Origin of the sequence: Brevundimonas aurifodinae (genome assembly GCF_040195595.1) — a bacterium.
GTDB classification, from domain to species: Bacteria; Pseudomonadota; Alphaproteobacteria; order Caulobacterales; family Caulobacteraceae; genus Brevundimonas; species Brevundimonas aurifodinae.
This window is the reverse complement of sequence record NZ_JBEGDD010000009.1, coordinates 1-57,046: the sequence shown is the minus strand read 5'-3', so window position 1 is coordinate 57,046 and position 57,046 is coordinate 1. Positions and strand designations below refer to the sequence as shown.

The window sequence follows — 57,046 nt, the reverse complement described above, 5'->3', positions numbered from 1 at the left end:
GGCTCCTCGTCATACTGGCCCATGGCGTTGGGCAGGCCGGCGTTGGGATAGGCGGCGACCAAGGTGTCGGCGACCCGGCTCAGTTCGGCGATGAAAGGCCGCATCAGATCGGCGCCCAGGGCGCAGTTGAAGCCGACGGCGAACGGTTTGGCGTGGCGCACGCTGTTCCAGAACGCCTCGGCGGTCTGGCCCGACAGGGTCCGCCCCGAACGGTCGGTGATGGTGCCCGAAATCCAGATCGGCAGGGGCTCCAGCCCCTCGTCCTCCAGGTCCTTGATCGCCTTGATCGCGGCCTTGGCGTTCAGCGTGTCGGTGATGGTCTCGATCAGATAAAGGTGCACGCCGCCTTCGTTCAGCGCCTTCACCTGATGGCGATAGGCCTCATAGACCTGGTCGAAGGTCACCAGCCGCGCGCCCGGATCGTTCACGTCCGACGACATCGACAGCATCTTGTTCAGCGGCCCGATCGACCCGGCGGCGAAGCGCGGCTTGCCGGGCTCCTTCTCGGTCCAGCGGTCGGCGGCGGCGCGGGCCAGTTTGGCCCCCTCCAGATTGATGTCCCGGACCGCGTCAGCGTCCAGGTGATAGTCGTCCTGGGCGATCGTCGTGGCCGAGAAGGTGTTGGTTTCGGAGATGTCCGCTCCGGCCGCGAAATACTGGTCGTGGAGATCGGCGATGACGTCCGGCCGGGTGATGCAGAGGATGTCGTTGTTCCCCTTCATCTGGCCATTGTGGCTTGTGAAGCGATCGCCCCGAAAATCCTCCTCCGACAGCTCGCGCCGCTGGATCATCACGCCCCACGACCCGTCGAGCACGAGGATGCGGTCCTTCGCGGCGGCGTGAAGCTGGGTGATGCGTTCTGCGCGGCTCATGCGGCGGCCGTTTGTTCGCGCACACCCAGCACCCGGCAGATGGCATAGACCAGGTCCGCCCGGTTCAGCGTGTAGAAATGGAAGTCCGAAAAGCCTTCTTCCTGCAGTCGCGCGCAGGTCTCAGCCGCGACCGAGGCGGCCAGCAGTTTCCGCGTCTCCGGATCGTCGTCCAGCCCCTCGAAATGGGCCGCCAGCCAGGCCGGCACCGACGCCCCGCACGACGCGCTCATCCGCTGCAGTCCTGCGAAGTTCGACACCGGCATGATCCCGGGGATCAAGGGGATGGTCACGCCGGCCGCCCGCACCCGGTCGCGGAACCGCAGGAAGGCGTCGATGTCGAAGAAGAACTGGCTCAGCGCCCGCGTCGCGCCCGCATCGACCTTGGCCTTCAGCACATCGATGTCGTGTTCGATCGAGGGGCTCTCCGGATGCTTCTCCGGATAGACCCCGACGCTGGTCTGGAAGCCCCCGACGCGCTGGATCGCCTGGGCCAGTTCGGTCGCGTTGGCGTATCCGTCCGCGCGCGGCTCATAGACCCCGCCGATGCCCGATCCACCGCTGACCGCCGACCCGGGCGGGTCGCCGCGCAGGGCCACGATGTGATCCACGCCGATTGCCTTGTATTCGCCGATGACCTGATCGACCTCGTCGCGGCTGGCCTCGACGCAGGTCAGGTGAGCGGCCGGCTTCATCGTCGTCTCGGTCAGGATGCGCTGGACCGTCCGGTGCGTCCGCTCGCGCGTCGATCCGCCCGCGCCGTAGGTCACCGAGACGAAGGCGGGGTTCAGGGGCTCCAGCCGGCGTACGGCCTTCCACAGATTGGCCTCGGCCTCGTCCGACTTGGGCGGAAAGAACTCGAACGACACACGGACCGGGTTCGCATTCCCGCCCGCTCGTGCGACGGGGCCCAGCGGCGACAGCAGCAGCGCGCGGGCCTGGGCCAGGGTGGGGGCGAGGGATGTGGCGGCCATCAGGCGACCTGCCTTTCAGAGTTGGGCCGGTTGGCGATGGTGGGCCGCTCGGCGGTCCAGATGGTGACGGTCAGGCCCGCCGTGTCAGGCGGCAGGGCGATGGTCGCCGACGCAGTCAGCCCCGCCTCGCCGAGCCAGCGCCCGATCTCTTCGTCGGCGAAGCCCAGGCGGCGATGCTGGTGCTCGTCCCTCAGTCGCTCCAGCTCATGGGGAGCGAAATCAACGATCAGCAGTTTTCCACCTGGCATGACCAGCCGCGCGGCCTCGGCCACGGCCGATGCCGGATCGGCCAGGTAATGCAGCACCTGATGCACCAGAACCAGGTCCGCCGACTGCGCCGGCAGGCGGGTGGCGAAGATGTCGCCGTGCCTCAGCTCGACCTTGTCCAGCCCGGCCTTGGTGACATTCGCCCGTGCGATGTTCAGCATGTTCTGGCTCAGATCGAGCCCGATCGACATCCGCGCCTTCTTGCCCAACAGGGTCAGCATCCGACCCGACCCGGTGCCCAGATCGACGACCCGCTCGAACGGCCCGGGTCCCGCCGCCCGCTCGATGGCGCTCTCGACCGCCGTCTCGGAGACATAGAGCGAGCGGATGCGGTCCCAGCTGGGGGCCACCTGTTCGAAATAGGCCGCCGCCGCCGTCGCCCGCTCGTCGCGCACCTCGTCCAGCCGCCGGTGGTCGGCCAGGCCCTCGCCGTCGTCCAGCAGATCCAGCACGGTGTCGATCAGCCGGCGCACGTCAGGCTCGTGGCTGATGCGGTAGAAAACGCGGGCCCCGTCCGGAAACCGCTCGATCAGTCCGGCGTCCGCCATCAGCTTCAGGTGACGCGAGACCCGCGGCTGGCTTTGGTCCAGCACGCGGCTGAGTTCCATCACCGACAGCTCCTCGCCGGCCAGCAGCGACAGCACGCGCAGCCGCGTCGGCTCTCCGGCGGCGCGCAGCGCATCCACGATCTGGTCGGCGGTCAGGGCCATGACATAATCATATAAGGATATCCTTATATGATGTGAAGACGGAAAACAGCGACGGCACGGCGCGCGAGCGGTGTTACAGTCAGGCTTGCGTCCCATGGAGTCGTCGATGCGTGTCGCCCTCAGCCTGCTCTCGATCGTCATCCTGTCTCTCGCCGCCTGTTCAAGGGACGAGGACGCCGCCGCCGAGACAGTGGATCCCGCGGCCATCGCCGAGCCCGCGGATGCGCCGGAAGAGACCTTGCTCCAGGAGGCGGCCCTGGCGGTTGAGGCCCTGCCGCCCCGGCCCTATCGGCCCCCCGCCGGACAGCGGCGTCAAACCGAGACGGGCCCCATGACGCTGGACCAGATGCTGGCCCGGGCCGAGCGCGGCTTCGATCGCGCCGACACCGATTCGGACGACGTCGTCACCACGGCCGAACTGGAGATCGTGGCCCAGACCCTGCCGGGGGCCCGGAACTGGACGCGGGCCGACCGCGACGCCGACGGTCGCCTGACCCGGGACGAGTTCCGCTCGGTCGTCGCCTGGCGGTTCCAGCGCATGGACGCAGACGGAGATGGCGTGGTCAGTGTCGCCGAGCGTCAGGCCACCCGGGGCGGCGACGCGGGCTAGGTCTTGTCCCTGTCGAACGCGCCCTTGGCGGCGCCCTGGGCCGACCAGGTGGTGAAACCGACGTGAGCGCGCGCAGGCGCCGCGGGCTCAGGCGCGTCGGGCAGGGGGCTCATCCGCCGCTTGTTGACGTGGGTGTCCGGGGCCTGGGCGATGCGGTCGGGGAACTCGCCCCGGAAATAGAACTTCTGCCATGCCTCCTTGACCGCCTCGGGGTCGCCCGCCGCCATGCGGGTGTTGAAGTCCGTGCGGACTTCGGACCACTTCCGATACTGCCGGGCCAGGTCGCCGTCGTCGTCGATCGACCGCCGCACGGGCTGGAACCGCTCGATCCGGTGATGCGGGATCGGTTGCAGGAAGCAGAACGGCTCGTCCTTCTCGAACCGGATCACCCCGGGCGCGGTGAAGCGCCAATTCATGGTGAAAGGGTAGGGCAGCCAGTCGGTCTCCGTCACGCCCTCCAGCGGCGCGATCCCGTGCTTGGCCCGGTTCGGTGGCCCAGACGCCCGCATGCCCCATCCCTCGGGCGTCCGGAACATCCAGCCGGTGTGGAAGGTCAGCACCCCCTCGGTGAAGTGCGACTGGGCGAAATGGTCGAAATGCAGGGCGTCCGCGTCGGGCCGGAGCTGGATGGCGTCGGCGCCCAGCCGCCCGTCCCATTCGGCTTCGAACCCGAACGGGCACAACAACTCCCATCCCGTGGTGTTGGCCATGGTCAGCGGCAGGCAGCGATAGGGATGTCGCCCCGCGAAATCGTCCATCCAGTCCCGCTCGGGCCGCCCCGACACCATGCGCGGCGGCGACGGCGTCATCGGAAAGCATTCCAGCGTCAGCGGCGCTTGGGTCTCGGCGGAATCGGTCACGGGCCAACTCAGGGAATGGGTGTCACGGGTGGATCGCCCGCCGCGACAGCCTGAAGGTTCTGGATCAGAAGCGCCAGCATGCCCTGGACCGCAGCCATTGTGGCCCCGGCCGTGTGCGGGGTCAGCACCACGTTCGGCACCTCGGCCCAGCGATCCGCCGGCGTCGGCTCGGTCTCGAACACGTCCAGCGCGGCCCCGCCCAGCCGTCCGGCCTTCAGCGCGGCGATCAGGGCGTCCTCGTCGATCAGCGACCCGCGCGCCACATTGACCAGCAGGCCGCCTGGCCCCAGCGCCTCGATCACCTCGGCCGACACCAGGCCCCGGTTCGTCTCGTCCGCGCGGCACGCCACGACCAGGATGTCAGAACCGGCAGCCATCTCGACCAGAGACCCCGCGCGGGGCCAGGCCGCGCCCGGCTTGTCCCTCGGCCCCCACCACTCGACGACACAGCCCATGGCCTCGACCCGCAGGGCCAACGCCTCGCCGATCGCCCCCAGCCCGACGATGCCCACGCGGCATCCGCGCATGGCGGGGGTGATCAGCCGCTGCTCGATGACCCACTGGCCCGCGCGGACCATCCGGTCGCCGTCCACGATCCGGCGCCGCGCCGCCAGGATCAGACCCAGGGCATGATCGGCCACGTCCTCGTGGTTCACCGCTGGCGCATGGGTGACGATCAGCCCGCGCGCCCGGCACCAGTCCAGGTCCAGCCCGTCGTAGCCCGAGGTGAAGCAGGCGACGTGGCGCAAGTTCGGCAGGTGCTCCAGCACGCCCATGTCCAGGACGTCCTCACCGGCCACGACCACGGCGGTGATGTCATCGGTGGCATCTCCCGGCGGCCCCTCCCACAGACGAAACACCCGGTAGGCGGACTCCAGGAACGGTGCGACGGGCCCGAGCGCGCGCGAGGCGATCAGAAGGGCTGGGCGGGTCATGCCCTGATTTCGACCAGACGTTCGCCGGCCTGAAGGCGAGCCGTCACCATCGGCCAGGTGCGTCGAACAATGGCGAAGAGCTGATCGTTCGACAGGTTGCCAACATCCAGATGAACGAACCCCGTGGACGTCTCTCTCCGAACCAGGCTCAGAAAATCTCGGTCCTTGCTGATGACCACGGCGGGAAGGGAGGCCGCCAAAGTCCAGATGTGCCCGTCGCTCGCCATGTCGAGCTTCAACAGCTTGACGTGGTCCGCGTCGTGGCCGAGCTCATGCAGGACGCCGATCAGACGGGTCGGCAAGTTCTGATCGATCAGGAACCTCAAGCCGCGACGACCACCGGATGGTCGATCTCTCGTGCGGCATAGGTCAAGGCGGCGCGGATGTCCGCCTCCTCCAGCTCATCGTAATCGCTCAGGATTTCCGCTTCAGTCATGCCCGCCGCCAGCCAGCCCAGCACGTCGTGCACCGCGATCCGCATGCCCCGAATGCAGGGCCGGCCGCTGCGCTTGTCGTTTTCGATGGTGATGCGGGCCAGGAGTTCGTCGCTCATGGCCCGCACCCTACATCACCGCCCGAACTTCTGGAACTTGATCCGGTGCGGGATCAGGGCGTCCGTGCCCAGGCGCCGCTTCTTGTCCTCTTCATAGGCTTCGAAGTTGCCCTCGAACCATTCGACGTGGCTGTCGCCCTCGAAGGCCAGGATGTGGGTCGCCAGGCGGTCCAGGAACCAGCGGTCGTGGGAGATGACCACGGCGCAGCCCGCGAACTCCTCCAGCGCCTCCTCCAGGTTCTGCAGGGTCTCGATGTCCAGGTCGTTGGTCGGTTCGTCCAGCAGGATCAGGTTGCCGCCCGTCGCCAGGGTCTTGGCCAGGTGGACGCGGTTGCGCTCACCGCCCGACAGCTGTCCGACCTTCTTCTGCTGGTCGCCGCCCTTGAAGTTGAAGCTGCCGACATAGGCCCGCGTGTTGATCTCGCGCTTGCCCACCATCATCACGTCGGTGCCGCCGCTGATCTCTTCCCAGATGGTCTTGTTGGGATCGAGCGCATCGCGCGACTGGTCGACATAGGCCAGCTTCACCGTCTCGCCGACCTTGATGGTGCCGCCGTCCGGCGTCTCCTGGCCGGTGATCAGCTTGAACATGGTCGACTTGCCCGCGCCGTTCGGTCCGATCACGCCGACGATGCCGTTGGGCGGCAGCTTGAAGGTCAGGTTGTCGAACAGCAGCTTGTCGCCATACGACTTCTGCAGCCCCTCGACCTCCAGCACCACATTGCCCAGGCGCGGCCCGGGCGGGATCTGGATGTGGGCGTGGGTCTGGGCGCCGCGCATGCTTTCCTGCTCGGCGACCATCTTCTCATAGGCGGCCAGACGGGCCTTGGACTTGGCCTGGCGGGCCTTGGCACCGGACCGCACCCATTCCAGTTCGCGGGTCAGGGCGCGCTGACGGGCCTCGGATTCCGAGTTCTCCTGCACGACCCGCTTCTGTTTCTGCTCCAGCCACCCGGAGTAGTTGCCCTCGTAGGGGATGCCCTTGCCGCGATCCAGCTCCAGCGTCCACTTGGTCACGAGGTCCAGGAAGTAGCGGTCGTGGGTCACCAGGATGACGCAGCCCGGAAACGCCTCCAGGTGATGCTGCAGCCAGGCCACGCTCTCGGCGTCCAGGTGGTTGGTCGGTTCGTCCAGCAGCAGCATGTCGGGCTTGGACAGCAGCAGCCGCGCCAGCGCCACGCGACGCTTCTCGCCGCCGGACAGGTTGGTCGTCATCCAGTCGTCGGGCGGACAGCGCAGGGCGTCCATCGCCATCTCGATGCGGCTGTCGATGTCCCAGACGTCGCCCGCGTCGATCTTCTCCTGAAGGGCGGTCATCTCCTCCATCAGTTCGTCGGTGTAGTTTTCGCCGAGTTCGCCGGCCACCTCGTTGAAGCGGTTGACCCACTGCTTTTCCTCGCACCAGGCCTCGACGTTCTCGCGGACGTTCAGGGTTTCATCCAGGTGCGGTTCCTGCTCCAGGTATCCGCGCTTGATGCCGTCGGCGGCCTTGGCCTCGCCGGAGAACTCGGGGTCGATGCCGGCCATGATCTTGAGCAGTGTCGACTTGCCGGAGCCGTTGACGCCGACCACGCCGATCTTGGCGTCGTTGTAGAAGCTCAGCCAGATGTTCTCGAAGATCTTCTTGCCGCCTGGGAAGGTCTTGGTCAGACCCTGCATCTGGAAGATGTATTGCTGCGCCATGGAGTGCGTCGCGCCCTTGTCGTTCTGGTTTGTCGGAGGTTGGGGCGGGATGTAGCGATTGGGGGCGGGAAGGGCAAACGCTCTGCCGTTTCTCCCTGCCGCTCATCCCCGCGAAAGCGGGGACCCAGTGCTTTCATGAGGCCCAGCGGCCTGGACCAGAGTCTTCGTGTTATGGACAAAGCCATCGCCCAAAGAACTGGGTCCCCGCTTTCGCGGGGATGAGCGGCAATTCAGGTCACCAACGAAACAGCACCCGCCCGATCACCGCGCCCGCCGCCGCCGCCAGTCCGATCCCCAGCGAATACCAGACCATGACGAAGCTGGCCGTCTGCTCGGGGCAGTGCAGGCCATAGAGGGTCGTCGCCAGGCCCGCCGTCAGCAGGCCCGCGGCCGCCCCCGCCGCGCCCGGCCGCATCGGCGCGAACCCCCGGGCCGCGCCGAACACGAACGGCGCCGCGATCAGGCTGAGGATCAGGATCAGGGGCGCGCATTCGCGGGCGCTCTCGCCCATGACGGCGGGCATGCGCTCGGCCTCGGCCATGGTCAGGAACTCCCAGGCGGTGAAGCCGGCAGCGGCGACGAGAATCAGCGCCAAGGCCACCAAGGGCGCCCGGATGGCGGACCCGGGCCGCCCCAGCCGATCCAGCAGCCAGAAGCCGATCACCCCCAGGGTCCCGGTATAGGCCGCCTTGATCCAGAAGGTCGGCCCCATCATCGCCGACCCCAGATCCTCGCGGAAGCCGAGCCACAGCCCGACGCCGAGCAGCACCAGGAGGCCCCCGGCGACCAGCGCCAGCAGCAGACGCCGCTCCACCTGGCGCGCCCCGGACGCGGGCAGGTCGGCGGCCAAGGCCTCGATCAGGTCATCCGTCTTCATCTTCGGCTCCCTCGGACGCGGGCGCGAAGCGGGCGTTCAATGATTTCATACTGCGGTGGATGGACACCTTTGCGGCCGTCAGGGTGTAGCCGTGGTTGGCGGCGGCCTCGGCGACCGTCAGGCCCTTCAACCGCACGTCCTCGATCAGCCGACGCTGGCGAGCCGGCAGCAGGGCCAGGATGCGGGTCAGGTCGGCCCGCGTCGCCCCGTCCTCGACGGTGTGGTCGGCGAACAGTTCGGCGGCTTCGTCCAGCGGATGGGTCGGCCGCCGGCCCTGGCGGCGCAGATGATCGATCAGCTTGTGCCGCGCGATGGCGAAGGCCCAGGCGGTGAAGGGCTGGGCGCGGTCCCAGGTGGCCCGCTTGGCGTGGATGGCGATCAGGGTTTCCTGCACCAGGTCCTCCGCGTCCTCCCCGCCATTGAACAGTCGCCGGCGGAAGAAGGGACGCAGGTGCGCCCCCAGATCGGACAGCAGCAGGCGCCAGGCGGCGGCATCGCCATCCAGACCACGGAGCATCAAGGCTTTCAGTTGGGCTTCGCGGTCGGTCACTTGGGCCCGGTTACGGTGGGGGACGGGGAAGGTTACACGACCGACCTAAAGCGTATAGCCGCCGTCCACGACCAGGCTCGCGCCGGTCATCGTCCGGGCCCCGGGCGACAGCAGGAAGGCGATCTGCCCCGCGATCTCCTCGGCCTTGGCATAGTGGCCCAACGGCGTCGCGAACCCGGCCATCCGGTCGAAGGCGGCCTGCTCCGAGCCTGTCTCGGCGACCAGATCGTCGAAGAAGGCCATACCCCGCCAGATCGGCGTCTCGACGCCGCCGGGCAGGATGGCGTTGACTCTCACCCCCCGTGCCGCGCCTTCCCGAGCCGCGACCTTCGCCAGTTGAAGCACCGCCGCCTTGGAGGCTCCATACGCCCCGACGCCGGGCTCGGCCTTGACGGCGGATGCCGAGGATACGACCACGGCTGCGCCCCCGTCCCGCAGCAGTCGCATTCCGGTCCGCAGCGTCAGGAAGGTCCCGTCCAGATTGACCGACAGCACCCGCCGCCATGCCTCGAACGACAGATCGGCGATGGTCCCGCTCTCGGAAATCCCGGCGTTGACCACGACACCGTCCAGCCCTCCGAACCGCTCGCGCAGAGCGCTTTCGGTGTCGGCCCAGGCGGCATCGTCGGAAACGTCCTGCGCGAAGGCGACGGCCTCTGCGGTGGTCAGTGTTCGCGCCAGAGCATCGAGCGCCGCCGCATTCCGATCCACCAGAGCAAGGGCCCACCCTTCTCTGGACAGCAGCCGGCTCACCGCACGACCGATGCCTGAGGCCGCTCCCGTTACGAGGGCGACGCGACGTGCGGATGTCTCAGGCATAGTTGAAGCTCACCGAAATCCGCTCGGCCTTCGCCGCGTTCACCGGCACCTCGTGCCGCAGCCAGCTTTCCCACATCAGGACCGTGCCGGAGCGGGGTGCCAGATAGACGAAAGGCCGCTCCGCCTCGGGCGCGTCCACGCTCACCGACGGTCGCGCCATCATCATCGCCAGGCGTGGATCTTCCAGCTTCAGGGCCGAGGCCCCGTCCGGCACCTCGACATACACCGTGCCCGACAGGAAGGCGTGGGGGTGGATGTGGCCGCTGTGCGAGCCGCCGGGCTTGAGTATATTGACCCACATGGTGTCCAGCCGGGGCTTCCTCGCCAGATCGAAGTTCAGCGCCCTGGCATAGGCCGTGGCGTGACGGTCCAGATGCCGCTTCAGCTCCGCGAACTCCGGCAGCCGCTGCGGCAGGTCGTTCAGCGAGCCATAGGAGGTATAGCCGCGATAGCCGTGCTCGCGGCACCAGGCCCGCCCAGCCCCGTCCTCGACCGCCAGCATTCGGCAGGCCTCGGCCAGGCCGTCGTTGAAGCCGGAGAACCCGGGGGCATCGGCCAGGCTGGCCTCATAGACCTGGGTGACGAACAGGGGGCGCAGGGACATGGGTGTCTCCATACGCTCTCCCTCCCCCTCGGGGGAGGGCAGATCGCGAAGCGATCGGGTGGGGAGGGCAGGGCGATTCAGACCCGGACCTGTGCGACCTCACCTTGCCGCCCCCACCCGGTCTCCGCTCCGTTTCGACCACCTCCCGAAAGGAGAGAGAGAAAGCCAATGTTATCAGAACTTAATGTTGTTACTCTTCACAAGATTTATTAGCTTTTGCACTCGTTGGACTCGGTGTCTCACGAGTCCAGTCCCGCCTCACCCGTCAGGATCGCCTCGGCCTCGGCGGTATGCTTGGCCCCCGACCGGTCGTGCAGGATCAGGGCGGGCAGCAGCCTCAGCGGCGCCCGACCGCCCCGGACCGCCTGGACCAGCACCCGCTTGGCCGGTTCGTCGGCGAAGGGCTGGACCGGCCGGATGGCGAAGGACCCGCAGCGTCCTCCGAACAGCGCCAGCAGGTCGGCCAGCCGGTCCGCCCGGTGGATCACGACGACCCGCCCCCCGTCCTTGACCCCGTCCGTCAGGAACCCGACCCAGGCCGCCAGCCCGTCGTCGGCGATCCACGCCCCGCGCCTGGCCGGGGAGGGGGCCCGAAGCGCCCCTGCGTCATCGAAATAGGGCGGGTTGGACACCCCCCAGTCGGCGCGCGGCAGGCCCAGCGCCTTGAAGCCGCGCCCCACGTCCCCCTCGATCACCGTCATCCGCTCGGCCCAGCCGTTCAGGACGGCGTTGCGGCGCGCCAGTTCGGCGGCGACGGCGTCCCGCTCGATCCCGGTCAGGGCCACCCCCGCCCGCCGTGCTGCGATCTGGGTCAGGACCGCGCCGGCCCCGCAGCCCGCTTCCAGCACCGTCTCGCCGGGCTTTGCGGCGACCGTGGCCGCCAGCAGGGCCGCGTCCATCCCCGCGCGATAGCCCCGCGCGGGTTGCAGCAGACGGACCCTTCCGCCCAGCAGGGCGTTCTCGGTCGGTTCGGTCTTCGGCTCGGCCCCTTCCGGGGGTGGGGATGCGACGGTCACGCGGCTTGACCCTTCATGGCGGGGTCACCATTGTCCGGCGTGTCGCCGCGCCGCAAGGGACGGACGATCGGGCGACGCGAACTCCCCTCGCGCCGCGAGGTTTGAAAGAGCATTCATTGGACGCCGCCGTTCTCACCGCAGCCCGCCCGAGAGGCGACGTCGAGACCCTGGCCCGGCTGGCCAAGGGCGATATGGCGGCGGTCGACGCCCTGATCCTGGACCGGATGCAGTCCCAGGTGCCGGTCATTCCCCTGCTGGCCGAACACATCGTCTCGGCGGGCGGCAAGCGACTGCGTCCCCTCCTGACCATCGCCGCGGCCCGCGCCGTCGGCGCGACCGAGGTCGAGAACGCGCTCAAGCTCGCCGCGTCTGTGGAGTTCATCCACACCGCCACCCTCTTGCACGACGACGTCGTCGACGGGTCCGAGCGCCGCCGGGGCAAGGTCGCGGCCCATCTGATCTGGGGTTCGGCCACCAGCGTGCTGGTCGGCGATTTCCTGTTCGCCCGCGCCTTTGAGCTGATGGTCGAGACCGGCGCGATCCGCGCCCTCGGCATCCTGGCCCAGGCGTCGGGGGTGATCGCGCAGGGCGAGGTGCTGCAACTGACCCGCGCTCACGACCTGAACCTGGATCAGGAAACCTATCTGCGGATCATCTCGGCCAAGACCGCCGAACTGTTCGCCGCCGCCGCCGAGGCCGGCGCCGTGGGCGTCGGCGCCGACGAGCGGACCACCGCGGCCCTGCGCTCCTATGGCCTCAACCTGGGCCTGGCTTTCCAGCTTGCCGACGACGCCCTCGACTACGGCGGTTCCTCCGAGGCCCTCGGCAAGAACGCCGGCGACGACTTCCGCGAAGGCAAGGTCACCCTGCCGCTGCTGCTGGCCGTCGCCCGCACGCGCGGCCGCGAGGACGCCTTCTGGGACCGCACCATCAACGGCAACCAGCGGACCGAGGACGACTTCCGCCGCGCCCGCGAACTGATCATCGGCACCGGCGCGGTCTCCGCCACCCTCGACGCCGCCGGCGACTACGCCGACGCGGCCAAGGCGGCGCTCAAGGTTCTGCCGCGCGGCGACTGGCGCTCGGCCCTGGAAAGCCTCGCCGACTTCGCCGTCAGCCGGGCGAGCTAGCGCAAGGACGCAGCGAACCGCTGGATGCGCGCGCAGGCGTCCTCCAGAACGGCTTCCGACGTCGCATAGCTGATGCGGAAATAGGGGCTCAGCCCGAACGCGGCTCCATGGACCACCGACACGCCTTCGGCTTCCAGCAGGGCGGTCGCGAAGGCCTCGTCGCCGTCGATGACGGTCCCGTCCGGCGCGGTCTTGCCGATCAGGCCGTGGATGGACGGATAGACGTAGAACGCCCCCTCCGGCGTCGGACAGCGGATGCCCGTCGCCTGGTTCAGCATCGACACCACCAGGTCACGCCGCCGCTCGAAGGCTGCGCCCCGCTCGGGCAGGAAGTCCTGCGGTCCGTTCAGAGCCTCGACCGCCGCCCACTGGCTGATCGACGCGGGGTTGGAGGTGGTCTGGCTGGCGACCTTGCGCATCAGGTCGATCAGGGGCTTCGGGCCCCCTGCATAGCCGATGCGCCAGCCCGTCATCGCATAGGCCTTGGACACGCCGTTCACGGTCAGGGTGCGGTCGTACAGATCCGGCGCGACCTGGGCGATCGTCGTATACTGGAAGTCGCCGTAGATCAGGTGCTCGTACATGTCGTCGGTCAGCACCCAGACATGGGGATGCCGCCGCAGCACCTCGGCCAGGGCCTCCAGCTCGGCCCGCGTATAGGCCGCGCCGGTCGGGTTGGACGGACTGTTCAGGATCAGCCACTTGGTCCGGGGCGTGATCGCGGCCTCCAGCACCTCTGGCCGCAGCTTGAACCCATCGGCTTCCTCGCCCGTCACGAACACCGGATCGCCGCCGGCCAGCAGCACCATGTCCGGATAGCTGACCCAGTAGGGGGCCGGCACGATGACCTCGTCACCCGCGTTCAGCGTCGCCACCAGGGCGTTGTAGATCACCGGCTTGCCGCCCGGCGCGACGTGGATCTGCGCCGCCGTATAGCTCAGTCCATTCTCGCGCGCGAACTTGGCCACAATGGCCGCCTTCAGTTCCGGCAGGCCGTCCACGTCCGTGTACTTGGTCTCGCCGCGCTGGATCGCCGCGATGGCGGCGGCCTTGATGGTCTCCGGCGTGTCGAAGTCCGGCTCTCCGGCGCCCAGGCTTATGATGTTCCGTCCCTCAGCCTTCAGCGCGCGGGCCTTGGCGGTTGCGGCGAGGGTCGCGGACGGCGCCACGCGGGCGAGGGCGGAGGACTGCAGGTCGGACATCGTCGATTCCCCGGGAAGGTCACCGTCTTTACGCAGATGCGAAAGTCGGATCAAACGCCTCGCCATGAGGCGCATCCTCGATTTCATCCTGAACATGGAAGGCCGCCGCTGGCGCACGGCCCTGGCGGCCGTTCTGCTGATCGGGGCCACGCTCGGCCTGCTCGCGCTCGGCAAGACCCAGTTCGCCCTCAACGCCGAAGAAAATCTGGAGGGCTGGCTCCAGGGCTATCGCGGAAGCCCGTGGGCCTTCGCCGCCACGGTGGCTCTGTTCGTGGCGGCCGCCTTCATTGGCGCGCCCCAGTTCATCCTGATCGCGGCCTGCGTGGTCGCCTTCGGCCCGTCGCTGGGTTTCTTCTACAGCTGGGCGGCGACGGTGGTGTCGGCGGGCGTGACCTACTGGCTGGGCCGTGGCCCAACCGCGCGTCTCATCGACCGGCTGGACAGCCGCACTCTGGCGCGGCTCAAGCGGTTCGTCGGCAAGAACGCCTTCTACGCCAGCTTCATGATCCGGAATGTTCCGTCCGCGCCCTTCATCGTCGTCAACATGGCGTTCGGCGCGACTCGGGCGTCCTATCCGGCCTTCCTGCTGGGCTGCGCGCTGGGCGTCCTGCCCAAGACCGCCCTGGTCGCCTTCTTCGGCGGAGCGGTCGTGTCCGCCGTCAGCGGAGACGGCGTCTGGACCTCCCTGATCCTGGTCGCGGTCGCCGTCGTCTGGCTGGCCGCCATGCTGGGCGTGCGCGAACTCGTCCGGAGGCGGGAGATCGACGCGGGCACGAGCAAGGTCTCCGAGTAGGTACTTCAACGTAGGGTGACGTTAGCACCTCGTTACCGGGCGCGAAGTAAAGCTGTCATAGTCAGGAGACTGTGATGGCCACGCGCAAACTTCGCTCGGAACACGATCGTATTCTGCGACAGGCGAGCACCCTTGCCGGACTCGCCAGAACCCGCATGACGCGTGATGTGGCCACAGTTGCCAGGGCTGCGATCAGCGGCCTGGATCGCCTTCTGGTTGAGCACCTGGAGGCGGAGGACGGGTGGATGTACCCGCTGCTGATTTCCTCTGCCGACGAGGGTGTCCGACGGATCGCATCGGAGTGCTTTGCGGATATGGGCGGCATCCTCGGGGCGTGGGTCGCCTACCGCGATCAGTGGTCGATCGAAGCCATACTTGTCTCTCCGGCCGTTTTCGCCCGGGCGACGGACGGCATCATCGGGGCCCTCGCGCTCCGGGTCGAGCGCGAGAACACCGAGCTCTATCCTCTGGTGGACCAGATGGTGCCGATCGCCCTCGACGCAGGGCGCGCTGCCTGACCGCGAGGCGAAGCGGAGCCGTAACTACCTCGTGATCGCGGCCTGCGACACGGGTGGGATCAGGGCTTGTAATCGCCTGTAGCAGCGGGCAAACGGGCGCTCAGTCCGTCAGGCGAGGACGATCAGGAGGCCGAGCGCGTATGGGGATGCGCCTCGGTCTGGGCATCGCCGAAACGGGCTGGATCAGCATCGCCTCAGACGGCCCCAACCCGAACGGTAACCGACCCCCATGAGCTTCTCCCTCTTCGGCGCGATCTCCAACGACATCGCGATGGACCTGGGCACCGCCAACACCCTGATCTACATGAAGGGCAAGGGCATCGTCCTGAACGAACCGTCCGTCGTGGCGCTGCGGAACGTCGGTGGACGGAAGATCGTCCATGCCGTGGGCATCGAGGCCAAGCAGATGTTGGGCCGCACGCCGGGCCACATGGAGGCCATCCGTCCGATGCGCGACGGGGTTATCGCCGACTTCGAAGTCGCTGAAGAAATGATCAAGCACTTCATCCGCAAGGTTCACAATCGCAAGGGCTTCGTGAACCCCAAGATCATCGTCTGCGTGCCCTCGGGCGCCACGGCGGTCGAGCGTCGCGCCATCAACGACTCCTGCCTGAACGCCTCGGCCCGCCGTGTGGGCCTGATCGACGAGCCGATGGCCGCCGCGATCGGTGCGGGCCTGCCCATCCATGAACCGACCGGCTCCATGGTCGTCGATATCGGCGGCGGCACCACCGAGGTGGCCGTGCTGTCGCTGTCGGGCATCGTCTATTCGCGCTCCGTCCGGGTCGGCGGCGACAAGATGGACGACTCGATCATCAGCTACATGCGTCGAAACCATAACCTGCTGATCGGCGAGACCACCGCCGAGCGCATCAAGAAGGACATCGGTACCGCCCGCATCCCCGCCGACGGCGAAGGCCTGTCGATCGAGGTCAAGGGCCGCGACCTGATGCAGGGCGTGCCGCGCGAGGTCCGTATTTCGGAACGCCAGGCCGCCGAGGCCCTGGCCGAGCCCGTCAGCCAGATCATCGACGCCGTGAAGGTGGCGCTGGAAGCCACCCCGCCGGAGCTGGCCGCCGACATCGCCGACAAGGGCATCATGCTGACGGGCGGCGGCGCCCTGCTGCGCGGCCTGGACGCCGAGATTCGCGATCACACCGGCCTGCCGGTCTCGGTGGCGGACGATCCGCTGTCTTGCGTGGCCATCGGCTGCGGCCGTGTGCTGGAGCATCCGCGCTGGATGAAGGGCGTCCTCGACTCGGCGCTCTAAATCCTCACCCGTAGGGGGAGGGGGACCGCGAAGCGGTGGAGGGGGACAGCCGCGAATGCGTTCGCTAGGACTTGCCCCCTCCGTCTCATCGCTGGTCGCGATGATCCACCTCCCCCAAGGGGGGAGGATTACTGCAAATCCCCGTGATTGCAGCGAATTCGCCGGTTCCAATCTGGCCTGCTTTTTGCGATAGGCTGCGCATAGCGGCGGGGGGCGTCCCGCCGATTCTGACCTCTTTTGGAAGGCAAGGCCGTGGCGTTCCGCGACGGACCGTTCGATCAGTTGAAGGTGCCGCTGGCCTGGACGGCCGCGGTCGCGGTCGTGGTCGCCCTGATCGCTTCGATCCTGATGATCCTGGCCGACCGCCGCATCGACGGCGAGGGGCACTCCTATGGTCCTGTGCGGGCCGGCTTCGATGCTGTCGTCGCGCCCGCCAGCGGCGTGCTGGCCGCACCTGTCCGCTGGACCGGCGGGGCGACGGACTACATCAAGGGATATTTCTTCGCCGTGTCCGAGAACCGGCGTTTGCGAGCGCAGGTCGCCGAGCTGGAGCCTTGGCGCGACCAGGCGATCGCGCTGAAGAACGTCAACGCCCGATACGAGTCTCTGCTGGGGCTTCGCACCGAGCCGCCGGTCGCGATGGCCACGGCGCGTTCGGTGTCGGAATCGCGAGGGCCCTTCGTTCACGCCCGCCTGCTGGACGCGGGCACCGGCAAGGGTATCCGGATCGGTAATCCTGTCATCAACGAGCACGGTCTGGTTGGCCGCGTGGTCGGCGTCACCGGCGGGGTCAGCCGGATGCTGCTGGTCACCGACGTCGCCAGCCGCATTCCCGTGCTGGTCGACCGGACCGACGCGCGGGCCCTGCTGACCGGCGACGGCTCGGGCAATCCCCGGCTGGAGTTCGTTCGGGGTGCCGGAGCCGTTCAGGCCGGCGACCGCGTCCTGACCTCCGGCGATGGCGGGGGCCTGCCGCGCGGCGTGCCGATCGGCGTCGTGGCCCGAGGGATCGACGGCAGCTGGCGGGTCAAGCTGTTCAGTGACCGGGGTGCCATCGACTATGTCCGCGTCATGCTGTTCGAGGACTTCGGGCAGCTGGCGGAGCCGGCCGCGTTGGACGCGCCGCCTCTGGCGGGGCTCTCGACGGCCCCGGCCCCGGACGCGACCCAGGCCGCGTCCATTCGCGACGCCGCCGCCCGGCGCGCCGGCGCGACCGCCACGCCTGCGCCCGGGGCGACGCAATGAGACGGCCCGTGGCGGTCAGGGTCGTCGGCTCGTTCGAGCTGGTGTTCCGGCCGGCGCTGATCGCCATCGCCCTGACCATCGTGCTGGCCACGCCGGTCGAACTGTTCGGCCTGACCTTGCCCGAGCCGGTCCTGCCGCTGGTGCTGGCCTTTGCCTGGCCGCTGATCCGGCCGTCGATGCTGGCCCCCGGGGTGCTGTTCGCCCTGGGCCTGTTCCTGGATATCTTCTGGGGCGGAACCTTGGGGACCTGGCCGCTGGCGCTGATCGCGGTCTATGCGGTGGTCCTGGGATCCCGCAATCTGCTGGCGGGGCAGGAGACCCAGGTGCTGTTCGTCTGGTACGCCATCTGCTGCGCCATCGCCTTTTTCCTCGTCTATCTGGTGGTCAGCCTGGACGCGGGCCAGGCCCCCAGCCTGATCGCGCTCCTGCTGCAGATCGTGCCGACCCTTCTGTTCTTTCCTGCGGCCGACTGGATGGTCCAGCGGTTCGATGACGGCGATGTGCGGTTCCGATGATCCTACTCCGCCAAGGCTTCCTGCTCCGCCAAGGCTTCGCAGGACACATCTCCTGCAGGACCCCGTCCTGCGGAGCTCCTGAAGGGAGCGAAGCAGGATGAGCGAACCTTCGATCTTCTTCTCCGATGTCAACGAGCGGCAGGGATCGTTCCTGCGGCGAACCTTCGTGGTGGGCGGTCTGACGGCCCTGGGCGTCACGGCCCTGACGGTGCGTCTGGCGCAGCTGCAGGTCGTCCAGGCCCAGGAATACGCGACCCTCGCCAGCCAGAACCAGTTCAACTTTCGCCTCGTGCCCCCGCCGCGCGGGCGTATCCTGGACCGGAACGGCGTGGTCATCGCGGGCAACCGGCCCAGCTTCCGGGTCCTGGTCGTGCGCGACGAGACCAAGGATCTGGACCAGACGCTGGACCTGCTCGGACAGCTGCTGCCTGACACCGTGGACCGGCGTCGCGCCATCATCCGCGATGTCAACGCGGCCCCGCGCTTCGCCCCCGTTCCGGTCAAGAGCGACCTGACCTGGGAAGAGTTCGCCAAGGTCAACATCTACGCCAACGAACTGCCGGGCGTGATGGCGGACATGAACGAGGCGCGCTTCTATCCCTATGGCGGATCGTTCGCCCACGTCATCGGCTATGTCGCCAAGGTGTCTGACCGGGACATCGCGGCGGTCCGGGATCGCGGGGAAGAGGTCCCCCAGCTGCTTTACAATCCCGGTTTCCGCATCGGCCGCTCCGGCGTCGAAAGGGCGTTGGACGAAGATCTGCGCGGGGTGGAGGGCGGCAACCGTGTCGAGGTGGACGCGCGCGGGCGGGTCGTGGCCGAGGACGTCGGTGGCTCGCGCCCGGCGACGCCCGGAAAGGACGTCGTCCTGACGCTGGACGCCGACATCCAGAACCGGGCGCTGGAGGTGTTCGGCGAGGAAGCCGGCAGCTGCGTGGTCATGGACGTTCGGAACGGCGACATCCTGGCCATGGTGTCTGCCCCGTCGTTCGATCCGAATCTGTTCGTCTCCGGGGTGCCGGGACCGATCTATCGCGCCTGGGCCGATTACGAGCGGCGCCCGCTGACCGACAAGGCGATCAACGGCGTGTTCGCGCCGGGCTCCACATTCAAGCCGGTCACAGGTCTGGCGGCCTTGATCCGGGGCGCGAACCCGGACCGACGCATTCATTGCGGGGGGGCCTTCTATCTCGGCCGCCGCTTCGCCTGTCACGCCACCCACGGCTCCCAGGACATGCGCGAGGCCATCAAGAACTCGTGCAACGTCTACTTCATGACCCTGGCGGTCGAGGTCGGGCCCGACGCGATCGCCGATGTCGCGCGCACCATGGGGTTCGGTCAGACGTTCGATCTGGGCATCGGAAACCAGAACGCGGGCCTGGTGCCGGATCGGGAGTGGCGTCGCCAAAATCCCGTTCGGGGCGACGGACGCTGGTACCCGGGCGAGACTCCCAGCTACGGCATCGGTCAGGGGGCGCTGACGGTGAACGCGCTTCAGCTGGCGGTCTACACCTCGCGCCTCGCCAACGGGCGAAAGGCGGTTCAACCCCGGCTGATCAAATCGATCGGCGGCGAGGAGCAATCGGTTCCCGGCGGTGATCGGGACCTGCCTTATTCCCCCGAGATGCTGGCCGTCCTGCGCGACGGCATGAACCGCGTGACCGACGTGGGCGGAACCGGCTTCCGTAACAGTCAGCTGGGCCTCGGCGCTGTGCGCATGGCCGGCAAAACCGGGACGGCCCAGACGCGCAACTATGGGTCGGGCGCCCGGCGCTCCAACGTCTGGTCCCAGAAGGACCATAACCTGTTCATCGCCTACGCACCGATCGACAATCCTCGCTACGCGGTGTCGGTGATCGTGCAGCATGGGGGCTTGGGCGGCGGCACGGCCGGTGCTCCGCGCGCTCGCGAGGTGATGCGTGTGGCCCTGCTGAAGGATCCGGAAATCCGGCAGCGGATCGAGCAGTCGGGTTTCGCGGAGACGGAAGATCCCGGCTCTCACGAAGCCAACGCCCTCGGGGCAGCCGAGCCTGCGCAGGTGGACGCTCGACCTGCTCCCGCCGCGTCCACGGGACCGCGCCCCTATCTGTCGGAGCCGCCTGAATGACCGCGTCCGCCCTGACCCGTCCCGGCGAGCGCGACCGCCTGTCGACCAAGATCACCGAGCTGGACTGGCGTCTCGTCGCCCTGCTGTGCGTCGTCGCCTTCACCGGCACGGCCATGCTGTATTCGATCGCGGGCGGCGAATGGCAGCCCTGGGCGATGGATCACCTGACGCGCTTCGGGGCCATGCTGGTGGTCATGCTGGGCCTGGCCATGCTGCACCCCAAGTGGTGGTTCAGGGCGGCCTATCCTCTTTACGCCGTGCTGTTGTTGCTGGTCCTGATGATCGAGTTCACGCCGCTGGGCTATGTGGCCGGGGGCGCCCGGAACTGGCTGAACCTGGGCTTCATCCGGATCCAGCCGGCGGAGTTCATGAAGCTGGGTCTCGTCTTGGCCCTGGCCCGCTGGTACCACAACCAGACCGCCCAGGAGGCCCGGTGGTCGTGGAAGCTGATCATCCCTGTCGCCATGATCGGGGTGCCCTTTCTGCTCGTGGCCAAACAGCCCGACCTCGGCTCGGCCATGATCATCGGGCTGACGGGAGCGGCCGTGATGTTCGTCGCGGGCCTCAGCTGGAAGGTGATCGCCGCCGGGGGCATCGCCGCCGTCGTGACCATTCCACCCTTCGTGATGTTTGGCATGCATGACTATCAGCGCAATCGCGTGCTGACCTTCCTGAGCCCCGAGTCGGATCCGACCGGCACGGGTTACAACATCATCCAGTCCAAGATCGCCCTGGGATCGGGCGGCGTGCTGGGGCGGGGCTATGGCCTCGGCAGCCAGAGCCAGCTGGAGTTCCTGCCGGAGCGCCAGACCGACTTCATCTTCTCGACCGTGGCCGAGGAGTTCGGCTTCGTCGGCTCGTTCGGCCTGCTGGCCTGCTACGTCGCCATCATCCTGATCTCGCTCAGGATCGCCTCGACGGCGCACAGCCATTTCGCGCGGGTGTCGGCGGCCGGCATGACCGCCTTCTTCGCCCTGTTCGTGCTGATCAACGGGGCCATGGTCATGGGTCTGGCGCCGGTCGTGGGCGTGCCGATGCCGCTGCTGTCCTATGGCGGGTCGTCGATGATGACGGTGATGCTGGGCTTCGCGCTCGTGCTGTCGACGCGGGTCCACCGTTATGCCGAACTGCCAAAGGGCTACGGCCTGATCTGACCGTTCCCTATAGGTCGGCCGCCCAGTCGGTGGCTCTGACCAGACTGTCGACGATGCCAGGTTCGGACGAGGCGTGGCCGGCGTCGCGCACCACGTCCAGCCTGGCTTCGGGCAGGGCGCGGTGCAGGGCCCAGGCGCTGGCGATCGGGGTCACGACGTCGAAGCGCCCCTGAGCGATCCAGATCGGAATGTGGCGGATGCGGCCGATGTTCTTCAGCAGCCAGTTCTCCTCGGGGAAGAAGCCGCCGTTGGTGAAATACCAGCATTCGATCCGGGCGAAGGCGAGGGCGAACTCGGGCTCCGCGAACTTCTCGGGTCGGCCGGCCGGGCCCTCGACGCTGACGGTGTCGCCCTCCCAGCTGGACCAGGCCACGGCGCAGCGCTCGCGCTCGGCCGCATCCTCGCCGATCAGGCGACGGTAATAGGCCCCCATCAGATCATGACGCTCATCCTCGGGGATCGGGGCGATAAACCTTTCCCAGGCGTCCGGAAAGATCATCGAGGCTCCGTCCTGGTAGAACCAGTGGAGCTCCTTCTTGGTCAGCAGGAAGATGCCGCGCAGGATCAGGGCTTTCACCCGCTCGGGATGGGTGATCGCATAGGCGAGCGACAGGGTGGAGCCCCACGACCCGCCGAAGACTGTCCACCGGTCGATGCCGCATCGTTCACGCAGGCGCTCGATGTCCTCGATCAGGGTCCAGGTGGTGTTGTCTTCGAGCGAGGCGTTGGGCCGGGATTTGCCGCAGCCACGCTGATCGAACAGGATGATGCGATAGATGGCCGGGTCGAAATACCGGCGCATGGCCGGGTTGACCGCCCCGCCCGGGCCCCCGTGCAACACCAGCACCGGCTGTCCCTGCGGATTGCCGCACTCCTCGAAATAGATCTCGTGGACGCTGTCGGTCTGCATCCAGCCGGACGCGAAGGGTTCGAGCTCGGGATAGAGCTCGCGGCGGGGCGTCTCGGTCACGGGAAAAGCCATGCGGTGTTCGGGACTTCCAGTTAGAAGATCAGTCGTTGACGGAGGATGACCGGAACGCGGCCAGGACGAGGGTCAGCCAGGCGGAGATCATCAGCACTCCGCCGATCGGCGCGACGGCCCCCAGCGTCGGCAGGGACAGCACCCCGATCAGCGACAGGGACAGACAGAAGATCAGACCCCCGAACGTCGCCAGCCAGCCGGCGATGCGGACCAGCCGGGGAGACCCCGGCCATATCGCGCAGACCAGGCCAAGAAGGGCGTGCGCCAGCTGATAGCTTGCCCCGGTCGTCAGCAGCGTCTTGATCTGAGGACCCGCGCCGTGCGCGGCGAAGGCTCCGACGGCCACCGCCATGGCCCCGTTCAGGGCAGCGAAGCCGACGAGCATCCGATTCCCGTTCATTCGCAGACCGTAGCCCACGGAATCTCCGGCGTCTGCTATCGGATCGCCGCATGACGTCCGCGCCCCGCATGGCCTTGCAGTATGTGCTTCTGTTCGCCGCCAACGGCGTCAGCCTGCCGTTCGCCGGGCTGTGGCTGAGCGGGCAGGGGTTCACGGCGGCCCAGATCGGGGGCCTGCTGGCCGCGCCCATGCTGGCCCGACTGGTCACCGGCCCGGTGATCGCGGTGTGGGCCGATGGATTCACCAGGCGGCGCACCGCGATCGCCCTGCTGGGCGGCGTCGCCTGCCTGGCCTACGCGGTCGCGGGTCTGGGCCAGGCGCTTTGGCTTCAGGCTGTGGGCTGGTTCGTGGCGGCGACGGCCATGGCGGCGTTGATCCCGTTGACGGACGTTTTGAACCTTCGGGTCGCCCGTCGCGATGGCTTCAGCTTCGCCGGTCCGAGGGGTTTCGGCTCGGCGGCCTTCGTCACCGCCAATGTGCTGATGGGCGCGGTCCTCAGCACGGGCGAGCTCGACTGGGTCATCATCACCGTGGCCGTCGTGTCCGGCCTGCTCTGCCTGACGGCGGCCACCCTCCTGCCGGGCGAGGCGATCGAACCCGTCGGTCGGGCACGGGATCGGTTCGCCGGCGTGGGCCGACTGCTCGGCGATCGGGTCTTCATGACCGCGCTTGTGGCGATTGGAGCGATCCAGGCCACGCACGGCTTCTACTACGGGTTCTCCGCCATCGCCTGGAAGGCCCAGGGCATCGATGAGCGGACCACGGGCCTGTTGTGGGCCTTCTCGGTGATCGTCGAGATCGGCTTCATGTGGTGGGTCGAGCCTTGGCGACGGAGCCGGGGGATCGGCGCGCTGACGGTGCTGGGTATCGGCGGAGGTGCTGCGGTCGTTCGCTGGACGGCATTGGCCTTCGCGCCCCCGTTGTGGATGCTTTGGCCGCTTCAGGGCCTGCACGCTCTGACATTCGCCGCGACATATCTGGCGGGCGTCCAGATCATCGAGCGGCTGGCCCCGTCGGGTGACCACACGGTGGCCCAGACCCTCAACTCGGTCATGGCGGCAGGGGTGCTGATCGGCCTGGCGACGCTGGCCGCCGGTCCGTTGTATGCGCGTTTCGACAGCCTGGGATATCTGGCGATGACCGGTCTCGCCCTGGTTGGCGTCATCGCCTCCGTCGGGCTGAGGGGCCGGCTCAGCTGAGGCGGGAGCGTGGCAGAGGCGTCAGGTGGCGCGCCATGGCCATGGCGGCGGTCTCGACACCGCGCCGGGCGTCGTGGGCATCGAGGCCATCAGGCGCGCGCAGCAGACCCACGGCGACCGCGTCGGCGTTGTCGGGCAGCGCCGTCAGCAAGCGATAGAGAAGGTAGGACCCGGCGTCGTCCTCGCTGTCGGAGGTGGCGTCCGCGGCGAAGCCGGCGTCTCCCAGGGCGCGGACCATCTCGGCGATCGGGGCCGTCGCCCGGGCCAGGGCCGGACCGGTGTCCGACAGCTTGCGCCCGCCGCCGAGGACGCGGTTCTCAGCGCGCATCTGGATGCGGAAGCGGTCGGCCTTTCGCGTGCGACCGACCAGCAGGATGGCGCGGCAATCGGTGTCGGCCAGGGCACCTGTGATGCGGGTCGCCAGCGCGGCGGGTTCATCCGGACCCAGGGGAACCACGCGGGCGGCGATAGGGCCGGTCGCGGCATCCTCAAGGCCGGGCATCGGCCAGAGCCCGTCCGCCTCATCATAGACGCACACGAGCATCGCGGGCCTGCGATCGGGCTTTTCCTCGGCGAGGGTGTCGAGCATGAAGCCTTGCGAGAGCCGTTGATACGAACCGGGAACCGAGACTGCGATCCCTTGGCTGTCCGTGACAAGGTCGTGACAGCGGGGAGACGGTTGCGGAAAGCGGTCCGTGGCGTCAAGCCAAATCCGACCCGAGCGGAAGCTTTGGCGCGGGAATCCCCTGTCAGGCGAGGTCGCCGATCGCCGCGTCCAACAGCATGAAGGACCGTCCGCTGTCCGTCGCCAGTGCCGCGAGAACGACCGGTTCGCCGTCGCCGGCCTGCTGCGCCAGACGTGCGGCGAACCCCCGCACGAAACGCTCGGCGTCGCCGCGAAGCTCTGGATCGCTGATGACCCGCCGCGACACGCTGCGGACCGCGGCGGGGGCGACGCGACGCACGATCTGCCGTGCCCGGTCCGGATCGCGCGCGGCGAAGGCCTGAGCGGCCTCTTCGACGCGAGAGCGAGGCAGCAGGGCGTTGGGATCGACTCCCATCCGGCGGATGGCCGCCGTGATCCGGTCCGCCAGCGCGGCCGGGTCATCGGGCATCACGGGCGTGTCGAGCTCCAACGGCATCTCCGGACCGGCGTCGTCGACCAGATCGCTCCAGTCCAGACGGTCCGAGGCTGCGGGGGCGGATCGGGTGCCCGGATCGTCGCCGGCCGGGGCCAGTCTGAGGCGTCCCCGCAGACCGAAGCCGCGCTCCTTCTCGGCGGCCGGGCGCTCCGGCGCGACCGGAGGCGGCGGCGTCGTGGGGGTCGACGAAGCCGGGGCCTGAGCCGGTGGTTCGCGCCGCCGGATCGGGGCGGGCTCGCCCGAAACGACGCCCATCAGCCGCACGGCCTCGGTCAGCATGTCGTAGTTGCGCCGCACACGCTCCTGGAAGCCGGCGTCGAGGGCCTCGGTGTCCTCGGCCGCCTTTCTGGACGCCGCGGCCAGGGCGGCCAGCCCTTCCTCGACCGTCGTGCGCACGGCCTCGGCGCGGGCGCGGGCCTCCTCGGGCAGCCGCGAGGCGCGTTCGTCCAGGTCGGCGATGGCGGCATCGACCTCGGCCAGGGCTTCGGTCATGCGGCCCAGGGTGGTCTCCAGCTTCTGGATGGCCTGCTGACCGGCCTCCTCGACCAGTTCGACGGTGTCGGTGACGATCCTGCGAGCCTCGTCGACGCGGGCGTCGGCGGCCTCGTCGGCCTTCTGTGCCGCTTCGAACAGAGCCTCGCCCAGGCGGTCGGCGCGGATCTGGGCCTGTCCGGCCGCCTCGGCGGCGGTCTGACGGCTTTCCTCGGCGGTGGCCATCAGCATGGCGAGCGCGCGCCGCGTCTCTTCGATCAGGGTGTCGCGCGCCTCGGCGGCGAGAGACTCGAACTTGTCCAGCGACAGCTTGGTCGCGGCGTCGAACCCGTCGGCCTCGCGCTGGGACAGCTCGACCAGGGCGCGGAATTGATCCGTGGCGGCTTCCACCAGATCGCGCATGCCCTCGGTCGCACGGGTGGAGGTGGCCCCCAGGTCGCTGGCGGCCGCGCGGGCGGCGGACAGCTGTTCGGTCAGCTGGGCGCGCTGGCTCTCGACCTGGGCCGAGAAATCCTCCTGATCGGTGCGAAGGGCGTAGGCCGCCGTGACCAGGGCCGCGCGCTGCTGGCCCAGACCCTCCTCGACGGACTGGATCTGTTCGGCCACGCCGGTCCCGGCGTTCTCGAGTCGCAGGGTCTGGCGCGCCAGGTCGTCGGCGGCGAGACGGGCGGCGTCCTGGGCCTCACCGGCGGCGGCGGCCAGATCGGCGGCCCGGGCGGCCAGCGCGGCTTCGGCCTCGCGCAGCTGGGTCTGGGCCAGGTCGGAGGCGTCCACGATCAGCCGGGACTGTTTCTCGACCGCGTCGAGCACGCCGGCGGCCTGGGTGTCGAGTCGGCCTCCCAGGGTCGCCATCTCGGTGCGTTCGGCACCCAGTTGCTCGACCAGACGGCGGGCGGTGCGGCCGGCGGTCTCGGCGGCCTCGTTCAGGCGCTGGGTCTCCTGGGCCAGGGCTTCGCGCAGCAAGGCCATGTCATTGCGCGCGCGTTCGGCCGCCAAGGCCGCCTGGTCGATGTCGTTGCGTAGCGTCGACAGAACCTCGCCGGTCTGCTGGGCGGCCAGAGCGGTCGGCGCGACCAGGGCCTCGGCCAGATCGCGCGCGCGCCGGGTCTCGTGCGCCAGGCCCGCGCCCTGGCGCACGGCATGAGCCAGCATGACGGCGAGCCCCGCGGGAGCGAGCGCGATCAGGATGTAGAGGGCGATGCGGAGCGGATCGAGGGCGACGTTGCCGGCCCCGACCTCATAAGCCGCCCAGGCGGCGACACCGCCGACCCAGAGAGAGGCCGCGGCCCCCGCGATCAGATAGGTCCGGCCCGATGACGGCGGGCTCGGCGTCGGCTGCGAGGTGGCGGCCACGGGCGCCGGGGTCGGGGTGATCGTGGCGGGCGGGGCGTCCGCGCTGGTCGTGAAGGTCAGGGCGCCGGTGTGGTTGTCCGTTCGATCGCGGTCCTCGGCCGGGGCGCGCGCGGGTTCGACCGCCACCAAGGGCGTGTCCGCCGCCACGGCCTCGCGTTTGCGTTGCTCTTCCAGCCGCCGACGACGGCGCTCTGACATCGGCCTGGGTTCATCCGTGGCATCCGTCTCGATCGGCGCGATCGGTGTCTCGCCTTCGACCGGAGCCGGGGCCGAGGTATCGGCGACATCCGGGTCGGTCAGGGTCAGAGGCGGCCGTTGGCGGGACTTCATGTGACGCGTATCTCGGATGGACTGACGCCGCGCATGTGCGCGAGGTGATCCGACCCTAACGGCTAAGGCCCTGTCCCGAAAGGCGGCAGGCGCGATTCAGCCGGGGAGACTCAGCAGGCCGGCGGCGTGTCCGATGTCATCGATATCGAGGCGTTCGGCGTGCAATCGACGACGCGATGAACCTCGCGCTCAGGCTCAGCGGCACGGTCGAGGGACACGCCGAACTGGGCCAGGGCGGCCGTCGCCAACATCACGATGAAGCCGACGAGCAGTTGGATGAGCGCCTGCAACTGTTTCGTCCCCCGATCGAAGGGGCCTTATGCCCGATTTCGACGAACCGGACAATGCAGGGTGGCAGGCTCGATTGACCCCCGGCGGGGGGCGTGGAACGGATGGTCGTTCCGGGCGTCTTGGTTCAGCCGGAACGCGACCCACGATACCGGACGGGGACAGACGAGCCATGGACACTGAGGGAGCACCGGGCGTGGCGCTCGATGCGCGTGAGTTGCTGGTGCCAGGCCACACCTGCTGGCGGGTGGAGACCGCCGGTCGCCTTGCCGTGCTGATGGAAAACGAGGCCTATTTCGACGCCTTGGCCTCGGCGTTATCGAAGGCTCGCCGATCGGTCGTGGTTCTTGGGTGGCAGTTCGATCCCCGCACCCGTCTGGATCCCGAGACCCGCCCCGGCGACCGTCAGGCGGAGATTGGCCATCAGCTGCGCATGATGGTCAAGACCCGGCCCGAGCTGGACGTGCGCCTGCTCATCTGGAAATCGCCCCTGCTGATCGCGGCGTCTCAGGGCTTCTATCCGCACCGGGCGCAAGCCTGGTTCCGCAAGCGGATGGTGGAGTTCCGGCTCGATCAGCCGGGTCCCCTCGGTGCCTGCCATCACCAGAAGGCGATCATCGTCGACGACGCCGTGGCCTTCTGTGGCGGCGGGGACATTTCGGTCGACCGTTGGGATTCAGAGGCGCACCGCGACGACGACCTGCGCCGGGCCCAGCCCTCGGGCGTCATCTCGCCACCCCGGCACGAGACCATGTGCGTGATGGACGGGCTTGCCGCCCGGGCCCTGGGCGATCTGGCGCGGGAGCGGTGGTTCAAGGCGACCTGGGAGAGGACCTTGCCCGATCCCGAAGGTTTCGATCCGTGGCCGGACGGGGTCGAGCCCGACTTCCACGACGTGCCCGTCGGCATCGCCCGGACCGAGCCGCGCCATGGTGGCCGGGCCGAAGTCCGCGAGAATGAACGTCTGCACGTCGAGGCGATCCGGCGTGCGAAACGGCTCATCTATATGGAGAACCAGTATTTCACCTCGCCCGTGATCGCGGCCGCCCTGGCCGAGCGGCTGGACGAGGACGACGGGCCCGAGGTGGTGCTGGTCTCGACCGGCCGCAGCCCCAGCTGGTTCGACAGCATAACCATGGACACCGCCCGCGCCGAGGTCCTGTTCCGACTGGAGAGCGCGGACCGGCACGATCGGTTCTTCGCCTTCAGCCCGAATACGGCCAAGGGGCAGCGGATCATCGTCCATGCCAAGGTCACGATCGTGGATGATCGGCTGCTGCGGATCGGGTCGACGAACCTGAACAACCGGTCTTTGGGCATGGACACCGAATGCGATGTCGCCGTTGCGCCGGCGACGGAGGACGGGCAGGCGGCGGTGCGAAGGTTTCGCCACCGGACGATCGGACATTTCATCGGCGTCACAGCGGACGAGTTCGAAGCCGCCGAAGCCGTTCTGGGATCGACCGGCAAGGCCATGCGGGGGTTTGACACCGGGCGGCTCACGCCCCTGGGCGCCGAGCCGCCGACCTGGATCGAGCGGACCATCGCGGAGTTTCAGATCGGCGACCCGACGTCGCCCGCCGACGCCTGGCGTCCGTGGAAGCGGCGCAACCGCTCGCAGCGGATTCAGGACCCGGCCTGAACCTCGAAATCGACCACCAGGGGCAGATGGTCCGACGCCATGCGCGACAGGGGCGAGAAGGGGGCTTGCACGCGGGTGATCCGAATGTCGGGCGTGACGAAGACGTGGTCGATGCGGATGGCGGGAAAGCCGGAGGGAAAGGTCTTCAGCGAGGGTCGTTGTCCGATCTGGCGCTGACAGTCGGCGAGGCGGCGCGCGATCGTCTGATAGGGACGGGTGATCGATGTGGCGTTGAAGTCTCCGGCCAACAGGGTCGGGCCGGCGCACTCCGGATGTCCCAGCCACTCGCGGCCGACCAGCGCCGCCGCCTGCAGCCGCTGTTCCCGGGGCACCAGGCCGAGGTGGGTGTTGAGGACGTTGAGCGCGACACCCGCGACGTCGATGCGCAGCCACAGGGCCCCTCGCGGCTCGATTCCGGGAATGCCCCGCGCGGTCGGGAGCGGTCCTGCCTTGACCAGCCGCTCTGGCCAGGAAGTCAGGATGGCGTCGCCATACTCCTCGGCCTCGACCCGCATGGCGGGGTGGAAGCGGACCGACATCGACAGCCGGTCGGCGATGGCCTGGGCCTGATCGACGCCGCCGGTCCGGGCGCGACCTACGTCTAGTTCTTGGAGGCAGACGATGTCGGGCTCGTGCTCTGAGATAACGGCGGCGATCCGGTCGACGTCCAGCCGACGGTCGACCCCGACGCAGCGATGCACATTGTAGGTGAGAAGGCGCACGGTCGTTCGGCTAAGCCATTTGACGCCGGTTGGCGACCCGCGTCCTCAGATTTCGACGAGCCGGTCGGCGATCTCGTTGGGATTGCGGGGCCGGGGCGGGAAATGTTCCGCGAGCACCGCACCGACCATGCCGATCGCGGCTTCGAAACCTTCGGCGGGCCGATCGTCCTTGAGGGATGACGTCAGCGCCTCGACGGCGTCCACCCAGACGGACTGGTCGACGCGGGCGTGGATACCCTTGTCCGCGATGACCTCGACCCGGTGATCGTCGAGCGCCGCGAAGATCAGCACGCCGGTCCGCTCCTCGGTGACGTGCAGGCCGTGAGCCAGGAACTGGTGCAGCGCCGCCCGCCGAACCCTGTCGCGCCGGACGCTTTTCGGCGTTGTGACCCGGCGAAGGGGCGGCAGTCGCAGCGCGGCATAGACCATGACGAAGACGGCGGCCTGGATCAGGGCATAGGCCGCGAGGGCCTGGCTGATCTCGGTGCCCCGCGCCGACAGATGGGCGGCGTCCCAGCCGCTGGCCATGCCCGGGATCCACGCGGGCTCGAACCCGAAGGGGATCAGGGCGAGTGGGAGCAGGAAGGCCGCCGCCGCCGCCCACAACAGGCCGATGTCCCGGTAGGTCGAGACTTCCTTGGCCAGGACGCAGAAGATTTCGCCGGACGTCTTCGCCTCCGCCGCCCGAATGGCGGCGGTGATGCGGTCGTGATCGGCCTTCGAGATGCGCTTCACCATCCGCCCGACGCGCCTCCGCCGCCGAAACTGCCGCCGCCGCCCGAGAAGCCGCCGAAGCTGGAGCCACCGCTGGAACCGCCTCGGCCGACGCTGCTCAGGATTTCGGCAGCGCCCCACACCAGAATGGGGTCGATGCCGCCCTTGCGCCCTCGCCGCCGCCGCCCGCCGCCCGCGGACCGCATCATGTTGATGAACAGCAGGATGAAGATCACCGCGATAATGATCGCAGGCATGACGGGGATTTCCGACTCGGTGGGCTCGGCGGCCGCCGCCCGGGCCTGGGCCTCCGCGGGATCGAGCCTCAGCTGGGTGTCGATGGCGTCGACCCCGGCGGTGATGCCGCGCTCGTAGCCGCCCTCGCGAAAGGGCGGCAGGATGTCGGTCTGGATGATCTGGTTGGACAGGGCGTCGGTCAGGACGGGCTCGAGACCGTACCCGACTTCGATGCGGACCTTGCGTTCGTTCGGCGCGACGATCAGCAGGACGCCGCTGTCGGTCTCGGCCGCCCCGATGCCCCAGGCGCGACCCAGCTGATAGCCGTAATCCTCGATCTCGTAGTCGTGAAGGCTGTTGACCGTGACCACGACCAGTTGGTCGCCGGTGGCGGCCTCCAGCGCCTCCAGCTTCGCGGTGATCTCGGCTTCCTTCGGGGCCGACAGCAGGCGCGCTTCATCGACGACGCGGCCGGTCAGGGCGGGGAAGGCCGGTTGGGCGATCGTCTGCGTCGTCGCGGCCAGGCAGGACACCAGACCGACCAGCAGAATGACCATGAGCCTGTTGGCCGTCCTGATCATCGTCGTAGACGTCACTGGGCGGGCGGCGTCGATCCGGGCGCGACGGGTTGAGCAGATCCACCCGGAGCGGGGGCGGGGGCCCCGTTCAGATTGAACTCCACGCGTGGCGCGCTCTGGGCCTCGTCGGTGGCGTTGAACAGCTGCATCGGCTCCTCGCCCGAGAAGACGGTGTTGGCCCAGATCACGGTCGGGAAGGTCCGCAGTGAGGTGTTGTAGGCGCGAACGGCCTCGTTGTAGTCGCGCCGTGAAATGGTGATGCGGTTCTCTGTCCCCTCCAGTTGGGACTGGAGGTTCAGGAAATTTTCGTTGGCGCGCAGCTGCGGATAGGCCTCGACCAGCACGCCCAGCGAACGCACCCCGGCAGTGACCCGGCCCTGCGCGTTCACGAAGGCCTGGACGGCGGCCGGGTCGCTGAGCTGTTCGGTGGTCAGGGGGGTGGAGACGGCCGCGTTGCGCGCCTCGATCACCTCGGTGAGCGTGGTCCGCTCCTGGATCCCGGCGGCCTGGACGGTGGCGACCAGGTTCGGAATCAGGTCGGCGCGGCGCTGATACTGGCTCTGGACGTCTGCCCAGGCCGCCTCGGCGCGCTCCTGCTTGGTCGGAATGTCATTGTAGCCGCAGGCGGCGACGCTCTGGGCGGCGATCAGCACGCCGATCGTGGCGACGAAACGAAACGGACTGCGAGCCATGGACCCCTCCTGAATCGCCGGATCGTCGGCGTCCGGCGAGACTATCAGCGCAACGTGACGAAGCTTCAAGCGTCGAACGGCTCGGACTCCACGCCCGCCGCGCGGCAGGCGGCGCTGTAAGTGTTGGCCAACAGGCAGGCGATGGTCATGGGGCCCACGCCGCCTGGCACGGGCGTGATGGCTCCGGCGACGGCGGCGGCCTCGGCCAAGGCCACGTCGCCGACGATGCGCGTCCTGCCCTCGGCCGCCTTGACCGGATCGGCGGAAGGGACGCGGTTGATGCCGACGTCGATCACCGTCGCGCCCGGCTTGATCCAGTCGCCGCGGATCATCTCCGGGCGTCCGACCGCGGCCACCAGGATGTCGGCGCTCCGGCAGAGCGCGGGCAGGTCGCGGCTGCGGGAATGGGCGACGGTGACGGTGCAGTTCTCGGCCAGAAGCAGTTGAGCCATCGGCTTGCCGACGATGTTGGACCGCCCGACGATGACGGCGTTCAGGCCCGAAAGATCACCCAGGGTTTGCCGCAGCAACATGATCGACCCCAGGGGCGTGCAGGGCACAAGCCCCGGCAGTCCGACCGCCAGCCGGCCGGCGTTCACGACGTGAAAGCCATCGACGTCCTTGTCCGGATCGATGGCGGCCAGCACGGCCGCCGCGTCGATGTGGGCGGGCAGGGGGAGTTGCACGAGGATGCCGTGAATTCCCGGATCGGCGTTCAGGCTCGCGATCAGGGCCAGGAGGTCGGCCTGGGTCGTGGTGTCGGCCAGCCGATGAGTGTCCGACCGCATGCCGGCGCGGGCGGTGGTCTCGCCCTTGTTGCGCACATAGATCTGGCTGGCGGGGTCCTCGCCGACGATGACGACCGCCAGACCGGGGCGGACCCCGTGGGTTTGCTCCAGCCTTGCGCTGGCCTCGGCTATCCGCTCGACCAGACCGGCCGCGAAGGCCTTGCCGTCGATCAGCGTCGCACGCGCGTCGGTGTGGGCCACGGGCGGCTCCGTCTCGTCAGAATCCGAAGGGTCGGTGGCGATTTACAGGCGTCACGGATCGGCGTCTATGATCGCCTCGCAAACCGGGGGAAAACCAATGCGCCGCTCGACCTTAGCCATCACCGCCAGCGCGCTCGCGCTTCTTGCCGGCGCGAGCCAGGCCGCCGCCCAGCAGGCGACGCCGCTGGCTCTGGGTCAGGAGGTTTCCGGATCCCTGACGCCCGACGATGCTCAGGTCGATGATGCCGACATGGGTCAGTACATCTATGATCTGTACGAAATTCAGGCACGGGATGGGCAGCGGCTTGAGTTCACGATGCGCTCGGAGGCGTTCGACAGCTATCTGGAGCTGCTGGCGCAGGGCAGCGAGGAGGTGCTGGCGTCCGACGACGATGGTTTGGGCGAAGGGCTTCATTCCCGCCTTCGGTTCAATATCGACGGCGACGCCACCTATGTGCTGCGGGCGCGCAACCTGGGCGGCCTGGAGGGCGGAGACTATCAACTGAAGGTCGTCGACCGGGGTCCTGCGCCGCCCGCGCCGCGCCCGACGGCGATCCGGCTGGGCACGCCGATCCAGGGTGAAATCACCGACGCCGATCCGGAAGAGGAAGGCGTCGATCAGTGGTCGGCCTATCTCTATGACGCCTACAGCTTCACGGCGCGGGAAGGCGACCGGATCGCCGTCACCATGGAAAGCGAGGCTTTCGATCCGATCGTCCGGGTCGGCGGCATGGCTTTGAGCGGCGGTTTCGAGGAACTGGCGTCCAACGACGACAGCCCGGCGGGTGGCCTCAACTCCTATCTGGTGTTCACCGCCCCGGCGGATGGCGAGTATCTGGTTCGCGCGGCGCCCCTGGGGGGAAGCCAGACGGGGGCCTATACCGTCGCCATCGCCGAAGGTCCGCCGCCGATGACGACCCAGGCGATCGCGTTCGGCGAGACGGTCGAGGGGGCTTTGTCCGACGAGGACGGCTCCAATGCCGGTGGCCAGAAGGCCGATGCCTACACCTTCCAGGGACGCGCCGGACAGCGGGTCGTCGCGACCATGAGTTCGGACGACTTCGACACCTATCTGGACCTCTACGCTGGCGAGGGCGGGGGGCGCTATATCGTCGATTCGGACGACGACGGCGCGGGAGAGGGGACGAACTCGCGTCTGACCTACACCCTGACCGAGGACGGCGAGTACACTCTGGAAGCCCGGGCTTTCAGCGAGGACGGAGCGGGTGATTATTCCCTCGCCCTGACCGAGGCCGCGCCCGATCCGGAACCTATGCCCCTTGCGTTCGGCCGGACGATCCAGGGCGAGATCGCCGACGGCGATCCTCGCGACGACGACAACCGCGGCTTCGACGCCTTCCGCATCGCCGGAACCCAGGGCAACCGGATCCAGGTCATCATGCGCTCTGGCGATTTCGACACCTACCTGCAGATCGGGAGCCCGGAGGGTGACTTCTATGCTCTGACCAGCGACGACGACGGCTTGGGGGAGGGCACGGATTCGCGCCTGAACTACACCCTGCCGTCGACCGGGGACTTCATCCTGCGGGCTTCGCCTCTCTATGCCGACGCCGACGGTCTGTACTCACTGGAACTCATCGACCGGGGTCCGCAACCCATGCCCGGCAGCATACTGGTCGGAGCGACGGCGCGTGGCACCCTGGCCGAAGACGACGGGATCGCCGAGGACGGGGCCTTCTACGACGCCTATCGCATCTCGGTGAAGGAGGGCGACAAGCTGCGCCTGACGATGGTCTCCAATGAGTTCGACGCCTACCTCGACATCGGTCGCGAGGATGAAGGCGGCGTCTTCACCAGCGTGGCGGCCGACGACGACGGCCTGTCGGACACCCATGCCAAGGTCGATTGGTCGGTCGAGGAAGAGGGCGACTACATCATCCGCGCCCGCAGCTTCGGCACGGGTCAATCGGGCGCCTACTCGCTGACGATCGAACCCCGGGAATAGACGGCCGCGCACCGCATGAAAGGGCTCCGGCGCGGTCGCGTCGGAGCCCTTTTGGCTCTAAGGATCGCAGATGGAATCCGCCGAGTTCGATCTGATCCTTGTCGGCGGCGGGCTGGCGTCCAGCCTGATCGCATGGCGCCTCGCGATCGACAGGCCCGAGCTGAAGGTCGCCGTGGTCGAGCGCGACGGCCGACTGGGGGGAAAGCACACATGGTCTTTCTTCGACGGCGACATATCCACCGAGGACCGGGCCTGGCTGGCCCCGGCGACGCCGCATCGCTGGGAAGACGGCTATGAGGTCTATTTCCCGGGTCTCAGCCGCACCCTGGAGACGCCCTACAACAGCATGACGTCCGAGCGCCTGCACGAGGCGGTCGCGCCCCTGCTCGGAGATCGGCTCATCCGCGGCGAGGCGGTCGATGTGGCGCCCGATGCGGTGACGCTGGCCGATCAGACGGTCCTGCGCGGGAAAGGCGTGATCGACGCGCGGGGGCCCGCTCCCACCCCGCACCTGGACCTCGGATGGCAGATCTTTCTCGGGCGGACGGTTCGACTGACCCAGCCCCATGGTCTGACCCGACCGACCATCATGGACGCGACTGTGGCCCAGGGGGACGCCTATCGCTTCGTCTATCTGCTGCCGTTCGACGCCCGGACCGTGCTGGTCGAGGACACCTATTATGTCGATGGGCCCCGGCTGGATCGGGACGTCATCCGGGGACGCGTCGACGATTACATCCGCTCGCGCGGCTGGGCGGTCGAGGCGGTGGTCGAAGAGGAAGAGGGCGTGCTGCCCATCGCCCTTGATGGCGACATCGACGCCTTCTGGGCCGAAGGGGCCCCGGTCGCCCGGGCCGGGTTGTCGGCGGCCCTGTTTCACCCGACCACAGGCTACTCGCTGCTGGACGCCGTCGCCACGGCGCGGCTGGTGGCCGGGGCGACCGACCTGTCGTCGGCGGGGCTGCGCGCGCTGATGGAGGGGCATTCCAAGACGATCTGGGCGGGTCGGGCCTTCTATCGCCTGCTGGACCGTATGCTGTTCCGCGCGGCGAAGCCGTCGAAACGCTGGAGCGTCATGCGCCGCTTCTATGGCCTGTCGGAGCCTTTGGTGCGGCGCTTCTACGCAGGACGGAGCACCACGCTGGACAAGGCGCGCATCCTGACTGGAAAACCCCCCGTGCCCATCCATCGCGCGCTTCGACAGCTGCGCGAGACGGGTCTAGGAAAGAGCGCATGAGAGACCTTGCGGCGAAACGGGCGGTGGTCATCGGGGCCGGATTCGGCGGCATCGCACTGGCCATCCGGTTGCAGCGGGCGGGCGTGCAGACGACCCTGGTCGAGAAGCGCGACAAGCCGGGCGGCCGCGCTTACGTCTGGAAGGAGCGCGGCTTTACCTTCGACGCCGGTCCGACGGTCATCACCGACCCCGACTGTCTGGAGCAGCTGTTCGAGGGCACGGGCTCGGTCTTGAAGGACTACGTCGATCTGCTGGCGGTCGATCCCTTCTACCGGCTGTGCTGGGAAGATGGGCGGGCGTTCGACTATAACAACGACCAGGAGGCGATGGAGCGCCAGATCGCGGCCTTCAATCCGGCCGACGTCGCGGGCTACGACCGTTTCCACAAGTATTCCGAGGAGCTGTATCAGGAGGGCTATCTGCGGCTGGGCACCGTCCCGTTCCAGTCGTTCTGGTCGATGATGGCGGCGGCGCCCCAGCTGATGCGGCTGGAAAGCTGGAACAGCGTCCACGCCATGGTCGCACGCCACATCCAGGACCCGCAGCTGCGCCAGGCCTTCAGCTTCCACACCCTGCTGGTGGGCGGCGACCCCTTCAAGACCAGCTCGGTCTACGCCCTGATCCACGCCCTGGAGCGGCGCGGCGGGGTGTGGTTCGCGCGCGGCGGGACCGGGGCCTTGATCGACGGTCTGTGCCGGTTCTTCACCGACCTGGGCGGTGACCTACGGCTGAACGCCTCGGTCGAGCGGATCGAGACGGAGGGCGACCGGGCCACTGGCGTGGTGCTGGAAGGCGGCGAGGTCATCCCGGCTGACATGGTCGCCTCCAACGCAGACGTGGTCCACACCTACGACAAGCTTCTGGGCCGCACGCCGCGCGGGAAGTCCAAGGCCAGGTCGCTGAAGTCCAAGCGGTTCTCGATGTCGCTGTTCGTCCTGCATTTCGGCGTCTCGACGCCGCAGCCGCAGCTGGCGCACCACACAATCTGCTTCGGCGCACGGTATCGCGAGCTGATCTCGGAGATCTTCTCCGGGCCCGAACTGCCCGAGGATTTCTCGCTGTATCTGCACGCGCCCTGCGCCACCGATCCCTCGATGGCCCCGCCCGGACAGTCCAGCCACTATGTCCTGTCGCCCGTGCCGCACCTGGGGGCCGCCGACATCGACTGGTCGGTCAAGGGACCGGAGTACCGCGAGAAGATCATCGACTATCTGGAGGAGCGGTACATGCCGAACCTGCGGCGCGATCTGGTCACGACGCGGATCTGGACGCCGCAGGATTTCAAGGACGACCTGAACTCGCACCTGGGGTCCGCTTTCTCTCTGGAGCCGATCCTGACCCAGAGCGCCTGGTTCCGGCCGCACAACAGGGACGACGTGATCCCCAACCTCTACATCGTCGGGGCCGGCACCCATCCGGGGGCGGGCATTCCCGGAGTGGTCGGCTCGGCCAAGGCGACGGCCGGCCTGATGCTGGAACAGGCGGCGGACCTCCGGTGACCGACACCGTTCTCGCCGCGTCAAAGGCGTCGATCGTCAAGGGGTCCAAGAGCTTCCGCTCGGCCTCTCGGCTGTTCGACCCCAGGGTGCGCGAGGACGCCTGGCTGCTCTACGCCTGGTGCCGGGCCTGCGACGACGAGATCGACGGCCAAGACCACGGCTTCGGCCACGAGGTCCTGACCGCCGAGGAACAGAAGCGGCGGCTCGACCGGCTGTATGACCTCACACGCCGGGCCATGACCGGCGAGACCATGTCCGATCCCGTCTTCGCCGCCTTCCAGCGGGTGGCGATCCGCCATCGCTTGCCGGAGCGCTGGGCGATGGACCTGATCGACGGCTTCGCCATGGACGTGGAGCACCGGGACTATCGCACCGTGGATGACGTCATGGCCTACTGCTGGCACGTCGCTGGCGTCGTCGGGGTGATGATGGCGCGGGTGATGGGCGTGACCGATGCTGAGGTGCTGCGCCGCGCTCAGGACCTGGGATTGGCGTTCCAACTGACCAATATCTCGCGGGACGTGATCGAGGACGCCGAACGCGGCCGGGTCTATCTGCCGGCGGACTGGCTGGTCGAGGCGGGGCTGGAGCCGACGGCCGAGGCCGTGGCGGATCCCGCGAACCGCGCCAAGGTTCACGCCGTGACGCAGAGGCTGCTGGCCGTGGCCGAGCCCTATTACGACAGCGCCCGCGACGGCCTGCGTGGTCTTCCTTTCCGCTCCGCCTTGGCCATCGCGGCGGCGCGTGGGGTCTATCGGGAAATCGGCCGCAAGGTCCGGCGTAGCGGCCCCGAAGCCTGGCGTTCGCGGGTATCGGTCGGGCGCCTGATGAAGCTTTGGCTGTTCAGCCGAGGCGCTCTGATCGCCGTCTGGACCCAGGCCTTGGATCGCGGCAAGCCCCTGCCGGTCAGGCCTGCGCTGTGGACCCGCGTCTGAGGGCTTCGCGACGGACGGCGGGCAGCCGCCACCACGGCGTCGCCGGCGACAGGTGATGCTCGTGGTGCATGCCGAAGTGGAAACAGGTCAGCAGGGACGCGATCCACGGCATGGACCAGGTCCGAGCATGGTGATGGTCGTCGAAGCCCTCGCCGGCGATATGCCGATGCGGCAGCCATGTGCCGAAGACGAACAGTTGTAGCGCGCTGAGCACGGCCGGCAGGGCCCAGAACAGGATCAGATTGGCGACCGACGCGCCCATCACCAGATAGGCGATCAGCACCGCCGTCACGATGGCGAACTCGCGCCAGCCGAAATAGCGTGTGAAGAAGCCGTAGAACCACGGCAGGAAGGCCTCGGGCCGGTCGGCGTGAAAGTCCGGGTCGTCGGCCGTGCCGGGCGCGCGGTGATGCTGGTGGTGGCAGACGTTCAGCTCGCGGAACGAGAAGGCGGCGTACGCCCCGACGCAGACTTGGCCGACCACTGCGTTAAGCCTGGGCCGTCCGGGGGCCAGCGACCCATGCATGGCGTCGTGGGCGACGATGAACATGCCGGCCCCGAGCCAGCTTTGCGTCAGGATCAGCACTGGAACAACCGCGAGCGCCGGACCGTGCAGGGCTTGAAAGAAGACGCCCCACACATGCAGGGTCGCCCACCCGGTCACGATCAGGGCGGCGAGGGTGAGGCCGATGGTGGTCTGGCGGGCGCGCGTCACTCGGCGGGCAGATCGGCGGCGGCCCGCTCGGCGCGACGGGCTTTCAGAATGGCGCTGAGCCGCTGAGGATTGGGCGCGAAGACGAAGCCGAAGGATACCGCGCCGTCCCGCGTCTGCACCGCGTGATGCAGCTTGTGAGCCTGGACCAGCCGGCGAGCGTAGCCGTTCCGGGGCATCCAGTGGAACGGCCACCGCTGATGCACCAGGCCGTCGTGGACGAAGGCATAGACGACGCCGTACAGGGTCACGCCTAGCGCGATCGCGCGGATCCACCACAGACCCGTCAGCCAGGCGACGACGAACAGGCCCGTACCGACGACGGCACCGACCACGCCGTACAGATCGTTGACCTCGAACGTCTTGTCGTGCGGCTCGTGATGGTCGCGGTGCCAGCCCCAGCCCAGGGGGCCGTGCATGATGTAGCGGTGCGTCGTCCAGGCGACCCCTTCCATCAGGAAGAAGACCGCCAGGGTCAGCAGGGTGAACCACACGAGCGTCATAGTCGGACTTTACGCCGCGTCGCGGGCAGTTCCAACCGCGACCGGGCGTCGCTAAGCAGGACGGCATGAGCGACGACGTCATCCGAGACCGCAAGGACCAGCACCTGGACGTTGTCCTCTCCGGCGGCGGGCGACACGCCAGGGACGCCGGATTCGACGCGATCCAGTTCGTGCACGAGGCCCTGCCCGATCTGGACCACGCCAAGATCGATCTGGGCGTGGACTTTCTGGGGCGACGGCTGAAGGCCCCGTTCCTGATCAGTTCCATGACCGGTGGGCCCAGTCGAGCGGAGGCCATCAACGCCCATCTGGCCGAAGCCGCGCAGGCCCTGGGGATCGCCCTGGCCGTGGGGTCGCAGCGCGGGGCGCTGGAGGGCGGAGCGGGCAGCGGCCTGAACGCCTCGCTCCGGGACCGGGCCCCCGATACGCCGATCCTGGCCAACATAGGAGCCGCTCAGCTTACGCGCGGCTTCGGTGTCGATCAGGCGCGCCGCATCATGGAGATGATCGGGGCCGACGCCCTGATCGTGCATCTGAACCCGCTTCAGGAAGCCTGTCAGCCTGAGGGCGACCGCGACTGGTGGGGCGTCGGCGCGGCGCTGGAGGCGCTGGTCCGCAAGCTGGACGCGCCGGTCGTGGTCAAGGAAACGGGCGCGGGGATATCGGCGGCCACGGCACGGCGGCTGGAAGCGATGGGCGTGGCGGCCATCGATGTCGCGGGGGCGGGTGGGGCCAACTGGGGCCTGATCGAAGGCGAACGCGCGACGGAACCGACGGACAAGGCGCACGCCCTGGCCTTCGCCGACTGGGGCATTCCGACCGCCCGTTGCATCGCCGAGGTGCGCGCCGTCTGCCCCAGCATGGTCCTTGTCGGATCCGGGGGTGTCCGGGACGGGGTCGATGCAGCCAAGGCGATCCGTGCGGGCGCCGATGTCGTGGGACAGGCGGCGGGTGTGCTGAAAGCCGCTACGCTGTCCAGTGAAGCTGTGGTCGCGCATTTCGACCTGGCCATTCGGCAACTGCGGACTGCTTGCCTCTGTACGGGTTCAGCCAACCTTGCAGCCCTGAAGCAGGCACAACTTCAGGATTGAAGCGATCAATCATAGGTTGACAGATTACGCCGAACGCTCGACCTAGGATTGATTATCCCCGGTTGTGCAAGGTCGATCATGGATGCCGACACGTTCATCGATCGTTGGTCGGGTCCACCGATCAGCGAGCGTGCCCACTATCAGACGTTCGTCAGCCAGCTCTGTGAGCTAATAGAAGTCGGCGGGCCGGACCGCGACCGAGCTGGAGATCTGAATTACTGCTTCGAGCGACCCGTTCGATTTCGCCACGATGATGGTGGGTCCCACGTCGGCTACATCGATTGCTACCGACGCGGGTGTTTCGTGCTGGAAGCCAAGCAGTCGGCCAAGGGCCCCATCGGTATCGCGAGCGGGGACCGCGTTGACCGGCTGATGCGATCGGCGAAACGCCAGGCCGCAGACTATGCCAAGGCGCTGGACGAATGGCCGCCCTTTCTTGTGGTCGTCGATGTCGGTCGATCGATCGAACTGTGGTCCGACTTCGATCGCCAAGGAAAGGTCTACAGCCCCTTTCCGGACCGGGCGCGGCAGCGCATCACCCTGGACCGCATGGCCGATCCAGAGGTCCGGGACATGCTGGCGGCCGTCTGGCTGGACCCCATGAGCCTGGACCCGGCCGCGCGGGTGGCGGCGGTGACGACGGACATCGCCGAGCGTCTCGGCTGGCTGGTGCGTTCGATCGCCGAGCGGATGCCGGGCACCGCAGACGGTCCGATCAGCGACCTGGATCGTGGCGCGCACGCCAATCGGACCGCCCTGTTCATGATGCAGTGCATTTTCGCCATGTTCGCCGACAGTGTTGGGCTTATCGAAGATCGAGGCTTCCTGGAGTTCCTGAAATCCTATCGAGGCCAGGCGAGGAACTTCCATACCGCGGCCAGCGACTACTTCCGGCACATGGACAGCGGCGGACATTGTCCGGCGGCGCGCCAGGACCTCAGGCGGTTCAATGGTGGCCTGTTCCGCGAGGTCGCGCCCCTCCCGATCACCGAGGCCGAGCTGGAGGCCCTGATCGCCGCCGCGCAAGCGGACTGGGCGTCGGTCGAGCCAGCCATCTTCGGGGCGCTGCTGGAACAGGCCCTCGACCCCTCTGAGCGCGGTCGGTCGGGTGCGCATTACACGCCGCGCGCCTTCGTCGAGCGTCTGGTCGGTCCAGTCCTGCAGCCCCTGAGAAAGGACTGGGAGGCCATAGAGGGCCTGGCCATCGGACTGCATCAGGACGGACGCTCGGCCGAGGCACAGAAGCTGGTCCGTGGCTTTCACGCGGACCTTTGCGCCCTCAAGATCCTGGATCCCGCGTGCGGAACAGGGAACTTCCTCTATGTGTCGATGCATCTGCTCAAGACCCTTGAGAGCGAGGTCCTCAGCGCGCTTCATGAACTCGGCGACCCGCAGGGGATGCTCGAGTTGCCGCGCCATTCGGTGGCCCCAGAGCAGTTCCTGGGCCTGGAACAGAATCGCTACGCCGCCTGGATCGCCCAGATGGTTTTGTGGATCGGCCATTTGCAGTGGCATTTCCGGACCTTCGGCGATGCCAAGCCCAGCGAGCCGATCCTGAGGGACGCCGGATCGATCCAGCTGGGCGATGCGATCCTGTCTTGCGACGCGGTCGATCTGGCTCGGGATGATCAGGGCAGGGTCGTGACGCGTCAGCGACGGGCGACCCGCAACGGCTCCGTCCAACCCGAAGACGAGAACGTCGAGGTCGAGAGATATATCAATCCGCGTCAGACGCCCTGGCCAGAAGCGGACTTCATCGTCGGGAACCCTCCCTTCATGGGGGCCAAGGACATGAGGCGGCACCTCGGTGACGGCTATGTCGACGCCCTGTGGGCGGTGCGTCAGGGGCGTCATCGTTCAGCGGACCTGGTGACCGTCTGGTGGGATCGCGCGGCCGAGCTGTTGACCCGTCCGGGATCGCGGCTGCGCCGCTTCGGCTTCATCACGACCAGTTCGATAACCCAGACGTTTTCGCGCCGCGTGATCGAGGATCGACTGAACGCGCCTCGACCGATCCGGCTGGTCTATGCCGTGCCCGATCATCCCTGGATCAAGGGGGTCGACAAGGCCGCCGTCAGGATCGCCATGACGGTCGCCGAGGCCGGAGAACCAGACGGCCAGGGCTGCATGGCGGAGGTCGTTCAGGAGTCGGACCTGCACAGCGATCTGCCGCAGATCGTCTTTCGAGAGCGCGTCGGCGACATCGGCTGCAATCTGTCGATCATCGGCGGGCCAGCGGCGGTTCCGCTCCGCGCGAACGCCGGGCTCAGCGCGCGCGGCGTCCAGTTGATGGGCGCGGGATTCGCCGTGACCCCCGCGCGGGCCGACGCTCTTTGCGTCCACTCCGGGCCTGTTGCGCCGAGCCCGGCGCGACCCTATCGGAACGGGCGCGATCTGGCGGACCGGTCGCGGGATCTGATGGCGATCGACTTCCACGACCTCGACGAGCGCGAGGCGCGTCGCCTGCATCCCGGCTTTTACGACCACCTGCTGACGACGGTGAAGGCGGCCCGCGACCGGAACGGGCGCAAGGCCTACCGGGACCGGTGGTGGCAGTTCGGCGAGCCTCGCCGCGAGCTCCGCGCCGCGCTGGCGGGCCTGGATCGCTACATCGTCACGATCGAGACGGCCAAACATCGCTGGTTCCAGTTCCTGGACGTCGAGATACTGCCGGACAACAAGCTGGTGGTGATCGCGACCGATGACGCGGCGGTGCTGGGCGTTCTGTCGTCCCGGGCCCATCTCGCCTGGTTCCGCAGTCATTGCGGACGGATCGGTGCCTATGACGGCGATGCGGTCTATGTGAAGAGCGCGTGTTTCGACGCGTTTCCCTTTCCTGATTTGTCCGTCGCCGCACGCGCGGAAGTCGCTGCGCTCGCGGAAGAGCTGCAGGAGGTGCGCGAGCGGGCACTGCTGCGCGATCCGACCCTGACGATGACGACGCTCTACAACGCCATCACTCGGGCCGGCCCGGTAGCGGACGACGGCCGCGGCCAGACCGCGTGCGTCGAGTTGCTTCGCTATCTCCACGCCCGGCTGAACGACTGCGTGGAAAAGGCCTACGGCTGGAGCGACAGCCCGGAGCCGGAGGTCCTGGTCGATCGGCTGCGCGCGCTGAACGCGTCCAGAGCGGCAGAGGAAGCGTTGGGGGATGTCCGCCATCTGCGTCCCGCCTTTCAGAAACGGATCGGGCCGGCAATTCCGGTCCAGCAGAGCGACGCGCTGTTCAGCGGGCCTGCGGGTCTGCCCGATCTGCCGTCCAAGGGTGCTCCCCTTGCCGCCGCTATCCTGGCCTCTTTGAGAGGCGCGGGCCGTCCGATGACCTCCCGCGCCTTGTTGGGTCGCTTCTCCCGCCGTGCCGGACGGCGAGCGGAGGCGCGCGTGGCCGAGACGCTGTCGATCCTGGCTGTCGCCGGCTCGGTTCAGCAGACCGAGGGTGGTTGGTTCGCGCCGCGCTAAAGGCTTTTCGATCGACGACCACCAAGGCCGTGCTATGGGCGCGGCGGAGGTCGAATGGCACGGGCTGACACCGACGTCGTCATCATCGGAGGCGGGCACAACGGGCTGGTGTGCGCCTTCTACCTGGCGCGCGCGGGCCTGAAGGTCGTCGTTCTGGAGCGCCGCGACATCGTCGGTGGGGCGGCGGTCACCGAGACCTTCCATCCCGGCTTTCGCAACTCGACCGCCAGCTACACCGTCAGCCTGCTGAACCCGCGCGTCATCGCCGACATGAATCTGGCGCGGCACGGTCTCCGGGTCGTCGAGCGACGCGTGTCCAACTTCCTGCCCCTGCCCGATGGGCGGTTCCTTGAGGCCGGGGAGGGGAGGACAGGCGCATCGGTCGCGCGCTTCTCGGTCCGCGACGCTGATCGGCTGCCCGAGTACGAGCGCCGCTTGGAGGCGGTGGCGGACGTATTGCGCGATCTGGTCCTGAAGGCCCCGCCCAATCTGCCCGAAGGCGGCCTTGCCGAGGCCTTGCCCGAACTGCTGCGCTCCGCTTCGGTCGCGCGGCGACTGGGGGGACTGGATCTGACGAGCCGCCGTGATGTGCTGGATCTGTTCACCAAATCCGCCGGTGACTGGCTGGACGGCTGGTTCGAGAGCGATCCGATCAAGGCCCTGTTCGGCTTCGACAGCGTCGTGGGACACTACGCCAGCCCCTACACGCCGGGTTCGGCCTATGTGCTGTTGCATCACGTCTTCGGCGAGGTGAACGGCAAACGGGGGGCGTGGGGGCATGCCCTTGGTGGCATGGGGGTGATCACCCAGGCGATGGCCTCGGCGTGTCGCGAGCGCGGCGTCGACATCCGCACGGGCGTCGAGGTTTCGGAGGTCGTGACGGAGCGGGGCAGGGCGGTGGGCGTCGTCACCGCGACCGGCGACGCGCTGCGGGCCCGCGCCGTGGTCGCCAATGTCCACCCCCGGCTGCTGTTCGATCGGATGGTCGATCCGGCGGTCGTGCCGCCGGACTTCACCGAGCGGATGGCGCGCTATGCGTCGGGTTCGGGCACCTTCCGGATGAACGTGGCCCTGTCGGAGTTGCCCCGGTTCACGGCGCTGCCCGAGCCGGGAGGTCATCTGACGGCCGGGATCATCCTGGCCCCCAGCCTGGCCTACATGGACCGGGCCCACGCCGAGGCCCGCCTGAGCGGATGGTCGTCACGGCCCATTATCGAGATGCTGATCCCGTCCACGCTGGACAACAGCCTCGCGCCGGCGGGTGCCCACGTCGCCAGCCTGTTCTGCCAGCACGTCGCGCCTGTGCTGTCGGACGGGCGAACGTGGGACGATCATGGCGGGACCGTCGCGGATCTGATGATCGACACCATCGAAGGGTGGGCCCCGGGGTTCAAGGCTTCGGTCGTCGGTTGCATGGCCCTGACGCCACTGGATCTGGAGCGGCGCTTCGGCCTGATCGGAGGCGACATCTTCCACGGGCGATTGACGCTCGATCAGCTCTTTAGCGCCCGGCCGGTCCTCGGGCACGCCGACTACCGGATGCCGGTGCCGGGGCTGTTTCTGTGCGGCTCGGGAGCCCATCCGGGCGGAGGCGTCACGGGGGCACCGGGACACAACGCGGCGCACGCCGTTCTGAAGCGGATCAGACGTCGCTGAGATTCAGCGCGCGGGCGACGGCCTGGCGGATGGCGGCCTCTGTGAACGGTTTCTGGACCGTCGGATGACCCCGCCAGGCATCGCCGAGCCCGCTCTCGCCGTAGCCGGTCGAGAACACAAAGGGGATGTCTCTGGCCCGCAGTGCCACCGCGACGGGGAAGACCTCGCGGCCGGCGACGTTCACGTCCAGCAGCGCCACATCGAGAGCCTCGTCACTCGTGACAATGCGCAGGGCTTCGTCGATCGTGCCGACCGGGCCGATCGGCTGGCAACCCATGTCTTCGAGGATGGTCTCGAGCAGCATGGCGACCAGCGACTCGTCCTCGACGATAAGGACGCGACGTCCCTCCAGCCCTGTCGTCATCGATATCCTCCGAGGCGAGCCCTGACGCCGCGATCTCCGCGAGAGCCGTAATCCAGATTTCTGGCCACCGCCAGATGCTCGGAGCCGCCATTGCCCTCGCCGATCATGAGGTTAGGATCGGCCATGTCGATCACAAGCTTGGCCATCGCCCTGACCATCGCCTTTTCCACCGGGTCCGGACAACCTGTCGTGGCCCTGGAGCAGGGGCGGCTCACGGGCCGTTCCGCGGACGGCGTGATCTCGTTCCAGGCCATACCCTATGCCGCCCCGCCCACAGGCGCTCTCCGGTGGCGACCGCCTGAGCCGGCCCGCGCGTGGGACGGCCTTAGGGACGCCACAGCCCCCGGCGCGATCTGTGTCCAGCCGCCCGCGAACGGGGACCCGGGCGTCGGCCCTCCGCCGATGAGCGAGGACTGCCTGACCCTGAACGTCTGGGCTCCGGATGACGCCGAGGCCTTGCCCGTCATGGTCTGGATCCATGGGGGTGGCTACAACAACGGCTCGGGAACGGCAGAGCTTTATGACGGCACGCGACTGGCCGGGCGCGGCGTCGTCGTCGTCACGCTGAACTATCGCCTCGGTCGGCTGGGCTTCTTCGACCATCCCGCCCTGGCCGCGGAGCGCGATCCCGAGGAGCCGGCGGGGAATTATGGCCTTATGGATCAGGTCGCGGCGCTGGAGTGGGTTCGAGACAACATCGCGGCCTTCGGAGGCGATCCGCGACGTGTGACGATCTTCGGAGAATCCGCCGGCGGTGTCGCCGTCACCCAGTTGATGATCGCTCCGGCCGCCCGGGGCCTGTTTCACGGGGCCATCGTCCAGTCGGGGCTGGGACGGCAGCGGTCGGCCCGGCTGGCCGAGGACCGTCCCGGGCGACCGTCGGCTCAGAGCCTCGGGACCACCTTCGCACGCGGCGCGGGCCTCGCCGAGGCCACGGCCGGCGAGTTGCGAGCCCTGCCGGCCGAGCGGTTCCTGTCGCCCATGCCGGCCTTCTACACCGACAATCTCGTGGTGGACGGACAGGTGCTAACCGAGGATGTGGTGGAGGCGTTCGCCGCCCGCAGGCAGGCCCCGGTGCCGCTGATCATCGGCACCAACAGCGCCGAGTTCTGGTGGATCAGGCCCGCCGACGCAGGAGCCTACGGCCGGACCGACGACGCCATGACGGACGCCGAGTATGACTCCCTGATCGGGGCCTACGGCGGTACCGCGAACTACGACGCCTCCGTGGTCAGCGACCTGATCTTCAGCGAGCCGGCGCGGCATCTGGCGAGGCTGCATGCGGCGGACGGCCACCCGACCTTCCTTTATCGGTTCGACGTCGTCGCCGCGTCGAACCCGGAGCCCAGCGGAGGCGCGACCCACGCGTCGGAACGTCCCTATGTGTTCGACACTCTGCATACCGTGGGACGACCGATGGGAGATCGCGACCAGCGTGCCGCGACTCTGATGGCGGACTACTGGACGACCTTCGCCAGGACCGGCGATCCGAATGGAACGGGGCAACCGGAGTGGCCAGCGTTTCAGAATGATCGCCTGCTGCAGTTCGGAAATGACGGGCCGGAGCCGGTGGCTGTTCCGGACGCAGGCGTGCTGGATATCATCGAAGAATTCTATCGACGCGTTCGGCCCTGACGGCACGCGTTGCGGATGTGGCGAGATCAAGGCCCTTGCGCGGCACATGAAGGCTGTGTCATGTAACCGATTACAGAACGTGTCGACGGACCCTCGATAAAGGGGGCTGGAACGATGGGACTGCTTCAGGAAGACGCCCTTGACCCTTCTTTCGTCCATTCGACGCTCTGCGTTCGTCGCGAAGGCTTCCGCGTGAAGCCCGCCACGATTCGCGACGTCGCCGACCTCGCCAAGGTCTCCGTGGCGTCGGTGTCGCGCGTCCTGACCGGGGCGGGCGTGGTGGCGGAGCCGACCCGGATGAAAGTCCTCGAGGCGGTCGAGGCCCTGTCCTATGTGCCTCATTCCGGCGCCCGCAGTCTGTCGACCAATCGGACCGACACCGTCGGCGTGATCCTGCCCGACCTTTTCGGGGAGTTCTTCTCGGAACTGATCCGGGGCATGGACCTCGCCGCGCGGTCGGCCGGTCTGCACCTGATCGTGTCGAGTTCGCATGACGACGCCAGCGACGCCGCGGCGGCGATCCGGTCCATGCGGGGCCGGGTGGACGGGCTTATCGTGCTGTCGCCGCATCTGGATGCGGCGAACCTCGCCGCCAACCTGGCCGGGCGTCTGCCCGTTCTGCTGATGAACGGCGGAATGAACGAGGCGGGTCGCCCCTCCATCGTCGTCGACAACCACGGCGGCGCGCGGGTGGCGGTCGAGCATCTGCTGTCTCTCGGGCACCGCCACATCGCCCATATCGGGGGGCCAAAAGGCAACCTGGAGGCCCGGGAGCGTCAGGAAGGCTACGTCGAGGCGATGCGGGCGGCGGGTGGCCAGCCCTTGATCGTGGACGGCGATTTCACCCAGGCGTCGGGTCATCGCGCCATGCAGGCGTTGCTGGCCGAAGGCGTGCGGCCGGAAGCCGTCTTCGCGGGCAACGACATGATGGCCGTCGGAGCCTTGCTGGCCATGCAGGACGCGGGCGTCCGGGTGCCGGACGACGTCGCCGTGGTCGGCTTCGACGACGTGCCTATCGCCGCCCTGGTCCGACCGGCCCTGAGCACCATGCGGATCGAGATCGCCGAGACCGGGCGCCGGGCCGTGGAACGCCTCGTCACCCTGATCGCCTCGACCTCCGATGGAGGCTCGGAGAGCGACATCCGCGAAGTCATCACACCACGCCTTATCGTGCGTGCGTCCAGCGTCGGCGACGCCGCCGCGCTCTCACTGGCAGCCCCTTCAACCGGAGACCGATCATGATCAGCCCCAGCTTGCGCCATCGCGCCTTGGCCGCGGCGTCCCTCGTCGCCATAGCCACCAGCCTGACGGTGACCACGACCGCGTCGGCCCAGGTGACCGGCGCGACCCTGCGCGGGTCGGTGACTGACGGCAGCGTCGCCGAAGCCGGCGCCGAGATCGTCGCGCGCGACACCGCCAGCGGCTTCACCACGCGCGCCCGCACCAACGCCAGCGGCACCTATGTGCTCTCGGGTCTTCGCCCCGGCTCCTATGAGGTCACCGTCACGACGGGCGAGGGCGAGACCGCCAGCGACACAGTGACGATCGGGGTCGGCCAGGTCGGCGATCTGGATCTGGATGTCGGTGACGTCGTGACCGCCGAGGCCGGCGGCTCGACGGTGGAAGACATCGTGGTCGTCGGCCGACGGCTGGTCGAGGTGCGTACGCCCGAGAACGCCACGAACGTCACCACCCAGCAGATCCAGACCCTGCCTCAGATCAACCGCAACTTCCTGAACTTCGCGGCCCTGGCACCGGGTGTCCGGGTATCGCTCGACGAGCAGGAGCAGACCATAACGGCGGGCGGCCAGCGAGCGGAGTCTGTCAACGCCTTCATCGACGGCGCCAGCCTGAAGTCCAATGTGATCGCCGGCGGCATCATCGGCCAGGACGACAGCCGCGGGAATCCCTTCCCCCAAGCCGGCATCCAGGAGTTCCGCGTCGTCAGCCAGAACTTCAAGGCCGAGTACGAGCAGGCTTCGTCGGCCATCATCACGGCCGTGACCCGATCGGGGACGAATGAATTCACCGGCGAGATCTTCGGCTCCTACCGTGATCAAAGTTTCATCGAGCAGGACGTGTTCTCGCGGCGTCGTGGCGACGAGCAGCCGGACCTGGAGGTGCAACAGTACGGTTTCGCGTTGGGCGGACCCATCATCCGGGACCGCCTGCACTTCTTCGGCACCTATGAACGCAAAGAGGAGAACCGGGCGAACGTCGTCAATCTGGGTCGCCAGGACCCGAGGTTCGTCAGTCAGTTCGGCCAGTTCATCGGCACATTCGCCGCGCCGTTCGAGGAAGACCTGTTCTTCGGCAAGCTGAGCTGGCAACCGGCGGACGGCCACCTGGTGGACTGGAGCGTCACCTATCGCGACGAGATCGACCTGCGCGACTTCGGCGGGGCTGACGCGTTCGAGCGCGCCACCAATCTGGCCCAGAACACCCTGACCAGCAACTTTCGCTGGCAATGGCAAGGTGACGCCTTCACGAACGAGTTCGCGGTCGATTACCGCAGCTACGAGTACCAGCCGGGAGCGGCCAACTTCTCGGACGTCGGGGAGTTCTATCGTCTGTTCGAACAGGACACCAACACCACCCTGCCCGGTTTTCAGCCGAACTACTTCGGAGGAACCGCGATCATCAATCTGGGCGGACGCGACAGTACCCAGGACATCGCGGATGACGCCATCACCGTTCGGAATGACCTGACCTTTACCGAGATCGACTGGAATGGTTTCCACACGATCAAATTGGGCGCCAAGGTTTCGTTCCAGAACTACGACGTGTTCAAACAGTTCGGCCGTAACCCGCAGTTCTACTTCGACGTCGACGGGCGGCCGGAACTCAGCGGCTCGACGACCGTGCCCTATCGCATCGAGCTGGGACGGCCCACTCCGCGCGTCGATATCGATAACACCGTCGTCGGCCTTTACATTCAGGACGATTGGCGCATCACCGATCAGCTGGAAATCAACCTCGGCCTTCGCTGGGACTATGAGAGCAACGCCGGGAACGAGGACTACGTCACGCCGGCGAACGTCGCGACGGGCCTGGCGCAGTGGATCGCCTCGACCGACGGCGGCAAGGCGGCAGGCTATGTTCCCAGCTGGTTCAACCAGGCGGACTATATCTCCACCGGCGACAATCGCGAGCCCTTCGCGGGGGCGTTCCAGCCCCGGCTCGGCTTTTCCTATGATGTGTTCGGCGATCGGGCGACGGTCATCTTTGGTGGCGTCGGCCGATACTATGATCGGATCAACTTCAACTTCGCCTTCGACGAGATCTCCGGGCCGTCCAACATCCGGCAGAACGCCTTCTTCACGACCAACACAGCGCGGGGCCGACCGTTCGGCGTGGCGTCCGGCACGGATCAGGACCCCATCTTGTGGGAAGAGCGGTTCCGCACGACGGCCGGTCTGGACGAGGTCTTCGCCGCGATTCCCGCCCGGGGCGAAGCCTTCCTGCTGAAGAACGACTTCGAGCCGCCGCGCACGGACCAGTTCAACCTGGGCGTTCGCCAGCGGTTCGGGGATTGGCAAACCGAGCTGACATTCGCTTACGGCAAGACCGAAAACGAGTTCACCTGGCAGTATCTGAACCGCTGCCGGGAATCGACCCGGCCGGCCATCGACGGGGACAACGCGGCGTTCGAAGACAACGGTGGCTTCTGCTCGCCGGGAGGCACCAACCCCTATCGGACATATCTGGTCTCCGACCATAACAAGGAGCGCGAGTTCACAGCCCTCTATCTGAAGGCCGACAAGGCCTACACCCGCGACAGCGGCTGGGGCCTGAACATCGCCTACACCTTCTCCAACTCTGAGCAGAACGGCGGAAACGACACCTTCTGCTTCGACTGCTTCAGCGTCGAGACGTCGCCGACCCGTCCTTCGGCGAACGACGAGGAACACCGGATCGTCGCCAACGGCATCGTCGACCTTCCCGCTGGGTTCCAGCTGTCGGGCATTCTGACGCTGGGATCCGGCACTCCCTATACCATCTTCGACGACACCCGCGTGGACGCCCCGGCCTTCCTGATCCGACCCAACGCCGGCCGTCCTCCGACCGACAACTTCATCATTCCGGACGCGTTCGCTTACCGTAATCTCGATCTGCGCCTGACCAAGAATTTCGAGCTGTGGAACGGGTCGGAGCTGTCGCTGTTCGTCGACGCCATCAACATCTTCGACTTCTACAACTACGCCGGCTTCGACGGCGGCACGGGGTCAGCGACCAATCCGAATCCGAACTTCGGACGCCCGTCGCGGGTGCTGTTCCCGACCCGAACCTTCCAGCTGGGCTTCCGCTACAGCTTCTAACCGTCTCTCCTGAGACTGGCCGCTCCTCCTCCGGGAAGGAGCGGCCATCCTTTTTTGTAATGCGGGGGCGTTGGCTTAGAAGGGACGATATGGATCGTCGCGGATTTCTGATGGTTTCGGGCGCGCTGGCCGCCCTCATGGGCAGCGGATGCGCGTCGCTACCGAGTAGAGCACCGGTTCGTCCGCTCGACCCCGAGGTCGCCGAGCTTCAGCGGCGCACCTTCGACTGGTTCGTGCGGGTCACCGACATCGAGCGCGGCCTGACGCCGGATCGCTGGCCGACGGAATCCTTCTGTTCGGTCGCCGCCGTCGGCTTCGCGCTGACCTGCTGGCCCGTCGGCGTCGAGAACGGCTGGATGAGCCGGGAGGAGGCGAAGGCGCGGACGTTGAACACCCTGCGCTTCTTCCACGACGCGCCCCAGGGGCCCGACGCCACCGGCGTCACCGGCCACAAGGGCTTCTTCTACCACTTCCTGGAGATGGACACGGGCCACCGCTTCGGGCGGACCGAGCTTTCCACTGTCGACACGACCCTGCTTCTGGGCGGCATGCTGTTCGCATCGCGCTACTTCGACCGGGATGAGACCGGCGAGACCGAGATCCGTCGCCTGGCCCAGGCGATCTACGACCGGGTCGAATGGGACTGGTCCGTGGTGCGGCCGGACCGCATCAGCATGGGCTGGCATCCGGAGACCGGCTTCATCGAGGCCGACTGGCACGTCTACAATGAAGGCATGCTGGTTCTGCTGTTGGCCATGGGCAGCCGGACCCACCCCGTTTCGCCTGCTGTCTGGACCGAGTGGTGCAGCGTCTACGACCGCAGCTGGACCGACCGATACGGCCCCGCCCACCTGCATTTCGCGCCGCTGTTCGGGCATCAGTATAGCCATATGTACATCGACTATCGCGGCATTCGCGATCCCTGGATGCGCGCCAGGTCCGCCGAGATCGGCCCGTTCGACTATTTCGAGAACAGCGTCCGCGCCGTTCAGGCCCAGAGGAACTACGCCGTCGCCAACCCCGGCGGGTGGGACGGCTATTCCGCCGACGTCTGGGGCCTGACCGCCTGTGATGGGCCGGGCGACTTCAAACAGGTCATCGACGCGCGCGAACGGGAGTTCTTCAGCTATTCGGCGCGCGGGCCTGGCGATCGCGACGACGGCACGATCGCCCCGACCGCCGCCATGGCCAGCTTTCCCTTCGCGCCCGACGCCGTCACCGCGTGCCTGAGGGCCATGAAGGCCCGCTACGGCGAAGCGATCTATACCGAGTTCGGCTTCCTCGACAGCTTCAACCCGACCCTGACGGAGCGGGAAGGGCGGCTTCAGCACGGACGCATCGTGCCGGGCATCGGATGGGTCGACGGCGATTATCTGGGCATCGACCAGGGGCCGATCGTCGTCATGATCGAGAACGCCCGCAGCGACCTGGTCTGGCGCTACATGCGGACCGAGCCCAACCTGCGCCGGGGTCTCGAGGCTGCGGGCTTCACCGGCGGATGGCTGGAGGCATGATCCACCGCCGCGCGGCGATGGGGCTTATGGCCGGGGCCGGCGCGGCCCTCGCGGGCTGTGGACGCGAGGACGGGATCACCCGCCTGACCTTCTGGGCGATGGGCAATGAGGGCACCAACGTCCCCCGCCTCATCCCCGCCTTCGAGGCGGCCAACCCGGGCATTCGGGTCGAGGTTCAGCCCCAGCCCTGGACGGCCGCGCACCAGAAGCTGCTGACCGGATACGCCGGCAACTCGCTGCCTGACGTCAGTCAGATCGGCAACACCTGGGTGGCGGAGATGGAGGCGATCGGGGCGCTGTCACCCTTGCCGGCCGCGGCCGCTGGACTGTTGACCGATCAGTTCCCGGCCGTGCTGGACACCAATCAGATCGATGGCCGGACGGTCGCCACGCCCTGGTATGTCGATACCCGACTGATCTTCTACCGCACCGATCTGCTGGCCAACGCGGGCTACGACGCCATGCCGACGACCTGGGCGGACTGGAAGGCGGCGATGCACGCCGTGAAGCGCGTCGTCGGCCCAGAGCGGTATGCGATCCTGTTACCACTCAATGAGTTCGAGCAACTTCTGACGTTCGGACTGCAAGGCGATCAACCATTGCTTCGCGACGACGGCACGCGGGGAAACTTCTCCAGCTCGTCCTTCGAGGCGGCCCTGGCCTTCTACAAGAGCCTCTTCGACGAGGGCCTCGCTCCCGTCGCCACGGGATCGCAGATATCCAACGTCTGGACCGAGTTCGCGCGCGGCTGGTTCAGCTTCTACTTTTCCGGGCCTTGGACCATAGGGGACATGAAGATCCGGCTGCCGGCCGAGATCCAGCCGCACTGGACGACCGCCGGCGTGCCGGGCCCGACCGGCCCCGGCGCCTCGGCCCCCGGCGGGTCCTCACTCGCCGTCTTCCGCTCCTCGGCGAACCAGGAGGCGGCGTGGAAGCTGGTGCGGTATTTGTCCGACCCGACGGTCCAGGCCGAGTTCAACGCGATTACCGGCAGCCTGCCGGCGCGGCCGTCGGCGTGGGCGACACCCGAGGTCGCGTCCGACCCCTATATCGCGCCTTTCGCCGGCCAGCTCCAGCGGGCGGAAGCCGTGCCCAAGGTGCCGGAGTGGGAGCGCATCGTCACCGAGATGCAGATCGTCGCCGAGCGCATGGTCCGCGGCGAGTTCACTGTGCCTGAGGCGGGACGCGAGATCGACCGCCGCGCCGACCGCCTGCTGGAGAAGCGTCGCTGGATGCTGGAACGGGGGCGGGGATGATCGAGCATCAACTCCCTTCTCCCCTTGCGGGAGAAGGTGGCCGAGCGCAGCGAGGTCGGATGAGGGGTGAAACTCGATCTGTCCGTCGTGCCTCCCGTCCACCCACCCAGTCCGCATCTGCGTACCCCTCATCCGTCAGCCTTCGGCTGCCACCTTCTCCCGCAAGGGGAGAAGGACAATGACGTCGCGCGAACGCGCCGCCTGGGGTTTCATCGCGCCGGCCCTGATCGCACTCGCGGTCTTCTTCGTCGTGCCGGTCGTGTCGTCGCTGCTGCTCAGCCTGACCGACTTCGACATCTATGCGCTGGCGGACCTGTCGAACCTGCGCTGGATCGGGCTGGAGAACTACAGCCGCCTGCTGGGCAATCCCCTGTTCTGGCAGGCGATGAAGAACACGGTCCTGTTCGCCGTCTTCGGCGTGCCCCTGTCGATCGCGGCGTCGCTGGGTGCGGCGCTATTGCTGAACGCGCGCACGGTGAAGTGGCGGCCGATGTGGCGGGTGATCTTCTTCGCGCCCTTCGTGACCACGCTCGTGGCCACGGCCGTTCTGTGGAACTATCTGCTGAACACCCGCTATGGCGTGATAAACTGGGCGCTGACGTCGATCGGGCTGCCCGCCGTGGACTGGCTCGGCGATCCGTCGACCTCTATCCCGGCCATCCTGCTGTTCGTCGTGTGGAAGAGCTTCGGCTACAACATGCTCATCTTCCTCGCGGTTCTCCAGACCGTGCCGGACGAGCTGCATGAGGCCGCCCGCATCGACGGGGCCGGGCCTTTCGCCCGGTTTCGGCACGTCACGCTCCCGGCCATCGCGCCCACCGTGCTGCTGGTCTCCATCATCTCGGTCGCGGCATTCTTCCAGCTGTTCGCAGAGCCCTATGTGATGACGCAGGGGGGGCCGGCCCAGTCGACCGTCACGGTGCTCTACTTCATGTACGAAGAGGGCTTCAAATGGTGGAATCTGGGCTCCGCCAGCGCGGTCGCCTTCGTCCTCTTCGTCTGCATCTTCGTCGTGACCATGCTCCAGTTGGCGGTGTCTCGCCGACTTGGCGGAGAGCACACATGAAGCCGCGCGACATCCTGCTGAACCTCGGCGTCGCCGCGATCGGCCTGATCGTGCTGTTCCCACTGGCCTGGATGGTCTCGGTCAGCCTGATGTCGAGCGGAGAGGCCGCCAACTTCCCGCCGCCTCTGATCCCGTCCGCCCCGACGCTGGAGCACTATCGCGAGCTCTTCGTCGAACGCGGCATGGGCCGCTACGTCTTCAACAGCTTCGCCCTGGCCACCCTGGCCACCGGCCTCGCGCTCCTGTTCACCGTCCCCGCCGGCTACGCCTTCGCCAAGCTGCGCTTCGCCGGCCGCGACCGGCTGTTCCAGCTGCTGGTCGCCGCCCTCGTCGTGCCCGCCCAGATCGGCACCCTGCCGCTGTTCCTGATGCTCAAGTCGGTTGGGCTGGTGAACACCTACGCCGGGGCGCTGGTCCCCTGGCTGGCGTCGATCTTTGGCCTGTTCCTCGTGCGCCAGTACGCCCTGTCAATCCCCGACGAGATGCTGGAGGCCGCCCGCGTCGACGGCGCGAGCGAGGGCCAGATCTTCCGCCGTATTGTCCTGCCGACCCTGACGCCCATTCTGGTGACGCTGGCCCTGTTCGTCTTCCTGGGCAGCTGGAACGACTTCCTGTGGCCACTGATCATCCTGACGGACCAGTCGAACTACACGTTGCCGGTGGCGCTGGCGGCCCTGTCGCGCGAGCACGTTCAGGACATCGAGATGATGATGGCAGGGGCCGTGATCACCGTGGCCCCGGTGCTGGTGCTCTTTCTGGCGCTCCAGAGGTTCTACATCCGCGGCATGCTCGCGGGCAGTGTGAAGGGTTGAG

General features: G+C 67.9%; 52 protein-coding genes (1 of these 52 cut by a window edge). 25 read left to right on the top strand and 27 right to left on the bottom strand.

Annotated elements, in window-relative coordinates:
- The 3 genes in view from ABN401_RS11480 to ABN401_RS11470 are tightly spaced (each overlapping or abutting the next) and all read right to left on the bottom strand, a layout consistent with a single transcriptional unit that may run on beyond the window.
- Positions 1-872: the 5' portion of a homocysteine S-methyltransferase family protein gene (locus tag ABN401_RS11480; RefSeq protein WP_349684985.1), read on the bottom strand. Its footprint begins 196 nt before the window's first position; only the first 872 of its 1,068 coding nucleotides appear in the window; the start codon lies at positions 870-872; its stop codon lies beyond the left edge, outside the window.
- Positions 869-1,843, bottom strand: a complete 975-nt coding sequence (gene metF, locus ABN401_RS11475) for a methylenetetrahydrofolate reductase [NAD(P)H] (RefSeq protein WP_349684984.1) — start codon at positions 1,841-1,843, stop codon at positions 869-871. The genes ABN401_RS11480 and metF overlap by 4 nt, the downstream gene beginning before the upstream one ends.
- A complete protein-coding gene (locus tag ABN401_RS11470; RefSeq protein ID WP_349684983.1) occupies positions 1,843-2,820 on the bottom strand; it encodes an ArsR/SmtB family transcription factor in 978 nt (325 codons plus the stop codon). The genes metF and ABN401_RS11470 overlap by 1 nt, the downstream gene beginning before the upstream one ends.
- A gap of 106 nt (positions 2,821-2,926) precedes the next feature.
- Between ABN401_RS11470 and ABN401_RS11465 the strand changes: the two genes are divergently transcribed.
- Positions 2,927-3,430, top strand: a complete 504-nt coding sequence (locus ABN401_RS11465) for an EF-hand domain-containing protein (RefSeq protein ID WP_349684982.1) — start codon at positions 2,927-2,929, stop codon at positions 3,428-3,430.
- Here ABN401_RS11465 and ABN401_RS11460 read toward each other — a convergent pair.
- The 10 genes from ABN401_RS11460 to ABN401_RS11415 all read right to left on the bottom strand — a co-directional run bounded on the left by ABN401_RS11460 (position 3,427) and on the right by ABN401_RS11415 (position 11,327).
- Positions 3,427-4,260 (bottom strand): DUF6065 family protein, encoded by an 834-nt coding sequence (locus ABN401_RS11460; RefSeq protein ID WP_349685084.1) that lies wholly within the window; start codon positions 4,258-4,260, stop codon positions 3,427-3,429. The genes ABN401_RS11465 and ABN401_RS11460 overlap by 4 nt on opposite strands.
- A 38-nt stretch (positions 4,261-4,298) precedes the next feature.
- On the bottom strand, positions 4,299-5,225 hold the full coding sequence (locus tag ABN401_RS11455; RefSeq protein ID WP_349684981.1) for a 2-hydroxyacid dehydrogenase: 927 nt from the start codon (positions 5,223-5,225) through the stop codon (positions 4,299-4,301).
- Entirely contained in the window at positions 5,222-5,551 is a 330-nt protein-coding gene (locus tag ABN401_RS11450; RefSeq protein ID WP_349684980.1) for a DUF5615 family PIN-like protein, read from the bottom strand. Before ABN401_RS11450 ends, ABN401_RS11455 begins: the two co-directional genes overlap by 4 nt.
- On the bottom strand, positions 5,548-5,778 hold the full coding sequence (locus ABN401_RS11445) for a DUF433 domain-containing protein (RefSeq protein ID WP_349684979.1): 231 nt from the start codon (positions 5,776-5,778) through the stop codon (positions 5,548-5,550). Before ABN401_RS11445 ends, ABN401_RS11450 begins: the two co-directional genes overlap by 4 nt.
- 15 nt (positions 5,779-5,793) lie before the next feature.
- Positions 5,794-7,461 (bottom strand): energy-dependent translational throttle protein EttA, encoded by a 1,668-nt coding sequence (gene ettA, locus ABN401_RS11440; RefSeq protein ID WP_349684978.1) that lies wholly within the window; start codon positions 7,459-7,461, stop codon positions 5,794-5,796.
- 235 nt (positions 7,462-7,696) lie between these two features.
- On the bottom strand, positions 7,697-8,338 hold the full coding sequence (locus tag ABN401_RS11435; RefSeq protein ID WP_349684977.1) for an NrsF family protein: 642 nt from the start codon (positions 8,336-8,338) through the stop codon (positions 7,697-7,699).
- Positions 8,325-8,888 (bottom strand): sigma-70 family RNA polymerase sigma factor, encoded by a 564-nt coding sequence (locus ABN401_RS11430; RefSeq protein ID WP_349684976.1) that lies wholly within the window; start codon positions 8,886-8,888, stop codon positions 8,325-8,327. The genes ABN401_RS11435 and ABN401_RS11430 overlap by 14 nt, the downstream gene beginning before the upstream one ends.
- A gap of 45 nt (positions 8,889-8,933) precedes the next feature.
- A complete protein-coding gene (locus ABN401_RS11425; protein ID WP_432763556.1) occupies positions 8,934-9,641 on the bottom strand; it encodes an SDR family oxidoreductase in 708 nt (235 codons plus the stop codon).
- A gap of 58 nt (positions 9,642-9,699) precedes the next feature.
- Entirely contained in the window at positions 9,700-10,311 is a 612-nt protein-coding gene (locus ABN401_RS11420; RefSeq protein WP_349684974.1) for a TIGR02466 family protein, read from the bottom strand.
- A gap of 239 nt (positions 10,312-10,550) precedes the next feature.
- A complete protein-coding gene (locus ABN401_RS11415; protein ID WP_349684973.1) occupies positions 10,551-11,327 on the bottom strand; it encodes a tRNA1(Val) (adenine(37)-N6)-methyltransferase in 777 nt (258 codons plus the stop codon).
- Positions 11,328-11,443: 116 nt separating this feature from the next.
- Between ABN401_RS11415 and ABN401_RS11410 the strand changes: the two genes are divergently transcribed.
- Positions 11,444-12,457, top strand: a complete 1,014-nt coding sequence (locus ABN401_RS11410; RefSeq protein WP_349684972.1) for a polyprenyl synthetase family protein — start codon at positions 11,444-11,446, stop codon at positions 12,455-12,457.
- Here ABN401_RS11410 and ABN401_RS11405 read toward each other — a convergent pair.
- Positions 12,454-13,659, bottom strand: a complete 1,206-nt coding sequence (locus ABN401_RS11405) for a pyridoxal phosphate-dependent aminotransferase (protein WP_349684971.1) — start codon at positions 13,657-13,659, stop codon at positions 12,454-12,456. The two genes, ABN401_RS11410 and ABN401_RS11405, sit on opposite strands and share 4 nt — an antisense overlap.
- Positions 13,660-13,723: 64 nt before the next feature.
- Here ABN401_RS11405 and ABN401_RS11400 point away from each other — a divergent pair, with 64 nt between their 5' ends.
- The 7 genes from ABN401_RS11400 to rodA all read left to right on the top strand — a co-directional run bounded on the left by ABN401_RS11400 (position 13,724) and on the right by rodA (position 21,261).
- On the top strand, positions 13,724-14,452 hold the full coding sequence (locus ABN401_RS11400) for a TVP38/TMEM64 family protein (protein ID WP_349684970.1): 729 nt from the start codon (positions 13,724-13,726) through the stop codon (positions 14,450-14,452).
- A gap of 74 nt (positions 14,453-14,526) precedes the next feature.
- Positions 14,527-14,970 carry a hemerythrin domain-containing protein gene (locus tag ABN401_RS11395; RefSeq protein ID WP_349684969.1) on the top strand — a complete coding sequence of 148 codons (444 nt, stop codon included), beginning with the start codon at positions 14,527-14,529 and terminating at the stop codon, positions 14,968-14,970.
- A 229-nt stretch (positions 14,971-15,199) separates the two neighbouring features.
- Positions 15,200-16,240: a rod shape-determining protein gene (locus ABN401_RS11390; RefSeq protein WP_013269710.1), complete on the top strand. Its 1,041-nt coding sequence runs from the start codon at positions 15,200-15,202 to the stop codon at positions 16,238-16,240.
- Between the two features lie 252 nt (positions 16,241-16,492).
- On the top strand, positions 16,493-17,485 hold the full coding sequence (gene mreC / locus ABN401_RS11385; protein WP_349684968.1) for a rod shape-determining protein MreC: 993 nt from the start codon (positions 16,493-16,495) through the stop codon (positions 17,483-17,485).
- Between the two features lie 8 nt (positions 17,486-17,493).
- Entirely contained in the window at positions 17,494-18,000 is a 507-nt protein-coding gene (locus ABN401_RS11380) for a hypothetical protein (protein WP_349684967.1), read from the top strand.
- Positions 18,001-18,097: 97 nt separating this feature from the next.
- Complete coding sequence (gene mrdA, locus ABN401_RS11375) at positions 18,098-20,107, top strand: penicillin-binding protein 2 (protein WP_349684966.1); 2,010 nt, start codon at positions 18,098-18,100, stop codon at positions 20,105-20,107.
- Complete coding sequence (gene rodA / locus ABN401_RS11370) at positions 20,104-21,261, top strand: rod shape-determining protein RodA (RefSeq protein WP_349684965.1); 1,158 nt, start codon at positions 20,104-20,106, stop codon at positions 21,259-21,261. The genes mrdA and rodA overlap by 4 nt, the downstream gene beginning before the upstream one ends.
- Before the next feature lie 7 nt (positions 21,262-21,268).
- On the opposite strand, the gene pip is transcribed toward rodA, so the two are convergent.
- Both pip and ABN401_RS11360 read right to left on the bottom strand, forming a co-directional pair.
- The gene (gene pip / locus ABN401_RS11365) at positions 21,269-22,243 is read right to left on the bottom strand and encodes a prolyl aminopeptidase (protein WP_349684964.1); all 975 of its coding nucleotides are present in this window, start codon (positions 22,241-22,243) and stop codon (positions 21,269-21,271) included.
- A 28-nt stretch (positions 22,244-22,271) separates the two neighbouring features.
- A complete protein-coding gene (locus tag ABN401_RS11360) occupies positions 22,272-22,661 on the bottom strand; it encodes a DUF423 domain-containing protein (RefSeq protein WP_349684963.1) in 390 nt (129 codons plus the stop codon).
- 32 nt (positions 22,662-22,693) lie between these two features.
- On the opposite strand from ABN401_RS11360, the gene ABN401_RS11355 reads away from it, so the two are divergent.
- Positions 22,694-23,842: an MFS transporter gene (locus ABN401_RS11355; RefSeq protein ID WP_349684962.1), complete on the top strand. Its 1,149-nt coding sequence runs from the start codon at positions 22,694-22,696 to the stop codon at positions 23,840-23,842.
- Here the strand turns inward: ABN401_RS11355 and ABN401_RS11350 are convergent.
- The 3 genes from ABN401_RS11350 to ABN401_RS11340 form a co-directional block, all read right to left on the bottom strand.
- Positions 23,835-24,431: a C15 family peptidase gene (locus ABN401_RS11350; protein ID WP_349684961.1), complete on the bottom strand. Its 597-nt coding sequence runs from the start codon at positions 24,429-24,431 to the stop codon at positions 23,835-23,837. The genes ABN401_RS11355 and ABN401_RS11350 overlap by 8 nt on opposite strands.
- A 160-nt stretch (positions 24,432-24,591) precedes the next feature.
- Positions 24,592-27,159, bottom strand: coding sequence for a coiled-coil domain-containing protein (locus ABN401_RS11345; protein WP_349684960.1), 2,568 nt, complete (start codon positions 27,157-27,159; stop codon positions 24,592-24,594).
- Between the two features lie 110 nt (positions 27,160-27,269).
- The gene (locus tag ABN401_RS11340; RefSeq protein WP_349684959.1) at positions 27,270-27,449 is read right to left on the bottom strand and encodes a hypothetical protein; all 180 of its coding nucleotides are present in this window, start codon (positions 27,447-27,449) and stop codon (positions 27,270-27,272) included.
- A 170-nt stretch (positions 27,450-27,619) separates the two neighbouring features.
- On the opposite strand from ABN401_RS11340, the gene ABN401_RS11335 reads away from it, so the two are divergent.
- The gene (locus ABN401_RS11335) at positions 27,620-29,089 is read left to right on the top strand and encodes a phospholipase D-like domain-containing protein (RefSeq protein ID WP_349684958.1); all 1,470 of its coding nucleotides are present in this window, start codon (positions 27,620-27,622) and stop codon (positions 29,087-29,089) included.
- Here the strand turns inward: ABN401_RS11335 and ABN401_RS11330 are convergent.
- From ABN401_RS11330 to folD, 5 genes are all read right to left on the bottom strand, one after another.
- Complete coding sequence (locus tag ABN401_RS11330; RefSeq protein WP_349684957.1) at positions 29,074-29,811, bottom strand: endonuclease/exonuclease/phosphatase family protein; 738 nt, start codon at positions 29,809-29,811, stop codon at positions 29,074-29,076. The two genes, ABN401_RS11335 and ABN401_RS11330, sit on opposite strands and share 16 nt — an antisense overlap.
- Positions 29,812-29,856: 45 nt before the next feature.
- Positions 29,857-30,549 (bottom strand): TPM domain-containing protein, encoded by a 693-nt coding sequence (locus tag ABN401_RS11325; protein WP_349684956.1) that lies wholly within the window; start codon positions 30,547-30,549, stop codon positions 29,857-29,859.
- Positions 30,543-31,319, bottom strand: a complete 777-nt coding sequence (locus ABN401_RS11320) for a TPM domain-containing protein (protein ID WP_349684955.1) — start codon at positions 31,317-31,319, stop codon at positions 30,543-30,545. The genes ABN401_RS11325 and ABN401_RS11320 overlap by 7 nt, the downstream gene beginning before the upstream one ends.
- A 35-nt stretch (positions 31,320-31,354) precedes the next feature.
- A complete protein-coding gene (locus ABN401_RS11315) occupies positions 31,355-32,032 on the bottom strand; it encodes a LemA family protein (RefSeq protein ID WP_349684954.1) in 678 nt (225 codons plus the stop codon).
- Positions 32,033-32,097: 65 nt separating this feature from the next.
- On the bottom strand, positions 32,098-33,021 hold the full coding sequence (folD, locus tag ABN401_RS11310; protein ID WP_349684953.1) for a bifunctional methylenetetrahydrofolate dehydrogenase/methenyltetrahydrofolate cyclohydrolase FolD: 924 nt from the start codon (positions 33,019-33,021) through the stop codon (positions 32,098-32,100).
- Positions 33,022-33,118: 97 nt separating this feature from the next.
- Here folD and ABN401_RS11305 point away from each other — a divergent pair, with 97 nt between their 5' ends.
- The 4 genes from ABN401_RS11305 (at position 33,119) to ABN401_RS11290 (ending at position 38,658) form a co-directional block, all read left to right on the top strand.
- Positions 33,119-34,987, top strand: coding sequence for a PPC domain-containing protein (locus ABN401_RS11305; protein ID WP_349684952.1), 1,869 nt, complete (start codon positions 33,119-33,121; stop codon positions 34,985-34,987).
- Between the two features lie 70 nt (positions 34,988-35,057).
- Entirely contained in the window at positions 35,058-36,224 is a 1,167-nt protein-coding gene (gene crtY, locus ABN401_RS11300) for a lycopene beta-cyclase CrtY (protein ID WP_349684951.1), read from the top strand.
- Positions 36,221-37,723: a phytoene desaturase gene (locus ABN401_RS11295; protein ID WP_349684950.1), complete on the top strand. Its 1,503-nt coding sequence runs from the start codon at positions 36,221-36,223 to the stop codon at positions 37,721-37,723. Before crtY ends, ABN401_RS11295 begins: the two co-directional genes overlap by 4 nt.
- Entirely contained in the window at positions 37,720-38,658 is a 939-nt protein-coding gene (locus ABN401_RS11290; protein WP_349684949.1) for a phytoene/squalene synthase family protein, read from the top strand. Before ABN401_RS11295 ends, ABN401_RS11290 begins: the two co-directional genes overlap by 4 nt.
- Here ABN401_RS11290 and ABN401_RS11285 read toward each other — a convergent pair.
- Complete coding sequence (locus tag ABN401_RS11285; protein ID WP_349684948.1) at positions 38,630-39,373, bottom strand: fatty acid desaturase; 744 nt, start codon at positions 39,371-39,373, stop codon at positions 38,630-38,632. The two genes, ABN401_RS11290 and ABN401_RS11285, sit on opposite strands and share 29 nt — an antisense overlap.
- Positions 39,370-39,873 (bottom strand): sterol desaturase family protein, encoded by a 504-nt coding sequence (locus tag ABN401_RS11280; RefSeq protein ID WP_349684947.1) that lies wholly within the window; start codon positions 39,871-39,873, stop codon positions 39,370-39,372. Before ABN401_RS11280 ends, ABN401_RS11285 begins: the two co-directional genes overlap by 4 nt.
- Positions 39,874-39,938: 65 nt before the next feature.
- On the opposite strand from ABN401_RS11280, the gene fni reads away from it, so the two are divergent.
- The 3 genes from fni to ABN401_RS11265 all read left to right on the top strand — a co-directional run bounded on the left by fni (position 39,939) and on the right by ABN401_RS11265 (position 46,079).
- Positions 39,939-40,964 carry a type 2 isopentenyl-diphosphate Delta-isomerase gene (gene fni / locus ABN401_RS11275; RefSeq protein ID WP_349684946.1) on the top strand — a complete coding sequence of 342 codons (1,026 nt, stop codon included), beginning with the start codon at positions 39,939-39,941 and terminating at the stop codon, positions 40,962-40,964.
- 78 nt (positions 40,965-41,042) lie between these two features.
- On the top strand, positions 41,043-44,423 hold the full coding sequence (locus ABN401_RS11270; RefSeq protein WP_349684945.1) for a class I SAM-dependent DNA methyltransferase: 3,381 nt from the start codon (positions 41,043-41,045) through the stop codon (positions 44,421-44,423).
- Positions 44,424-44,477: 54 nt separating this feature from the next.
- Positions 44,478-46,079, top strand: a complete 1,602-nt coding sequence (locus tag ABN401_RS11265; protein ID WP_349684944.1) for a phytoene desaturase family protein — start codon at positions 44,478-44,480, stop codon at positions 46,077-46,079.
- Here ABN401_RS11265 and ABN401_RS11260 read toward each other — a convergent pair.
- On the bottom strand, positions 46,066-46,443 hold the full coding sequence (locus ABN401_RS11260; RefSeq protein WP_349684943.1) for a response regulator: 378 nt from the start codon (positions 46,441-46,443) through the stop codon (positions 46,066-46,068). The genes ABN401_RS11265 and ABN401_RS11260 overlap by 14 nt on opposite strands.
- 123 nt (positions 46,444-46,566) lie before the next feature.
- Between ABN401_RS11260 and ABN401_RS11255 the strand changes: the two genes are divergently transcribed.
- The 7 genes from ABN401_RS11255 (at position 46,567) to ABN401_RS11225 (ending at position 57,045) form a co-directional block, all read left to right on the top strand.
- On the top strand, positions 46,567-48,078 hold the full coding sequence (locus ABN401_RS11255; RefSeq protein ID WP_349684942.1) for a carboxylesterase/lipase family protein: 1,512 nt from the start codon (positions 46,567-46,569) through the stop codon (positions 48,076-48,078).
- Positions 48,079-48,270: 192 nt separating this feature from the next.
- Complete coding sequence (locus tag ABN401_RS11250) at positions 48,271-49,320, top strand: LacI family DNA-binding transcriptional regulator (RefSeq protein WP_349684941.1); 1,050 nt, start codon at positions 48,271-48,273, stop codon at positions 49,318-49,320.
- Positions 49,317-52,397, top strand: coding sequence for a TonB-dependent receptor (locus ABN401_RS11245; protein ID WP_349684940.1), 3,081 nt, complete (start codon positions 49,317-49,319; stop codon positions 52,395-52,397). The genes ABN401_RS11250 and ABN401_RS11245 overlap by 4 nt, the downstream gene beginning before the upstream one ends.
- 89 nt (positions 52,398-52,486) lie before the next feature.
- Positions 52,487-53,911 (top strand): glucoamylase family protein, encoded by a 1,425-nt coding sequence (locus ABN401_RS11240; protein ID WP_349684939.1) that lies wholly within the window; start codon positions 52,487-52,489, stop codon positions 53,909-53,911.
- Positions 53,908-55,167: an extracellular solute-binding protein gene (locus ABN401_RS11235; protein WP_349684938.1), complete on the top strand. Its 1,260-nt coding sequence runs from the start codon at positions 53,908-53,910 to the stop codon at positions 55,165-55,167. The genes ABN401_RS11240 and ABN401_RS11235 overlap by 4 nt, the downstream gene beginning before the upstream one ends.
- Before the next feature lie 178 nt (positions 55,168-55,345).
- On the top strand, positions 55,346-56,233 hold the full coding sequence (locus tag ABN401_RS11230; protein ID WP_349684937.1) for a carbohydrate ABC transporter permease: 888 nt from the start codon (positions 55,346-55,348) through the stop codon (positions 56,231-56,233).
- Positions 56,230-57,045 carry a carbohydrate ABC transporter permease gene (locus tag ABN401_RS11225; RefSeq protein WP_349684936.1) on the top strand — a complete coding sequence of 272 codons (816 nt, stop codon included), beginning with the start codon at positions 56,230-56,232 and terminating at the stop codon, positions 57,043-57,045. The genes ABN401_RS11230 and ABN401_RS11225 overlap by 4 nt, the downstream gene beginning before the upstream one ends.
- Position 57,046 lies beyond the last annotated feature (1 nt).

What these genes read in the sequence shown, in the direction of transcription:
- metF (WP_349684984.1), bottom strand. Translation starts at nt 1,843, where the DNA reads ATGGCCGCCACATCCCTCGCCCCCACCCTGGCCCAGGCCCGCGCGCTG.
- ABN401_RS11470 (WP_349684983.1), bottom strand. Translation starts at nt 2,820, where the DNA reads ATGGCCCTGACCGCCGACCAGATCGTGGATGCGCTGCGCGCCGCCGGA.
- ABN401_RS11465 (WP_349684982.1), top strand. Translation starts at nt 2,927, where the DNA reads ATGCGTGTCGCCCTCAGCCTGCTCTCGATCGTCATCCTGTCTCTCGCC.
- ABN401_RS11455 (WP_349684981.1), bottom strand. Translation starts at nt 5,225, where the DNA reads ATGACCCGCCCAGCCCTTCTGATCGCCTCGCGCGCGCTCGGGCCCGTC.
- ABN401_RS11445 (WP_349684979.1), bottom strand. Translation starts at nt 5,778, where the DNA reads ATGAGCGACGAACTCCTGGCCCGCATCACCATCGAAAACGACAAGCGC.
- ettA (WP_349684978.1), bottom strand. Translation starts at nt 7,461, where the DNA reads ATGGCGCAGCAATACATCTTCCAGATGCAGGGTCTGACCAAGACCTTC.
- ABN401_RS11435 (WP_349684977.1), bottom strand. Translation starts at nt 8,338, where the DNA reads ATGAAGACGGATGACCTGATCGAGGCCTTGGCCGCCGACCTGCCCGCG.
- ABN401_RS11420 (WP_349684974.1), bottom strand. Translation starts at nt 10,311, where the DNA reads ATGTCCCTGCGCCCCCTGTTCGTCACCCAGGTCTATGAGGCCAGCCTG.
- ABN401_RS11405 (WP_349684971.1), bottom strand. Translation starts at nt 13,659, where the DNA reads ATGTCCGACCTGCAGTCCTCCGCCCTCGCCCGCGTGGCGCCGTCCGCG.
- ABN401_RS11400 (WP_349684970.1), top strand. Translation starts at nt 13,724, where the DNA reads ATGAGGCGCATCCTCGATTTCATCCTGAACATGGAAGGCCGCCGCTGG.
- ABN401_RS11395 (WP_349684969.1), top strand. Translation starts at nt 14,527, where the DNA reads ATGGCCACGCGCAAACTTCGCTCGGAACACGATCGTATTCTGCGACAG.
- ABN401_RS11390 (WP_013269710.1), top strand. Translation starts at nt 15,200, where the DNA reads ATGAGCTTCTCCCTCTTCGGCGCGATCTCCAACGACATCGCGATGGAC.
- mrdA (WP_349684966.1), top strand. Translation starts at nt 18,098, where the DNA reads ATGAGCGAACCTTCGATCTTCTTCTCCGATGTCAACGAGCGGCAGGGA.
- rodA (WP_349684965.1), top strand. Translation starts at nt 20,104, where the DNA reads ATGACCGCGTCCGCCCTGACCCGTCCCGGCGAGCGCGACCGCCTGTCG.
- pip (WP_349684964.1), bottom strand. Translation starts at nt 22,243, where the DNA reads ATGGCTTTTCCCGTGACCGAGACGCCCCGCCGCGAGCTCTATCCCGAG.
- ABN401_RS11355 (WP_349684962.1), top strand. Translation starts at nt 22,694, where the DNA reads ATGACGTCCGCGCCCCGCATGGCCTTGCAGTATGTGCTTCTGTTCGCC.
- ABN401_RS11350 (WP_349684961.1), bottom strand. Translation starts at nt 24,431, where the DNA reads ATGCTCGACACCCTCGCCGAGGAAAAGCCCGATCGCAGGCCCGCGATG.
- ABN401_RS11345 (WP_349684960.1), bottom strand. Translation starts at nt 27,159, where the DNA reads ATGAAGTCCCGCCAACGGCCGCCTCTGACCCTGACCGACCCGGATGTC.
- ABN401_RS11335 (WP_349684958.1), top strand. Translation starts at nt 27,620, where the DNA reads ATGGACACTGAGGGAGCACCGGGCGTGGCGCTCGATGCGCGTGAGTTG.
- ABN401_RS11325 (WP_349684956.1), bottom strand. Translation starts at nt 30,549, where the DNA reads ATGGTGAAGCGCATCTCGAAGGCCGATCACGACCGCATCACCGCCGCC.
- ABN401_RS11320 (WP_349684955.1), bottom strand. Translation starts at nt 31,319, where the DNA reads ATGGTCATTCTGCTGGTCGGTCTGGTGTCCTGCCTGGCCGCGACGACG.
- ABN401_RS11315 (WP_349684954.1), bottom strand. Translation starts at nt 32,032, where the DNA reads ATGGCTCGCAGTCCGTTTCGTTTCGTCGCCACGATCGGCGTGCTGATC.
- ABN401_RS11305 (WP_349684952.1), top strand. Translation starts at nt 33,119, where the DNA reads ATGCGCCGCTCGACCTTAGCCATCACCGCCAGCGCGCTCGCGCTTCTT.
- crtY (WP_349684951.1), top strand. Translation starts at nt 35,058, where the DNA reads ATGGAATCCGCCGAGTTCGATCTGATCCTTGTCGGCGGCGGGCTGGCG.
- ABN401_RS11295 (WP_349684950.1), top strand. Translation starts at nt 36,221, where the DNA reads ATGAGAGACCTTGCGGCGAAACGGGCGGTGGTCATCGGGGCCGGATTC.
- ABN401_RS11280 (WP_349684947.1), bottom strand. Translation starts at nt 39,873, where the DNA reads ATGACGCTCGTGTGGTTCACCCTGCTGACCCTGGCGGTCTTCTTCCTG.
- fni (WP_349684946.1), top strand. Translation starts at nt 39,939, where the DNA reads ATGAGCGACGACGTCATCCGAGACCGCAAGGACCAGCACCTGGACGTT.
- ABN401_RS11270 (WP_349684945.1), top strand. Translation starts at nt 41,043, where the DNA reads ATGGATGCCGACACGTTCATCGATCGTTGGTCGGGTCCACCGATCAGC.
- ABN401_RS11265 (WP_349684944.1), top strand. Translation starts at nt 44,478, where the DNA reads ATGGCACGGGCTGACACCGACGTCGTCATCATCGGAGGCGGGCACAAC.
- ABN401_RS11260 (WP_349684943.1), bottom strand. Translation starts at nt 46,443, where the DNA reads ATGACGACAGGGCTGGAGGGACGTCGCGTCCTTATCGTCGAGGACGAG.
- ABN401_RS11255 (WP_349684942.1), top strand. Translation starts at nt 46,567, where the DNA reads ATGTCGATCACAAGCTTGGCCATCGCCCTGACCATCGCCTTTTCCACC.
- ABN401_RS11245 (WP_349684940.1), top strand. Translation starts at nt 49,317, where the DNA reads ATGATCAGCCCCAGCTTGCGCCATCGCGCCTTGGCCGCGGCGTCCCTC.
- ABN401_RS11240 (WP_349684939.1), top strand. Translation starts at nt 52,487, where the DNA reads ATGGATCGTCGCGGATTTCTGATGGTTTCGGGCGCGCTGGCCGCCCTC.
- ABN401_RS11235 (WP_349684938.1), top strand. Translation starts at nt 53,908, where the DNA reads ATGATCCACCGCCGCGCGGCGATGGGGCTTATGGCCGGGGCCGGCGCG.
- ABN401_RS11230 (WP_349684937.1), top strand. Translation starts at nt 55,346, where the DNA reads ATGACGTCGCGCGAACGCGCCGCCTGGGGTTTCATCGCGCCGGCCCTG.
- ABN401_RS11225 (WP_349684936.1), top strand. Translation starts at nt 56,230, where the DNA reads ATGAAGCCGCGCGACATCCTGCTGAACCTCGGCGTCGCCGCGATCGGC.